45 protein-coding genes and 19 tRNA genes (2 of these 64 cut by a window edge) are annotated in these 57,671 nt (G+C 46.3%); 42 read left to right on the top strand and 22 right to left on the bottom strand.

Features of this window, described 5'->3' with window-relative positions; genetic code table 11:
- A protein-coding gene (locus QT996_RS04960; RefSeq protein WP_333044945.1) for a hypothetical protein crosses the window boundary here: on the bottom strand, positions 1-2,429 show its 5' portion. 1,090 nt of this gene lie to the left of the window's left edge; 2,429 of the gene's 3,519 nt are visible here — the first part of the coding sequence; the start codon lies at positions 2,427-2,429; the stop codon falls past the left edge of the window.
- A gap of 633 nt (positions 2,430-3,062) precedes the next feature.
- Entirely contained in the window at positions 3,063-4,256 is a 1,194-nt protein-coding gene (locus QT996_RS04955) for a transposase (RefSeq protein WP_333044944.1), read from the bottom strand.
- Positions 4,257-4,392: 136 nt separating this feature from the next.
- On the opposite strand from QT996_RS04955, the gene QT996_RS04950 reads away from it, so the two are divergent.
- From QT996_RS04950 to QT996_RS04940, 3 genes are all read left to right on the top strand, one after another.
- Positions 4,393-4,635: a hypothetical protein gene (locus tag QT996_RS04950; RefSeq protein WP_333044941.1), complete on the top strand. Its 243-nt coding sequence runs from the start codon at positions 4,393-4,395 to the stop codon at positions 4,633-4,635.
- 420 nt (positions 4,636-5,055) lie between these two features.
- Positions 5,056-8,181, top strand: a complete 3,126-nt coding sequence (ppc, locus tag QT996_RS04945; RefSeq protein ID WP_333044940.1) for a phosphoenolpyruvate carboxylase — start codon at positions 5,056-5,058, stop codon at positions 8,179-8,181.
- Positions 8,182-8,319: 138 nt separating this feature from the next.
- Positions 8,320-9,456 carry a phosphodiester glycosidase family protein gene (locus tag QT996_RS04940; protein ID WP_333044939.1) on the top strand — a complete coding sequence of 379 codons (1,137 nt, stop codon included), beginning with the start codon at positions 8,320-8,322 and terminating at the stop codon, positions 9,454-9,456.
- Between the two features lie 145 nt (positions 9,457-9,601).
- On the opposite strand, the gene QT996_RS04935 is transcribed toward QT996_RS04940, so the two are convergent.
- Positions 9,602-10,159 carry an HPP family protein gene (locus QT996_RS04935; protein WP_445243874.1) on the bottom strand — a complete coding sequence of 186 codons (558 nt, stop codon included), beginning with the start codon at positions 10,157-10,159 and terminating at the stop codon, positions 9,602-9,604.
- A 322-nt stretch (positions 10,160-10,481) separates the two neighbouring features.
- On the opposite strand from QT996_RS04935, the gene QT996_RS04930 reads away from it, so the two are divergent.
- Complete coding sequence (locus tag QT996_RS04930; protein WP_333044936.1) at positions 10,482-10,643, top strand: hypothetical protein; 162 nt, start codon at positions 10,482-10,484, stop codon at positions 10,641-10,643.
- Here the strand turns inward: QT996_RS04930 and QT996_RS04925 are convergent.
- The 3 genes from QT996_RS04925 to QT996_RS04915 all read right to left on the bottom strand — a co-directional run bounded on the left by QT996_RS04925 (position 10,615) and on the right by QT996_RS04915 (position 13,106).
- A complete protein-coding gene (locus QT996_RS04925) occupies positions 10,615-11,181 on the bottom strand; it encodes a diheme cytochrome C (protein WP_333044934.1) in 567 nt (188 codons plus the stop codon). The two genes, QT996_RS04930 and QT996_RS04925, sit on opposite strands and share 29 nt — an antisense overlap.
- A 20-nt stretch (positions 11,182-11,201) precedes the next feature.
- Positions 11,202-12,110, bottom strand: a complete 909-nt coding sequence (locus tag QT996_RS04920; protein WP_333044932.1) for an MBL fold metallo-hydrolase — start codon at positions 12,108-12,110, stop codon at positions 11,202-11,204.
- Positions 12,111-12,593: 483 nt separating this feature from the next.
- The gene (locus tag QT996_RS04915) at positions 12,594-13,106 is read right to left on the bottom strand and encodes an inorganic diphosphatase (protein ID WP_006634582.1); all 513 of its coding nucleotides are present in this window, start codon (positions 13,104-13,106) and stop codon (positions 12,594-12,596) included.
- Positions 13,107-13,137: 31 nt separating this feature from the next.
- On the opposite strand from QT996_RS04915, the gene QT996_RS04910 reads away from it, so the two are divergent.
- Positions 13,138-13,281, top strand: a complete 144-nt coding sequence (locus QT996_RS04910) for a hypothetical protein (protein ID WP_333044931.1) — start codon at positions 13,138-13,140, stop codon at positions 13,279-13,281.
- 75 nt (positions 13,282-13,356) lie between these two features.
- Here the strand turns inward: QT996_RS04910 and QT996_RS04905 are convergent, their stop codons facing one another.
- From QT996_RS04905 to ruvB, 7 genes are all read right to left on the bottom strand, one after another.
- Positions 13,357-14,724, bottom strand: coding sequence for a serine/threonine-protein kinase (locus tag QT996_RS04905; protein WP_333044930.1), 1,368 nt, complete (start codon positions 14,722-14,724; stop codon positions 13,357-13,359).
- Between the two features lie 20 nt (positions 14,725-14,744).
- On the bottom strand, positions 14,745-16,088 hold the full coding sequence (locus QT996_RS04900) for a serine/threonine-protein kinase (protein WP_333044928.1): 1,344 nt from the start codon (positions 16,086-16,088) through the stop codon (positions 14,745-14,747).
- A 158-nt stretch (positions 16,089-16,246) separates the two neighbouring features.
- Positions 16,247-16,795: an inorganic pyrophosphatase gene (locus QT996_RS04895; RefSeq protein WP_333044927.1), complete on the bottom strand. Its 549-nt coding sequence runs from the start codon at positions 16,793-16,795 to the stop codon at positions 16,247-16,249.
- Between the two features lie 453 nt (positions 16,796-17,248).
- On the bottom strand, positions 17,249-20,431 hold the full coding sequence (locus tag QT996_RS04890; protein ID WP_333044926.1) for a GAF domain-containing protein: 3,183 nt from the start codon (positions 20,429-20,431) through the stop codon (positions 17,249-17,251).
- A 600-nt stretch (positions 20,432-21,031) separates the two neighbouring features.
- Positions 21,032-22,786 carry a DNA repair protein RecN gene (gene recN / locus QT996_RS04885; protein ID WP_333044925.1) on the bottom strand — a complete coding sequence of 585 codons (1,755 nt, stop codon included), beginning with the start codon at positions 22,784-22,786 and terminating at the stop codon, positions 21,032-21,034.
- Between the two features lie 101 nt (positions 22,787-22,887).
- Positions 22,888-23,451 (bottom strand): Uma2 family endonuclease, encoded by a 564-nt coding sequence (locus QT996_RS04880; protein ID WP_333044924.1) that lies wholly within the window; start codon positions 23,449-23,451, stop codon positions 22,888-22,890.
- A 12-nt stretch (positions 23,452-23,463) separates the two neighbouring features.
- Positions 23,464-24,552, bottom strand: a complete 1,089-nt coding sequence (gene ruvB, locus QT996_RS04875; protein ID WP_333044923.1) for a Holliday junction branch migration DNA helicase RuvB — start codon at positions 24,550-24,552, stop codon at positions 23,464-23,466.
- A 71-nt stretch (positions 24,553-24,623) separates the two neighbouring features.
- On the opposite strand from ruvB, the gene QT996_RS04870 reads away from it, so the two are divergent.
- The 9 genes from QT996_RS04870 to QT996_RS04830 all read left to right on the top strand — a co-directional run bounded on the left by QT996_RS04870 (position 24,624) and on the right by QT996_RS04830 (position 38,746).
- The gene (locus QT996_RS04870) at positions 24,624-25,163 is read left to right on the top strand and encodes a hypothetical protein (RefSeq protein WP_333044922.1); all 540 of its coding nucleotides are present in this window, start codon (positions 24,624-24,626) and stop codon (positions 25,161-25,163) included.
- Positions 25,164-25,344: 181 nt separating this feature from the next.
- The gene (locus QT996_RS04865) at positions 25,345-26,199 is read left to right on the top strand and encodes an ABC transporter permease (RefSeq protein WP_333044920.1); all 855 of its coding nucleotides are present in this window, start codon (positions 25,345-25,347) and stop codon (positions 26,197-26,199) included.
- 179 nt (positions 26,200-26,378) lie between these two features.
- A complete protein-coding gene (locus QT996_RS04860) occupies positions 26,379-27,791 on the top strand; it encodes an ABC transporter ATP-binding protein (protein WP_333044918.1) in 1,413 nt (470 codons plus the stop codon).
- 15 nt (positions 27,792-27,806) lie between these two features.
- Positions 27,807-29,306 carry a methyltransferase gene (locus tag QT996_RS04855; protein ID WP_333044916.1) on the top strand — a complete coding sequence of 500 codons (1,500 nt, stop codon included), beginning with the start codon at positions 27,807-27,809 and terminating at the stop codon, positions 29,304-29,306.
- 48 nt (positions 29,307-29,354) lie between these two features.
- Positions 29,355-34,706, top strand: coding sequence for a glycosyltransferase (locus QT996_RS04850; RefSeq protein WP_333044914.1), 5,352 nt, complete (start codon positions 29,355-29,357; stop codon positions 34,704-34,706).
- Positions 34,663-35,676, top strand: a complete 1,014-nt coding sequence (locus tag QT996_RS04845) for a class I SAM-dependent methyltransferase (RefSeq protein WP_333044913.1) — start codon at positions 34,663-34,665, stop codon at positions 35,674-35,676. The genes QT996_RS04850 and QT996_RS04845 overlap by 44 nt, the downstream gene beginning before the upstream one ends.
- Positions 35,667-36,383, top strand: a complete 717-nt coding sequence (locus QT996_RS04840; protein WP_333044912.1) for a class I SAM-dependent methyltransferase — start codon at positions 35,667-35,669, stop codon at positions 36,381-36,383. The genes QT996_RS04845 and QT996_RS04840 overlap by 10 nt, the downstream gene beginning before the upstream one ends.
- Positions 36,384-36,464: 81 nt before the next feature.
- Positions 36,465-37,745, top strand: a complete 1,281-nt coding sequence (locus tag QT996_RS04835; protein ID WP_333044909.1) for a glycosyltransferase family 4 protein — start codon at positions 36,465-36,467, stop codon at positions 37,743-37,745.
- A gap of 365 nt (positions 37,746-38,110) precedes the next feature.
- Complete coding sequence (locus QT996_RS04830; protein ID WP_333044908.1) at positions 38,111-38,746, top strand: DUF1802 family protein; 636 nt, start codon at positions 38,111-38,113, stop codon at positions 38,744-38,746.
- Here the strand turns inward: QT996_RS04830 and QT996_RS04825 are convergent.
- From QT996_RS04825 to QT996_RS04810, 4 genes are all read right to left on the bottom strand, one after another.
- A complete protein-coding gene (locus QT996_RS04825; RefSeq protein WP_333044906.1) occupies positions 38,733-39,383 on the bottom strand; it encodes an ABC transporter permease in 651 nt (216 codons plus the stop codon). The genes QT996_RS04830 and QT996_RS04825 overlap by 14 nt on opposite strands.
- 33 nt (positions 39,384-39,416) lie before the next feature.
- The gene (locus QT996_RS04820) at positions 39,417-39,878 is read right to left on the bottom strand and encodes a DUF29 domain-containing protein (RefSeq protein WP_333044904.1); all 462 of its coding nucleotides are present in this window, start codon (positions 39,876-39,878) and stop codon (positions 39,417-39,419) included.
- 52 nt (positions 39,879-39,930) lie between these two features.
- On the bottom strand, positions 39,931-40,686 hold the full coding sequence (locus QT996_RS04815; protein ID WP_333044903.1) for an ATP-binding cassette domain-containing protein: 756 nt from the start codon (positions 40,684-40,686) through the stop codon (positions 39,931-39,933).
- Positions 40,687-40,753: 67 nt separating this feature from the next.
- Positions 40,754-41,311, bottom strand: a complete 558-nt coding sequence (locus QT996_RS04810) for an NUDIX hydrolase (protein WP_333044901.1) — start codon at positions 41,309-41,311, stop codon at positions 40,754-40,756.
- A gap of 252 nt (positions 41,312-41,563) precedes the next feature.
- Between QT996_RS04810 and QT996_RS04805 the strand changes: the two genes are divergently transcribed.
- Entirely contained in the window at positions 41,564-41,836 is a 273-nt protein-coding gene (locus QT996_RS04805; protein ID WP_333044900.1) for a hypothetical protein, read from the top strand.
- Between the two features lie 441 nt (positions 41,837-42,277).
- Here the strand turns inward: QT996_RS04805 and QT996_RS04800 are convergent, their stop codons facing one another.
- Entirely contained in the window at positions 42,278-42,709 is a 432-nt protein-coding gene (locus QT996_RS04800; RefSeq protein WP_333044899.1) for a hypothetical protein, read from the bottom strand.
- Positions 42,710-42,949: 240 nt separating this feature from the next.
- Here QT996_RS04800 and QT996_RS04795 point away from each other — a divergent pair, with 240 nt between their 5' ends.
- The 6 genes from QT996_RS04795 to QT996_RS04770 all read left to right on the top strand — a co-directional run bounded on the left by QT996_RS04795 (position 42,950) and on the right by QT996_RS04770 (position 46,985).
- The gene (locus QT996_RS04795) at positions 42,950-43,150 is read left to right on the top strand and encodes a hypothetical protein (RefSeq protein ID WP_333044897.1); all 201 of its coding nucleotides are present in this window, start codon (positions 42,950-42,952) and stop codon (positions 43,148-43,150) included.
- A gap of 68 nt (positions 43,151-43,218) precedes the next feature.
- Positions 43,219-44,130 carry a GTPase Era gene (era, locus tag QT996_RS04790; protein ID WP_333044970.1) on the top strand — a complete coding sequence of 304 codons (912 nt, stop codon included), beginning with the start codon at positions 43,219-43,221 and terminating at the stop codon, positions 44,128-44,130.
- A gap of 143 nt (positions 44,131-44,273) precedes the next feature.
- Positions 44,274-44,504 carry a DUF433 domain-containing protein gene (locus QT996_RS04785; protein ID WP_333044896.1) on the top strand — a complete coding sequence of 77 codons (231 nt, stop codon included), beginning with the start codon at positions 44,274-44,276 and terminating at the stop codon, positions 44,502-44,504.
- Positions 44,501-44,833 carry a DUF5615 family PIN-like protein gene (locus QT996_RS04780; protein WP_333044894.1) on the top strand — a complete coding sequence of 111 codons (333 nt, stop codon included), beginning with the start codon at positions 44,501-44,503 and terminating at the stop codon, positions 44,831-44,833. Before QT996_RS04785 ends, QT996_RS04780 begins: the two co-directional genes overlap by 4 nt.
- Before the next feature lie 234 nt (positions 44,834-45,067).
- Positions 45,068-46,093 (top strand): serine protease, encoded by a 1,026-nt coding sequence (locus QT996_RS04775; protein ID WP_333044893.1) that lies wholly within the window; start codon positions 45,068-45,070, stop codon positions 46,091-46,093.
- Between the two features lie 352 nt (positions 46,094-46,445).
- Positions 46,446-46,985 carry a hypothetical protein gene (locus QT996_RS04770; protein ID WP_333044892.1) on the top strand — a complete coding sequence of 180 codons (540 nt, stop codon included), beginning with the start codon at positions 46,446-46,448 and terminating at the stop codon, positions 46,983-46,985.
- A gap of 104 nt (positions 46,986-47,089) precedes the next feature.
- Here the strand turns inward: QT996_RS04770 and QT996_RS04765 are convergent, their stop codons facing one another.
- The 3 genes from QT996_RS04765 to petM form a co-directional block, all read right to left on the bottom strand.
- A complete protein-coding gene (locus tag QT996_RS04765; protein ID WP_333044890.1) occupies positions 47,090-48,007 on the bottom strand; it encodes an NAD(+) kinase in 918 nt (305 codons plus the stop codon).
- Position 48,008: 1 nt separating this feature from the next.
- Complete coding sequence (locus QT996_RS04760) at positions 48,009-48,986, bottom strand: NmrA family NAD(P)-binding protein (protein ID WP_333044889.1); 978 nt, start codon at positions 48,984-48,986, stop codon at positions 48,009-48,011.
- A gap of 197 nt (positions 48,987-49,183) precedes the next feature.
- Entirely contained in the window at positions 49,184-49,288 is a 105-nt protein-coding gene (gene petM / locus QT996_RS04755; RefSeq protein WP_172189541.1) for a cytochrome b6-f complex subunit PetM, read from the bottom strand.
- A gap of 70 nt (positions 49,289-49,358) precedes the next feature.
- Here petM and pdxA point away from each other — a divergent pair, with 70 nt between their 5' ends.
- The gene (pdxA, locus tag QT996_RS04750) at positions 49,359-50,456 is read left to right on the top strand and encodes a 4-hydroxythreonine-4-phosphate dehydrogenase PdxA (protein WP_333044887.1); all 1,098 of its coding nucleotides are present in this window, start codon (positions 49,359-49,361) and stop codon (positions 50,454-50,456) included.
- A 120-nt stretch (positions 50,457-50,576) separates the two neighbouring features.
- On the top strand, positions 50,577-54,188 hold the full coding sequence (locus QT996_RS04745) for an OmpA family protein (protein ID WP_333044885.1): 3,612 nt from the start codon (positions 50,577-50,579) through the stop codon (positions 54,186-54,188).
- A 197-nt stretch (positions 54,189-54,385) separates the two neighbouring features.
- Here QT996_RS04745 and QT996_RS04740 read toward each other — a convergent pair whose 3' ends face one another.
- Positions 54,386-55,210, bottom strand: a complete 825-nt coding sequence (locus QT996_RS04740; RefSeq protein ID WP_333044883.1) for a biotin--[acetyl-CoA-carboxylase] ligase — start codon at positions 55,208-55,210, stop codon at positions 54,386-54,388.
- Between the two features lie 495 nt (positions 55,211-55,705).
- Between QT996_RS04740 and QT996_RS04735 the strand changes: the two genes are divergently transcribed.
- The 19 genes from QT996_RS04735 to QT996_RS04645 all read left to right on the top strand — a co-directional run.
- Positions 55,706-55,779 (top strand) — tRNA-Asp (locus QT996_RS04735).
- Between the two features lie 4 nt (positions 55,780-55,783).
- Positions 55,784-55,858 (top strand) — tRNA-Glu (locus QT996_RS04730).
- A tRNA-Cys gene (locus QT996_RS04725) sits at positions 55,859-55,932 on the top strand.
- Positions 55,933-56,034: 102 nt separating this feature from the next.
- Positions 56,035-56,108: transfer RNA gene (locus QT996_RS04720), tRNA-OTHER, on the top strand.
- A 3-nt stretch (positions 56,109-56,111) separates the two neighbouring features.
- A tRNA-Trp gene (locus QT996_RS04715) sits at positions 56,112-56,186 on the top strand.
- Between the two features lie 6 nt (positions 56,187-56,192).
- A tRNA-Glu gene (locus tag QT996_RS04710) sits at positions 56,193-56,269 on the top strand.
- 4 nt (positions 56,270-56,273) lie between these two features.
- A tRNA-Tyr gene (locus QT996_RS04705) sits at positions 56,274-56,355 on the top strand.
- Between the two features lie 34 nt (positions 56,356-56,389).
- Positions 56,390-56,464 (top strand) — tRNA-Arg (locus tag QT996_RS04700).
- Between the two features lie 4 nt (positions 56,465-56,468).
- Positions 56,469-56,555, top strand: a tRNA-Ser gene (locus QT996_RS04695).
- Between the two features lie 4 nt (positions 56,556-56,559).
- Positions 56,560-56,632 (top strand) — tRNA-Phe (locus tag QT996_RS04690).
- Positions 56,633-56,638: 6 nt separating this feature from the next.
- Positions 56,639-56,713 (top strand) — tRNA-Asn (locus QT996_RS04685).
- Between the two features lie 10 nt (positions 56,714-56,723).
- Positions 56,724-56,802: transfer RNA gene (locus QT996_RS04680), tRNA-Gln, on the top strand.
- Between the two features lie 5 nt (positions 56,803-56,807).
- Positions 56,808-56,881, top strand: a tRNA-Gln gene (locus tag QT996_RS04675).
- A 29-nt stretch (positions 56,882-56,910) separates the two neighbouring features.
- Positions 56,911-56,987, top strand: a tRNA-Leu gene (locus QT996_RS04670).
- Between the two features lie 23 nt (positions 56,988-57,010).
- A tRNA-Leu gene (locus tag QT996_RS04665) sits at positions 57,011-57,091 on the top strand.
- A gap of 4 nt (positions 57,092-57,095) precedes the next feature.
- Positions 57,096-57,168 (top strand) — tRNA-Pro (locus QT996_RS04660).
- Positions 57,169-57,292: 124 nt separating this feature from the next.
- Positions 57,293-57,366 (top strand) — tRNA-Leu (locus QT996_RS04655).
- A 173-nt stretch (positions 57,367-57,539) separates the two neighbouring features.
- A tRNA-Thr gene (locus QT996_RS04650) sits at positions 57,540-57,616 on the top strand.
- 5 nt (positions 57,617-57,621) lie between these two features.
- Positions 57,622-57,671: transfer RNA gene (locus QT996_RS04645), tRNA-Gly, on the top strand; it runs 21 nt beyond the window's last position.

Here is a 57,671-nt window from a genome sequence, read left to right as displayed (position 1 = left end):
CTCCTCAAAGTTGGGAACACCGCAGGAGCCGAAACATCAGCTACAGGAACGCTAGTATTTCCCGGTTTCGTAAACCCAGAGCCATTAAAAGCCTCTTCCCGGTTGGCTGCCGGCGAAGGCTGCAACGGAGTTTGAGGCAAATTCACCTCATCAGCAGGGGGAACGGGGTTAGGGGTTTCCTTCGGAAGTCGGGCTGTAACGTCGTCCACAGCCTTGGGGGATGAATTTTGACAATTTGGGCCGCTGCAAACTTCAGAAGCGCTAGGAGCTTGACTGACCGTCGCAGATTGCAGAAATAGACCGAGGAGCCAATCGGCATTGAAAGTCAGCAGACAGCCGGCGATCGCCCAAATCAAAGCGATTCCCGCCGCGCGATCGGCTCTCACGCCCCCCGGCGCAGCAGCATTCGTTGACAAAGCATCGTTGGGAACAAACAAACCCGAAGCGACAAGCGGTTGCACCGCAGCTTGAACTAACTGCTCGCCCAGATTGTATCCGGGGAGTCTGATTTTGAAGCGGGGCCGCCAGGAGTTGGGCATGGGAGCATCGAACACCAAATTGTCGCCCAAACCCGAAAAACTCCCATCCTCCGCCGGCGCAAACTCCGGCACCGGTTCCTTTTCCAACACAGCTACTTGGGAGGGTGCCGGTGCGGGTGCCGTCGCTGATTCCTCGCCAACGGCCGTTCTGAGGTCGATTGCGTAGCGCCACAGGGGCAGTTTCTGACCGGCGCGGCGCCCGTAGACTCGCACCCCTGCGACTCCCGGAATTTGTAAGTGTCGCAAAAATTTCGCCACCGGCGGCCCTACCTTCGACTGAGAAGGGCAAGTCAGAGATTCTGTCATGACGTGCAGCACGTCGGCTTTTTGCAGCACGACAGCCCGCATCCCTCCTGTTTCCAGCTTGCGTCTGAGATTGGGGTTGAGCAACCTGTTCAATAAAAAAGTCAGAGCCAATTGGTCGCCCTCAGCCGCCAGCGTTCGGGCGCTCGCAGCCAAGTCGGGATGGTGGGCAGCAGGCAAGTCCACCCAGTCTATCCACACGGGGGACTCCGGCGCGGCCTGAGAGTCCTTGGCTGGTTCTACGCCGTAGATAGTAGCTGCGCGGATGCCTTGGGGCGCAAAGGAGGCTAACAAAGGGGCGATCGCGTCGGTGGTTTGGTGCTTGTCGGGGTATTCTTGCCGTTTAGGCTTTTGTCCTTTTTTGGCACTTTTGCTGCAAAACAGGTGGAGGGTTGCTTCTTTGAGGGTAGCCCGCACTTCGACTCTCGATGCCGCCAAGTGTTGGTTTAGCAGTTTGGCGATCGACTGTACGTCTCCCCACCTGGCCCATTCCTTGAGAATTTTGTCCGGCGAAGTCAAATCCACCCGCAGCACCCAGTCCGGCTTCGCTTCGCCGCTGACTTGGCTGCCGATCACGGCTTCCCGGAAATCCTGTAGTTGCAGTTTCCGCAGCCTGCCGGCGATGGGTTCTGCCAGCAATGAGGGGTCGGGGCTGTAAGCTGACTCGCATAGCACCAGCAGTCGCCGTTCTTTGGGCTTGATATTTTCCGACCCGTTCAGCGGCAGGGTTTCTCCGTTGCTTTTGAGTTCTTTTTCGCGAATGCTTACTTTCACCGAAACTCCCATCGGCCCGAGGATTTCGCTCAGATAGCTGGCGATCGCATCTGGATAGCCCCGGCGCGCCAAAGTTTCCGGCGAAATCGTCAATGTTCCATCGCGATCGCCCTCGCCTGAGTCAGCTTCGGGGGATTGAATCAAAGCTACCGCGCCACGGTTCGCTTTCTGCTGCGGGGGAACGGCCGAAGCGAAAGCTTCCCGCGTCGCAGCAGCCGAAGTGTCGATCGTCACGGGGGAAGTTTCAAAAACTTCTGGGTATTGAATCCGGGAGGCGATGGGCAGACTTTCGGCGTCAAAATCCAGTTCTTCCCGTACTTGCGGCGGGTGGGCGGCTGTTTCTATCGGTTTTGGTGTCTGTTTGAGTTTCTGGTTGTCATTCTTAAATTTGCCGAAAAATCCGCCTCTTTTAGGGCTTGCTGGCGGTTCGTCGAGGGAACTCGCTGGCGGCGGCACTTCGGCAACTTTTGCTTCCGGTTGCTGTGGCTGTTGCTGTCGCTTGGGACTGCTGCAATCGAGCCGGACTGTCCAGTCATTTTGTCGGGAACCGATTTTGCGGCCGCACAGAAACAACTGGTAAATTTTAGGTCGATCGGGCAGCAGTCGCGTTAAATCAGTGTGTTCGAGGGCGTTGGTAAATCTCGCCGTCACCAATTCTTGAGACGGACACTGCGCTGCTTCGCACAAAATGTGCAGGTGATTTCCCCGCAAACGCGCTTGTACTTGAACTTCGGGAAGCCCTAAAGCTTCCCCGGCCCACTGCGACGCGCTCGATCGATTGTCTGCCAATATGCTCCCGTTCGCATTCAACATGAAACTCTAAATTTTGCCAAAGCTGGTTTTGTTTTCTAGAAATAGCACAGTTACAGATTTTACAGACAATTATTTGATTTGCCGAGCCTAACCCTTTTGTCTGGTTTAAGCCATGCTGGACTTAGTGTCTTGCCTTGTATCCCCTCGACTTCGAGCCGTTGGGGAATATTTTTTTGATAATACCTCGACATTTTGGCACAGATAGGTCCAAATTAAGCCAAGCAACAAGTTATTCGTCATTAGTCATATCGTTTCCGTTTGCATCTGAATAATAATTAGACCTCTCTCATAATTCTTGTGGAACAGGCATCATGCCTGTTCAAGACTGGCTTTTCTGGAAATGTCTATTATTTTCCGACTGTAGCGCTGTGCTTTCGTCATGCTCCGCGGAGAGAGGCGCACGATAGCATTCGGGGAGTATCCCGATTTTATACAAAGCGTTTTTTCCGAGTGCGAGCTTAAGATCTCGCGAGAATATATTTATAGACTTGGCTACGCGGGGACGATCGCTTGCAGGATATCAGTCGGATGTCACTGGATTTGATATCAAAAGTCATCAGTCAGAAAGCAGCGGTCAAGATGATTATTTGCCTTTTGACACTCGGGGCGCGTGAACGCGCGAGGATTCTTGGTTCAGTCAGTCGATTTGCTCGTTGATGTCACCACCAATGAGTAGAGATCGTTCTGTCCCCAAGCGTTAATTTCGGTGTGCCCCACCGTATTTAAAGTGATTGCTGCCAACCTCAAACCTTTCGCCAAAATATTGCGAGCGGCATTGTGATCACGATCTAATACCGCGCCACAACTACAAATATGGGTTCGAGTTGACAACGTTTTTTTAACAGTATTGCCACAGGCTGAGCAATCTTGAGAAGTATACTGAGGAGCGACAGCAATCACTGTTTTACCGTACACTTTTCCCAAGTATTGCAGCCATTGAGCAAACTGATACCACGCTGCATCGCTAATTGATTTGGCCAGCTTGTGGTTCTTAACCATATTCCTCACCTGAAGGTCTTCATAGGCCAAAAAATCGCTAGATTTTACCGCGCACAATGCCGTCTTAATGGCGAAGTCTTTGCGCTGCCTGCTGACCTTCAGATGCTTTCTTCCTAACTTGTTTATCGCTTTTTTACGATTACTAGAACCTTTCTTCTTTCGAGAAACTCGTTTCTGCAATCTCTTCAAAGCTTTTTCGCTTTTGCGAAGAGAGCGAGGGTTGGGGACTGTCTCACCGCTACTATCGGTATAGAAATGATTCAACCCCACATCTATCCCAATAGCTTTACCCGTGGGAATAGATTCCTCTATCCGCTCAACGTTGATACATAGCTGAGCGTAGTAGCCGTCGGCACGCCGAATGACCCTAACTCGTTTAATCTCGTTAGGTGAATAGAAATGCAAGTCTCGACTACCGATTAATTTGAAAGTTCCAGCAGCAAAACCGTCCGTAAATGTTATACCTCTTTTATTGGTAGAAAGCTTCCAGCCTGATGTCTTATACTCTACGGAACGAGTATGTTTTTTGAACTGCGGGTATCCTTTTTTCCCTGGCTTCTTAGCTTGGCAATTAACGAAAAAACGTTGGATAGCAAAAATGGCACGTTCAGCAGAAGCTTGACGTGCCATCGAGTTAAGCTTGCCTGCCCATTCAAACTCTTTTGCCATGAGGGCGCATTGTTTGTAGAGGTCAACTAGCTTAACTCCTTGATTGTCGATCCAGTATCTGAGAGCTTTGTTTCTGACAAATTGAGCTGTGCGGATCATTTCGTCGATGACCCGGTATTGCTGCGCTTTGCCTTTTAACTTAAACTCTAATGCAATCATGCAATTATCGTATCACATTTATAGAGCATTGTGCCTATAAAAAAAATATTTGAAAATTCTTTACGCTTTAGAAATTAAAGCCTTCCTAGAAGGACGGGCCTTTTACCAGAATTTTTGGTAAACTGAGGATTAGGGATTGACACAGGAGGAATTTATGCCGTCGGAAAACCAAGACTTGCTCAAAACTCAAACATCTAACAGTCCAAAGTTGCCAGTTCCCTCAGACATTTTATTGAGCTTGGTCGCCTTACCCATGCTGGGCGGGTTGGTGGTGGCTAAAGCTGCTGCTGAGTTTGTTGGGTCGATCGGCGTTGAAAGCGAAGAAGTCTTTCGGGGTTCGCGCCTCCCCGTTCTCAACTTTCCTCAATCACAGGATTAGAAAGCCCAAGGAAGGATGCTGCAGCTAGAAGTTTAATTTTTTGACCCCGCCTAAAAACGGATACCAGCCGCCGACTCCTGTCGTGGAGAGATAAAAATTTTCTACCCTAGTTCAACTTCCCAGATTCATCTTTGGAGTAAATCTAAAATTGTTCGACTGAGCGCGACTCAACTGAGCGCTCGCCGAACGTCTCAGGCTGATCCTCTAAAATCTAAAATCCCAAGTCAACTGATATGAAAGCTTGACAATCCGTACAATCCGTGCTTCAGCAATTAATCTTTCCTTATACTTTGTACATAAGTGCCTTCTACTTTCTACGTTGCAATAAGTTGTCTCAAATTTGACTGCAAACAAAAGTGTTTTAGGCGAAACTAAACCATACAATTTTCTTGACACCCGCAGCTATTGAGGAACAGCCCGATGAGTTCAGTCCTCCAGTCTTCAGAACAGGCTATTGATACAACATCTATTTCCCATTCTCCCGCTTACTCAAAATCAGACCTGTTTCTGCGAAATCGCCTCAAAGTTGTAGAGGACTTGTGGGAATCGGTGCTGCGACAGGAGTGCGGGCAGGAATTGGTGGATTTGCTCCAACAAATGCGATCGGTCAATTCCGCCGAGGGACAGGCCACTCACTTTCGCGAGTCGAATGTCGTACAGCTAATCGAAAAGCTCGACCTTAACGCCGCCATCCGCGCCGCTCGGGCTTTTGCGCTGTATTTTCAGTTGATAAACATTGTCGAACAGCACTACGAACAGCGAGACCAACAGCTAGCTTACGCTAGCAGCAACGATGCTGGTGGGCGGATGTTTTCTAAGCTACCAGGACAAGCAACGGATGCCCCCGATCGCCCGCGGCACAGGGAAGGCCCCGGCCCCGTCCAAACGGTTCTGAGCAATGCAGACAGCAGCGAGACGATCGCCCGAGATGCCGGCACTTTTCACCAACTGTTTCCGATGCTGCTGCGCTTGAACGTGCCCAGCCAGCAAATCCAGCGGTTGATCGATCAGTTAGATATCCGCTTGGTATTCACCGCTCACCCGACAGAAATTGTCCGCCACACGATCCGCACCAAGCAGCGGCGAATGGCGAAGATTCTCCAACAGCTAGACCAAGTTGACGAGAAATTTCAGGCCCTGGGGGCAGACTCTCAAAGCCCCTACCCGGTGTCTTGCTGGGAAGCTGCGGCCCTGCAAGAGCAACTGATGGAAGAAATTCGCCTCTGGTGGCGCACGGACGAACTGCACCAATTCAAGCCGACTGTGCTTGACGAGGTGGAATACACTCTCCACTACTTCGATGAAGTGCTGTTTGATGCGATTCCCGAACTCTACCACCGCTTAAAGCAAGCGCTCCACGCTTCTTATCCTTATCTGAAACCGCCGAGTTACAATTTTTGCAAGTTCGGTTCTTGGGTGGGATCGGACAGGGACGGCAACCCTTCTGTGACTCCGAAAGTTACTTGGCAAACAGCTTGTTATCAGCGCCATTTGGTGCTGTGTAAGTACATCAACGCCGTGAAACGCCTCAATGAACTGTTGAGTTTGTCGCTGCACTGGAGCGACGTGCTGCCGGAATTGCTCGAATCTCTCGATCGCGACAGATCGGAATTTCCCGAGGTTTACGAGCAGTGGGCGATCCGCTACCGCCAAGAACCTTATCGGTTGAAGCTGGCCTACGTGCTGCAGCGGCTGGAAAATACGCGCGATCGTAATTGGCGACTCTACAAAGGAGACGAGTTGCAGCGGGAACGCGAAGCTTTGTCGGAAAATCCCGGAATGACCGGCCTTTATCGATCGGGCGCTGAGTTTTTGACCGAGCTGCAGCTCATCGAGCACAATTTAGTGGAAACAGGTTTGAGCTGTCGGGACTTGGAAAATCTGCTCTGCCAAGTAGAAATTTACGGATTTAATTTGGCTTACCTAGATATCCGCCAAGAGTCAACAGTACACTCCGACGCTTTGAGCGAAATTGCTGAATACTTGCAAATTTTGCCCAAGCCTTACAATCAAATGTCGGAATGCGATCGAACTATTTGGCTCGCAACGGAACTGCAAACTCGCCGCCCTTTAATTCCAGCAGAATTGCCCTTTTCTCCCAAAACTTGCGAGACGATCAATACCTTCCGGATATTGCGGCAAATGCAGCAGGAGTTTGGCCCGGAAATTTGCGAAACTTACGTCATCAGCATGAGCCACGATGTCAGCGATTTACTGGCAGTTTTGCTGTTAGCCAAAGAAGCAGGACTTTACGATCCGGCGACAGGAATTAGCAGCATTCAAGTAGTTCCCCTGTTTGAAACGGTGGAAGATTTGAAAAAAGCGCCGGAAGTTATGCAGCAAATATTTGATTTGCCACTTTATCGAGCTTTGCTAGCAGGAGGATACGCGCAGGAAATAGCGGAAAAAAGCGAAGAAAATATCCAATGTCCCCTCGAAACTCTCAAATTGCAAGAGGTGATGCTGGGCTATTCGGACAGCAATAAAGATTCGGGTTTCCTCAGCAGCAATTGGGAAATCCACAAAGCTCAAAAGGCTTTGCAAATGGTTGCCGAAAATTACAATGTAGAGTTGCGGATTTTTCACGGCCGAGGCGGTTCTGTAGGGCGCGGCGGCGGGCCTGCTTACAAGGCAATTTTGGCTCAGCCTGGTAAGAGTATTAGCGGGCGAATTAAGATTACTGAACAAGGCGAGGTTTTGGCTTCTAAATATTCTTTGCCGGAGTTGGCGCTTTACAATTTGGAAACGGTGGCGGCGGCGGTAATTCAAGCTAGTTTGCTGCACACTGGTTTTGATGGCATCGACCCTTGGAATGAGATTATGGAGGAGTTGTCGGTGAGATCGCGATCGCACTACCGCCATTTAATCTACGAACAGCCGGATTTAGTTGATTTCTTCCACCAAGTTACCCCGATTCAAGAAATCAGCCAGTTGCAGATTAGTTCTCGCCCGGCCCGGCGCGGTGGCAAAAAAGACATCAGCGGTTTGCGAGCAATTCCGTGGGTGTTTAGCTGGACTCAAAGCCGCTTTTTGCTGCCTTCTTGGTACGGTGTCGGCACAGCTTTGCAAGAGTTTTTGCTGGAGGAACCGGAAGAACATTTGAAACTTTTGCAGTATTTCTACTTAAAATGGCCGTTTTTTAGAATGGTAATTTCTAAGGTGGAAATGACCTTATCTAAGGTGGATTTGCAGATTGCAGAACACTATGTGCGGGAGTTAGCTTTGCCGGCTGACAAGGAGCGTTTTCAAACTCTATTCGAGCAAATTGCTGCGGAATTTCACTTGATTCGGGATTTGGTTTTAACTATTACCGGACACCAGCGTTTGTTGGACGGAGATCCATCGCTGCAGCGTTCGGTGCAGTTGCGAAATGCGACGATTGTGCCTTTGGGTTTGTTGCAGGTTTCGTTGCTGAAACGTTTGCGGCAGCACGGTAGTGGCGGGGTTCCGGGGGTGATTCACTCGCGTTACAGCAAGGGTGAATTGTTGCGGGGAGCTCTGCTGACGATTAATGGAATTGCTGCAGGGATGCGGAATACCGGCTAGGGAAATAGTTTTGAGTTTTGAATTAGTGGTGAGGTGCGCGCTTACGCACCTTGCTACTGGTAGTTTCAGAATTCGCGCGATCGCCCCTTGTAGTCACAGCCATAGGAAACTGTTCGCTATCCTAGCTGAGATTTTTTTATGTCTAAACGCAAACAGTCTGAAGGTTGTCGCCCGATGCTGCGGCGCACTTTTTTATTTTTAACGGGCATAGCTTTGGCGCGGGTTGCGGCTGACTATTTTGCGATCGCCCAAAACCGAGATAGTTTCTTGACTCTCGCGGGTCAAGTGTGGCAAAAGTCACTAGCTTTTTTATCAAGTATACAATCAAATCAAACTCCTCAACCTCTCCCTAACAATCCGATTGTAAAATCGGGAAAAAACAATCAACCTCTGCCGAGTAATCCTATTGTAAAATCGCCGGAAAATTCTCCTGCTGTGCAGCCGTCTCAACCTCAAATTATCAAACGTTCTGCTAAGCAAGCAAAACCTGTACAAGTCAGCAGCCAAAATGTAGCTGGCGCAAGTTTTTATCTAACAACTATTGACCTCGCAGACCCAGAAATTTATATCACAATTGGGTTAGCTAATAATGCAGATTTTGCAAATACTTCTAAAGTCACGCGGGGTGATGAACCTTTTGAAAATATGGTGGCGCGTTACCGGGCTGCTGTTGTTGCTAACGGAACTTTTTTTGGTAAAGATGAGCAGAAATCTGTGCTGGGAAATATGGTGGCGGCGGGTAAGTTTCTGAAATACAGCCGATGGGAAAATTACGGCACGACGTTGGGGATTAAAGCGGGAAATCAATTGGAAATGGTGACGGCTAGAATCGAAGGTAAGCCGGATTGGAGCCAACATTGGTTTTCTCTGACTTGCGGGCCGAGATTGGTTAAAGGGGGGAAAGTTTGGCTGTCTCCTTTATCGGAAGGTTTTAAAGATTCTCATGTTTTGGGCGTGGGTTCAAGAACGGCGATCGGCTTTCCGGCTTCCAGAGATAAGTTATTTTTGGTGACTTTTCTTGACAGTTTGTCTTTGGAAGCAGAGGCTAAAGTTATGCAGGCGATCGGCTGTTTTGAAGCGATGAATTTGGACGGGGGCGCTTCGGTGGGTTTGGCTCATCAAGGGCAGATTTTATTGCCGCCGGGACGGAATTTGACGAATGTCCTGGTGGTTTACGATCGCGAATATCCAGCGCCGACTCAGTTAAAGCAGTCCTGGGAACGCTTTCAAAAGGGATCTCGACCTTCCCCCGATCCGTCCGTTTTTTTTGATTGATCTAGCAGAAGGAAGTTCGGTTTTCGTTGCACGCGATCGGGATGTAACGGATGGAAGAAAGAACGAAGAAGGAAGAAGGAATCGAGGGAGCATCCAGATTTTGGGTAGTGCTCCCAAGGGAAGGATGAGAGAATTAGAGACAATGCTATAACCAGTGGTTGGGATAGGTCCTTTCTGCCGCTAAATTATTAAAGATGACGGCGCACAAGACCAAGATTATTGATCCCTCAAAAGCAGGTGTTAGCAAAAATTTCCAGTCTGGTTGGGTCATCATGACCACTAAGGCAACTGCTCCCGAAGGGGGATGTAGAGTTCTGGTAATCTGCATAATTCCGATCGCACTAGAAACAGCCATTCCCATCGCCCAGGGAGAAGAACCGACAAAATGCAGAATCATTAAACTGGTGAGAGCAGCTAAGAAATTGCCCCCAATGACATTCCGGGGTTGAGCCAAAGGGCTGTCAGGGACACCAAAGATCAGAACGCTTGTAGCACCAAACGGAGCCATGAGTAAAGGAGAATTAGTTTTTACAGCAAGATAGGACGTTGCAGTAATTGCCAAAAAACTGCCAATCCAACTCCAAAAAATATGCCGAGGATGAGGTCGGTCTATTGGGCAGGTCAATGGACACGATCCCCATCTCCCAAAGGTTTTAAACCAATAACTTTCCCATTTCAGTCGAATTTTTTTACTGTCAATCATAAATCAGGTTACTTGATAACCAGGCTTCTTAAATTGTCGGAACTAGCCTTCGCTAAAGTTAAGATATCATAACATTTGGTCAAAAAGTAGTTAAAGGCACAGATTTTTTACTTCTATGCCGCTCAAGCTGCAGCTAACCACTCGGTTGGAACTCATATCTTGCACCATTCTCAAGAACAGGCTTTCCGGCCTGTTCCACAAAGAGTAGATTTTCTTCTTGTGGAAAGGGCCGCAGAGCCCGTTCATAAAAGGCTTATTGACAATGGTGCAACATCTCAGTTGGAACGGACTAGCGAGTTTGGTCGGTTATTTGTAAGGTGCGATGCCCAGTAAGCATGAATTGAAAGAGCGCACCCACACTTTGGATAAGTCTCTAGTTCAGAATGCGATCGCCGTTTTCTGGTTAGTGCGATCGAGACGATCGCACTCGGATATAATTACGAACTTAATCTTCGTTACGGAGAGTTTTCCCACTCGGCGGTAAGCTTGCGGAAATTGTATTTAGATGCACCGGGGTGACAAGTAACGCAACTGCTGATATTTGCGGGTTGTGGCAGTTTGACTTTGGGGTGCAGAGCTTTGAAATAGCGAGAACTGGCGACTCGGTAGGCGAGTTCTTCGTCTTTGGCTTGGGGACGAGAAAAAGTTTGCAGGTAGTTCCACACTAGCAGACGAGGCGGGTCTACTAGCAGTTTGATGGTTTGTCCGTAATGTTGGGGATCTTGCAGCAATCTGCGCCAAGTTTCTGTAGGTAATACTTGTGGCGGTAAACCGATGTGACAGGTGGCGCAGTTTTCTAGGTACAGTTGCTGTCCCAGTTGGTAGCCTTGGGGGATGCGATCGACAGTTCCAGTATCCTCGATCGAAGACACCTGAGCCAGTCGCGCCGGAGTGCGAGAGTAGGCAGTCTGAGCTGCAACCCATCCGCCTCCGGTACAGCAGACAATTATCAACACCAGCAAAGTTGAGTAAAGCCCCCGCAAGCCTACTCTGCGACGTTTGCGGGGTTTTTCCTGTTTCATAATTCTGAATTTATTTTTGGTTAAATCACTGGTATGCTCATGCCTTCGCGGGCTAAGCAGCTATTGGCGAAAACTGCCTGCACCTCTGCTTCGGTACGATCGAGAAAATTGTCGTCATGGCCTGGATCGTGGTGAAACATCACGATTTTTTTGACTCCAGCAGCTTTCGCTACTTCTACTCCTGCTTGCCAAGTCGAGTGTCCCCAGCCGACTTTCGGGGTTTTGAAGTTGTAATACTCTTCGTTGGTGTAGTTGGCGTCGTAAATCAGCACGTCGGCGTTGCGGGCTAGGTGTACCACATTGTCGTCTAGGCGATCGGGAAAATGTTCTGTATCGGTACAGTAGACGGCTGTATGTCCTTCCCAGGTGACTCGATATCCGATCGCGGTGTTGGGATGGTTTAGCAGTGCCGTTTCTATTTTCACATCGTCGAGTTCGAGAATATCCCCAGGCGTCAAATCATTGAATTTGAGGTCTGACTGCATTACCTGGATGGGGACGGGAAAATTGGGGTGCAGCATTTGGTCGGCAAGACGGTGTTTGATGGTAGTGCCGTTGGGGGCGATCGCACCGTAAATGTGAAAGCAGTTCCCCGGGATAAAGGCGGGAGTAAAAAACGGAAACCCTTGAATGTGATCCCAGTGAGTATGACTAAAAAACATATGGGCTTCCACCGGCATTTGCCGCAGCAGGTTGAGGCCCAGAACTCGCAGGCCCGTACCACCGTCAAAAATCAGGCGTTTTTTGCCCAAGCGCATTTCTACACAGGAGGTGTTCCCTCCGTAGCGCAGTGTTTTGGTGCCGGGGGTGGCGATGCTGCCCCGCACACCCCAAAACTGAACGACAAACTCGGTCAAAGGACTATTTTCCATAGTGGCTTTGTGATCGGAAGGCTGTGGATTGGGTAGAGAGGGTGCGGAATCTGGCATTTTTTTAGTTTTGGCGGCAGGAACTTGGGAGTTGAAATCTTAGTTTTTACTTTTTAGTTTTTAGTTTTTAGCAATCTGTACTATAATTAAGCGCTTTATCGGGAAACCTTACGGGTTGGTGTAGCAGATGTCACGCTTGAGAGATTATTTTTTGCATGATGCGGGCTGCCCGGCGTGTTCTGTGTTCTGAGATTAAGATAGCGCCGATATATCTAAGTGTTAGGGTAAAATTTCCTCAAACGTAGAACGCATTCCCCAAGGGTATAATTTGCGCTTAATCTTACTCTAGGAGTAGTATTTTTTTCAAGATTGGGGCCGGGGCAGGGTTTTGAGGAATGCCGTTCCGGTGACTCGGCATTGACGACTGATTTGACCTTCTAGCTACCCGTTCCTCGACTGCATCCCTAGACCTGGAGCGATCGCCTTAAGTTCGGCCCCCTGAGTTTTTAGTCGGGTTGCAGTCGAGGAGTGCGAGCTAGGGGCTTATTTGCGATCGGCTGCGATGCACTTTTCCACTAAGGGCATGACTTGATCGACATCTTGCCAACCCAGAATTTCCGTGACTTTTTTCTCCAAATTTTTGTAGGTTCTAAAAAATTCGGCTATTTCGTCCAAGCGGTGGGGGGCTACGTCTTTGAGGGACTTATAGTGAGCGTAGCGCGGGTCTTTGTCGGGAACGCACAAAAGTTTTTCGTCCCTGTCTCCTCCATCGATCATTTCTAGCATTCCGATCGGACGGGCTGCGATTATGCACCCTGGAAATGTGGGCTCATCCATCATTACCATGCCGTCGAGGGGGTCGCCATCATCGGCTAAGGTATTGGGTATGAAGCCGTAGTCGCACGGATATTGGACTGAGGAAGAAAGCACCCGATCGAGAGCAAAGGCTTGCAAGTCTTTATCAAATTCGTACTTGTTTTTGCTACCGGCGGTAATTTCGATGAGGACGTTGAGCAGTCCTGGTTTCGGCTGTGCCGGAATTAGCGATAAGTCCACAACAATATCTCCAAGTTAACAGATGATTGGGATGAGTGCTACTTGCCAAATCCCTTTGATAGCATTTTACGGGCGATCGGGCTCGATGCTCCATGAGATTGACCGAAAGCGGACGAGTGCGATCGGGGTTACACAATTTGAGGATGAGGCGTGTGGGGTGTCCCACCTGCTGTGAAAATACACCGGAGGGGCGGGACGTATCCCACAGCTTGAGAGGGTAATGCTTTGTTTTGGCGATAGAGAGATATTTTCACATCGATATATTCTTTTTACCGTCTGTCAAAGTTCTTTGAATTTTCAATCCCAACCACTGGCTTAGTTCTGTCGCTAACCACTCGATTTCTGATTCACTTAGCCCCTGCTTCACTCCTAGTCGATATTTTTGGTTGCCGATTTGAATAATCATGTGAGAAACTTTGTATCCAATTTGTTCAATTTCCAACTGGCAAATGTCCTGTCTGCGGGCTGGCTTGGAATGATTCCATCTCAACCCCAGCAGATGGCTGCTATAGGAGATTTGCTGGCGCTCGATTACCAGATGCAATTCTCGAAATAGTGCAAATATCGACATTACTCCAGCCGCTACTAATAAACTTCCTGATATCATCCTCAAAACAAATGGATTTATCGGACTTTGGTAATAATTAGTCCACAATGCGATACTCGCAGCAACCGCACCCGAAAGTATGGAAACCCAATTAAAAGCGAATCCATGCGGCGGAATTACAATCTCTATCAACTCCGAATTTTTTGTTAATTTAATATCGCTGCCTCGCGGCTGCACGGGCATAATCCTTTTGGATATCTCGCGGGGATTTGCGAGGGAGTTCGATGCTTCTCCAGCCGAAGATAACCGTTTTTCCAAACTCGGTTCTGTCATCCACTCCAGCCAATCAATTAAATTAGGATTTAGTTGCGTTACCCGATCGGCAAATAAAATTTTTAAATCCTGCTGCGACAGTTCTGTGGGATGCAAACCCGTTACCAAATAAATTAAAGTTGCGCCTAAACCGTAGAGATCCGAAGCCGGAACGGATCGCCCGCCAAATTGTTCCGGCGCCATATATCCGTAAGTTCCCACTACTGTAATCGTGCCGCCAAATTTTGCAGCTTGGTTCTGCACCGAACCGAAATCAACTAAATAAACTTGTCCGACAGTGTGACCGGATCTGTTGTGCAGTAAAATATTGCTGGGTTTAATATCGCGGTGGATGACAGGGGGATTGCGCTCGTGCAAATAAATCAAAATTTCTAACAGCGATTTAGCTAATTCTTTTACCTCGCTTTCGCTAAAATTACGGCCAGAGCGCAAATGCTCTTCTAAAGTTTTTCCCCCTACATAAGTCTGTACCAAGGCAAATCCTTTACTGTCTGGTTCGTCAATTTCCAGGTAATCGAGGTAGCGGGGAATTGCTGGGTGAGAAAGCGTTTTTAAAGTTTCCGCTTCCCGTTCAAATAGCTTGATGTCTTGCCATTCAAAATCGCTGCCGAGGAATAGCTGTTTGATGACAACTAATTCTAGAGTTTCCAAATCGCGAGCTAGCAGTGTTTGGCGGCCAGTTTTTTTTCCCAGTGACCGCTGCATTTCGTAGCGTTCTGCTAATATTTTGCCAGTCATGTTTTTTCCCTTAATTTAAATTAAAGTCCACTTTCTTTTTGATACCACCGGGCAAAAGACTTGCTACCTATCCCCATTGATAGCCCTGCAATGAGCGATGGTGCCACAACTACAAAAATATAATCAGTCAATGAGGGTACATAACTAAACGTATCGTCCCCAGTGCCAAAAAAAAGAGACTCCAAATCGAGCGTCTTCATAAAGAGAATGCTTGTAAAAGTACAGATGGCCATACCTATCGCAGTTAAAACTTGTCGGTGAAGTTGGGGATTAGTTAGGGGAAAAAACCACACGATCGTCACAAGTGAGATGATAATGCCGTTCTCCAAACCCAGCAGCGCGCCGAGAAAAAGGCCGAGGATTCCTCCCGCAATTGTTCCCAGAATCGGGAACATAAGGGTAGCGTAAAATGCTGCACAAATTCCTACAGCTATAGTTCCTGCCGCAGTGCTAAGCCCGATCGCATTGTTGAACAAGCTAGAGGTATTCACGGTTTTTCCCTGTCTCAATGGCAGGGAATATTTATTGATTTGCTGCGGTTTTTCTAGAACTTCTTTTGCGATCTGGACTGAGGCGGGACGGCGTTCTAAACTGGGATGTGTCATCCACTTCAGCCAGTTGGTAAAAGCGGGACTCAGTTGGCTGAATTGCTCGAATTCAATCTGCAAATCTTGTTGCGGTAAATCGGCTGGGTGCTGCTTGGTAATTAAGGCGATTAATGTTGCTCCCAAGCCGTACAAGTCGGAAGCGGGAACCGCCCTCCCGCCAAATTGTTCGGGCGGCATATAGCCATAAGTTCCGACAACGGTGACTGTTTTTCCTTGTTGCGTTGCTAGGGTTTGAACTGCACCGAAATCGACTAGGTAGACTTCGCCGACGCTGTTGCCCGATCGATTCTTGAGTAAGATATTGCTCGGTTTAATGTCGCGGTGAATCACCGGGGGCTGTCGCTGGTGCAGGTAGGCGAGGATGTCTAATAATGCTGTGGCTAATTGTTTGACTTCGCTTTCGCTGAAGGTGCGGCCGTCTGACAGATATTCTTGTAGGGATTTGGCTTCGATGTAAGTCTGAACTAGGGCGAATCCTTTGCGGTTGGGGGTGTCGATTTCCAAGGAGTCGAGATATCGGGGAATTGCGGGATGGGATAGGGATTTTAAGGTTTCGACTTCTCGCTCGAACAGTTTTAAGTCTTCCCAGTTAAAGTCGCTGCTGAATGAGAGTAGTTTGACTACTACTTGCTGTTGGGTTTTTAAGTCGCGGGCGAGTAAAGTTTGCCGTCCTGCTTGCTTGCCGAGCCGCCGATCGCACTGATAGCGATCGGCTAATATTTCTCCTGACAAATCGCCGATGTTTTGTCCGCTCATGTTCTCCTGCCCTAGAACCGATTAAACCTAGTGTAGTTGACAAAATTGCAATAATCGGAAATGTTCGGGCTACAGCAAAAAAATTTCTGTCACAGAGCAACCGCCTTTAAGAGCTAGCGATCGCGCACCCTCAAGACGCGCCTGAGTTAAGCTGGAATTTAATTTGGGATTTGCTTGTAAATTGACTGCACTACGTCGAGCAGGCTCAAGACTTGCTGCCATTCGGGGGCATCGGGGTTGTAGCTTTTGGCGCGCTGAGTTTTCAAACTGTGGTGCAAGAGGGAAAGCAGCGCGTCTGGAGACTGTAAGGAATTGTCATCTTCATCTGCTGGGGTTTGGGCTGCATTTTCTTCGATATCTTCTTTAATTTTTTGTGCTCGATCTGCCAGGGCTAAAGATCTGCCTGCAAGGTTTTCGGGCATTTTGGGCTGTTCGGACAAAGACGCGCTGGTTAGTTCTACCAATAGTTGGCAGACTCGATCGACCCATTCGTGATCGTTTACTGAAAAGGAACCAGATTTGAACACTTGCCCATCAGGTCTTTGCTGAATGCTTTGTACCTTCTGGATCAGAGGGATAGCCTTAACAGTGATGTTTTCCGGGATTCTGGGGATATCTGACAGGGAGCTCCGAGCAATCTCCAGCAATAGTTGGTAAACCTGATCTACCCACTCAACATCTCCCGATTGCGAATTCCAATTATTCATAACTGACGCTAGTGGTTTTCTATATCTAAGACTAGAACATTGACTATTTGCGAAGGAAGCTCTTTTTAGGAGCCGCTAACGCTATTAAGACTTACGCGGGCGGGGTGAGAAACCCGGTTTTTGAGCGGATGTTTCGTCGCCTTTCTCCAAGATTTTTCTCAGAAACCGGGTAACGCTGCCGCCCGTCCTAACTATTTTTAAGCGCTTCAAATAATAGAAGTGCTAAGTTTGTTGCGGTAGGTAGTGCGAACGAAACACGTAGGGCGAAACCCCGGCATCTCGCTTGCAAATTCAAATCCGGTTATATAACCATAATACCTGTTGGAGCTTATTTACAATTATCTCAATAGGATATTAAGGTTAATTGGTGGTGGGATGGGAGGCGCACCCCCGATCGCGATCGCCCCCACCCGGAACCCTGGCGCCACCGCGAGGATTTGCTGTGGGCTACTGCTATTTTTCTGTGAGATTCCACACACCATCCCAGTTGAGTACGTCTGAAAAACTATGCTGAAATAACATACAGCGATCGACGTGCAATTTAGCTGCCTTGTTTTTCGGGTCAACTTTCAGAACGACCTCAAATTCGCCTGCAGCGTCTTTAAAGGCTTGCTTGGCTTTTGGTTCTAAAGCTTTCTTAAACTCGCTCAGCAGTTTTTTCACCCGATCGAGTCCCAGGTTTTCAAATTCCTCATCTAACATTTCTGCAACTGTCTCGCAGGCCCGACTTTTAATTTTCGCCTGCAATAGCTGCCTGATCTCTGCAGGTTTCAGCCGCTTGATTTGAGGATTTGATGGTTCTAAGATGTCTGATTCCACCAGCTTTTTGACATCGCCTTCTTGCAAGTATTTAATATCGTCTGCTGATAGAGGCTTGATTTTTGCTTGCAGCAGCATTTTGGCTTCGTCTTCCGAGAGGTTTTTGATGCCTTCCAATTTCAGCAGTTGGATTTCTGTCTGCAACAGTACGATGAGTTTGTCTGCTTCGGATATGTTTTTCGGGTCGTACTCTGACAGCTTTTTCAGTTGATATAACAGGTTCTTGAGTTCGTGTTCCAACTGTTGCTCTAGAGTGTAGGACAGTTTCTTAATCTCTGCCTCCGGCATTTCGGCGACATCCTTTAAGATATTTTTCACCTCACTTTCTGAGAGTCTTTGGGTGACTGGAGCTTTGTAATGTTCGCGCCCCTTGGTGTAATGTTCTATAATTTGTTGCTGTGTTTCGGTTAGTGACTTGCCCACTGGCGAGTATCCCTCGCGGATGCCGACGAGTTCGTAAACGATGACGGGTTCGCTTTTGCCTTTGACGGTAATAAAGTCGAGTTCTCGCACGTAGAGCCGATCGGCATAATCTCGGTAAGTATTGTCGCTGATGATTAAGTCGGTGCCGTACTGCTTGCTAGCGCCTTCTAAGCGAGAGGCGAGGTTTACGCCGTCTCCGATCGAAGTCAATTCCATGCGTTTGCTACTACCGATATTGCCGCTGACAACTTCATCGGAATGGACGCCCATACCGATGCCGATCGGCAGTTCGCCATTTGCCATGCGATCTTGATTGAACTCAGCCAGTTTTTCCCGCATTTTCACTGCGGTTTGCATCGCGCACCAAGCATGATCTTCTAGCGGCGCTGGAGAGCCAAAAACTGCCATCAGAGCGTCGCCGATGTATTTGTCGAGAGTGCCTCCGTACTCGAATACGACATCAACCATCACTTCAAAATATTTATTGAGCATCACTACCACTTCTTCGGCTTGCAATTTTTCCGTAAGTGTGGTATAGCTGCGAATGTCTGAGAACAGCACCGAAACATTTTTGCGCTTACCGCCCAATCCAGTATCCCCTGAAGCTAACAAAGCTTCGGCTACTTCTGGGGTCATGTAACGGTACATCAAGTTTTTGACTTGCTTAGCGCTGCTAATATCTTCCATGACAACTAATGCGCCGTTGACCTTGCTGGGGTCGGTAGCGTCGGTCATTGAATTAATCGAGAGATTGATACTCTGCGATTTTGCTTCACAGGACAGCAAAACTTGATCCGGGTAATACTGCTGGCGGTCCTTATCGTCTTCTGGAGACAAAGACGCATCAAACCATTTGGCAAAATCGCCTTTTTCTAACTTAATTAACTCGCGCAAAGATTGACCTTCGGCTAATTCGGCATCGCTGACACCCAGTAATTTTTTGGCACTGGGATTGGTCGCTACTATATTGCCTTTTTTATCTGTAGAAATCACGCCGTTAGTCAGGGCGTGCAGCATATCTTTTTGTCTTTGTTCTTGCTGTTTGACTTCGGCAAACAGTTTGGCGTTTTGTAGGGCGACTCCTGCTTGGATATTAAACGCCTCCATAAATTGTAGGTCGTTGCGATTGAAACTGGCTTTCCACTGTTCGGGGGCGTGCGGCCAATCTTCGGGGTTATAGGGAGGGTATTCTCCTTGTTTTTTTTTGTTGACTAATTGAGTAACTCCGATCAATTTGTGGTCTGCATTAAAAACTGGCATACAGAGCATACTGCAAGTACGGTAGTCAGTTTGTTGATCGGTTTTTTTGGAAGTTTCTGCGCGGGGGTCATTGTATACGTCAAAGGGAATCAACAGGGGTTCGCCGGATTCGGCGACGATGCCTGCAAAACCGGCTGTTCTGGGTATGCGAAGTTCTTTCACGCTGTCCGCCGTCGGGATTTTCGTCCAGAGTTCGTCTTTATCTTCATCGATCAGCCACAGGGTGCTGCGATCGGCATTCATCAGTTCTTTTGCCTGATCCATCACCCTTTTTAGAGTATCTTCTAAGTCTAAACTGCTCTGAGAAAGAGCGTTGACGGCATTCATCAGCGCCGTGGCCGCCCGTTGTCTTTGAGTTGCTGCGTAGAAAGATTTGGAAGATTCTAGAATTAGGCGAATCGAGGGAGCAAATTCTTTAAAAACTTGTTCGTCTTCTTGAGTAAACCCTGCCTTGTCAATCTGTTCCTCTAAAATACCGTAATGTTCGTGGTTGGGCTTGAGTTTATTAATCAGTTGAACGACTGCTACTAACTCTCCTGTTTCTTCGTTGATCAGGGGCATCGCAAGCATTGTATAAGTGCGATATCCTGTTTCTTTGTCAGTTTTTTTGGCGTTAGTCGATCGGGGGTCGTTATAAAAATCATAAGGAATGTTCACCACTTTTTTTTCCGTGGCTACTTCTCCGGCAATGCCCACATGGGCGGGAAATCGGAGCTCTAGGTTTTTGCCATTTTCATCTTTAGCAACGATCGCCCAGAGTTCATTTTTCTCGTCGTCTAATAAAAATATCGTGCTGCGAGCAGCATTCAGCAATTCCCCTGTTTTGAGGGTAATCGACTGCAACATCTCGTTGAGGATGGCATCAAATCCCTCGCTCTCCAGGATATTGTCGAGCATTCCCAGGGTTTGATTGACAACCTTAAGTTTGTCTTCTACTTCCTTAACTACTACTGTAAAACTTTGCTTATTTAGAAGGTCGAGAATGCCGGAGAGGTTTCCTTGGCGCGGGATAATTGCACCGCTCCTAATTTCCGGGGGAGAATAATTTTCCTGATGATGATTTTGACCGCCGACAACAGCGACATCAATCACGTTGTCCAGAGAAGAGTAATTGGTGGAAGATGCAGATTTCATAGACCTTTACAGAAGCTTAAGTGTAAGGGTTAGTCTCTAAGCGAAGAGAGCGGGGAAGTTGATTAGTGAGTCACCTGTCGCACAAGACTCAAGTATGTGTGAAAGTATTTCCCAGTTTACAGAACTCCGGCCACCAGGCAAGGGAAATTCAGTGGGCCTTGCTGCTGAACGGAGGGTGGGAGAGTAACGAGGCGGTGGGAGTGCTGCAATCTTTTTAGAGAGCGCAAATCTTGTTTAAATGGTTTATTAACTGATTTTGACATTGTGCGTGCCTGGTTTAAGTAGGTTCGGCAGGTTTAAGAGCCGATCGCCCGCAGGAACATGAATGCGTACTGGCGGGAGGACTGCTGAAAGAGGGGTGGCCTTGTGGGACTAGCCGCAATTGTGACACTACCAGTTGCTAGTGATGTGTGCCCTTCTCTACACAATTGTGGTTTTTAACTAGAATTTCTCTCTATTTTGCTGCTCTTTGCTTTCATCCCACTAAATTCACGGGGTTTTCAGCTTTTTTTTGTAAAATTTGCGGTTGATATTTTTAGTGTAACCTCCGACTCTGAAAAAACTCCGCCTTTTGGCCCCCCGATCGCCTTGAGGGTCTCGTCAGGGTTTTGCCGACTGAGTTTGGCGCAATCCGGCGGCTTCGACAAGCAGGGATTCGGCGAAGGCGATGGCTTCTGTTGCTGAGCGGCCGCTGGCGAGTTGGGCCAGTTCTTCGCGCCGCTGCTCACTGTTGAGGGCGGCAACTCTGACTACTGTACGTTCTATTGGTTCGGAGTGGGCTGCGGGTTCGCCGATACTTGGTTCTGCTTCGATCGTCTGTTTGTTGACGCGAAAATGAAAATCAGCCATCGCGGCGATCAGCGGCTGGTGGGTGACGCAGAGAACTTGGTGTTTGTCTGAGAGTTGGTAGAGTTTTTTGGCGATCGCCCCAGCGACTCTCCCGGAGACTCCGGCATCGATTTCGTCAAAAATCAGCGTACCAGCACTTTCTATTTGGGAAAAGCAGGCTTTGATGGCGAGTAGAAAGCGGCTCATTTCTCCCCCGGAGGCGATCGCGCCCAGAGGTTGCAAAGGTTCGCCCGGATTCGGGCTGAAACAAAAGGCGATTTGGTCGGCACCGCTAGCGGTTGGGGTACAAGGCGAAATCTCGACTTGAAATTGCACTTTTTCCATTGCTAATGGTTTAAGTTCTCCTACGAGGTGCGTTTCTAGTTTGAGGGCGGTTTCGCGTCGCAGGGTGGTGAGGTGGCTACAAGCATCTTTTAATTGCTCTAAAGCAGTCTGATATGCGAGTTCTAAGGCTTCCATTGACTCGCCTCCTTCTAAAAGTTCATTTAGTTCGTTTTGAATGCTTTGGTAGTAGGCGATCGCTTCTTTGAGCGGCCCGTATTTGCGACAAATTTGTTTGAGTTCGCGAATCCGATCTTCTACTTCTTCGAGTCTTTCGGGATCTGCTTCTAATTGTTCGCCGTAGCTGCTAATTTGCCGGCTGGCTTCTGTGGCTTGAGCTAAAGCATCGCTGACCATTTCGAGGATTGGTTGCAACTGCACATCGTAAACCGCCATGTCGCTTAAAATTACTTCGGCTTTGCTCAACAAGTCGGCGGCTGATGCGCTGTCGCCCTCGTTTTGGTATAGGGCTTGGTGGACTTGGTAACTCTGCTGCTGCAATTCGACGACGTGGCCTAGCCGGATTGATTCGTGTTCTAGCTGTTCGAGTTCGTCGGCGTCTTCGATATGGGCTTCGCCGAGTTCTCGGACTTGGTATTCTAACAAATCAAGTCTTTGCAGTCGCTGCTGTTCCGACTGACGCCTGCGTTTGAGGGCTGTTTTGGCGTTGTTGGCTCCCAGCCAAGCGGAGGCGATGATCGATCGCGCTTCAGTAAGCTTTTTGCCGCCGTATAAATCGAGCCATTCTCGCTGGAGGGTTTCTTGTCCGAGGTGGACGGTTTGGCCTTGGGCGGTAATTTCGACAAGCCGATCGCGCAGTTGATCCATTAATTGGCGGTTGACGAGAATTCCGTTCAAGCGCGATCTGGTGCGTAGAGCACCGCTTGATGCGTTAATTTCCCGGCTGCAAACGGCTAAATTTCCGTCTATGGGTTCGATTTCTTGCTCGCCCAGCCACAAAGCTGCGGCTTTGTCCAATTCAAAGGTAGCTTCCAATATTGCCCGCGCTGCTCCGGTGCGAATCGATCGGCGATCGACTTTCCCGCCCAAAACTGCATCGATCGCATCTAGGATAATCGATTTACCAGCGCCTGTTTCCCCTGTAAATACGTTCAAACTCGGGCCAAATTCTATATCCAGGCAGTCAATTAAGGCAAAGTTTTCTATTCTCAGGGATATTAACATGGGGAATTGGGAATTGTAATTAGTAATTGTAATTAGTAATTAGTAATTAGTAATTGGGAATTGGTAACAACTGTCAACTGTCAACTGTCAACTGACTTCGGCTATAGTTTCAACCACCCAAACAAATCTCCTACCGTCAGCCGCAATTCTGCTGCCCAATCTGGAACTGGCAACACTTCTTCGGGTTTTGCTAAAAGTTCCGGTTGCTTTCCAGGGGGATAAATTAAGATCGAGCGCACCATCGGATCGATCAGCCAACCCATTTGAGTGCCGTTTTTCAGACAGTGTAAAATATTCCCAGTTACTTTAGTTTGACTCTGCCCTGGAGACAGAATTTCAATTGTCCAATCTGGGTAAGTTTCAAATACATTAGCAACATCCCCATTTTCATCAACTGGTATTCTTTCCCAAGTAAATACTGTGACATCTGGCACGATTGACCTGCCGTCCAAATTACACCGCAATTCAGGAAAAGCTAAGGCAATTTTATGAATCTTAACCGCGACATTGATGGCTGGGACTAATTCACCTTGAATTCGGCTATGTTTTCCTTGTGGCATAGGTTTTTGGATTATTTGACCGTTGATATATTCGCTAGCTGGTTCGGTTTCTGGCAGTTTTAGAAACTCGGACAAAGTTAGTGTTTTTGTTTGTATTTGTACCATTTTTTACTCCTTTTATTCCATAAAACCCAAATGTTTTCTAGCAGCAAGAGTTACCATTCTGCCCCGACTTGTCCGCTGCAAAAATCCGATTTGCATTAAGTACGGTTCGTATACATCCTCAATGGTTTGAGTATCTTCTCCTGTCGAAGCTGCGAGGGTTTCTAATCCGACTGGACCGCCGTTAAAGTTTTCAATCATTGCTGTCAAAATCCGTCGATCTGTCCAATCTAAACCCAGCGGATCGACGTTGAATAATTCCAGGGCTAGTGAGGCCACTTCGGCATCAATTGGCTTTAAGTTTTTGACTTCGCTGTAGTCTCTAACTCGGCGCAGCAAGCGGTTAGCGATGCGGGGGGTTCCGCGCGCTCGGCGGGCAATTTCTATGGCTCCTTCTGGGGTGATTTGAGTGTCAAGAACCTGGGCGGTTCTTTGGACAATTAGACTAAGTTCGTCTATTTCGTAGTATCGCAATCTTTGGATCAAGCCGAAGCGATCGCGCAACGGAGATGTCAGCGACCCGACTTTTGTGGTTGCTCCTACTAACGTAAAGGGTTTGAGGGGAATGCTGCGAATTTTGGCGCTTTTGCCTTGACCGATCGTAATATCTAACCGACAGTCTTCCATCGCCGGATAGAGGATTTCTTCTGTAACTTTAGATAAGCGGTGAATTTCGTCGATAAACAGCACGTCGCCTGCTTTGAGGTTGATCAGCAATCCGACAATATCTCGCGGTTTTTCTAAAGCTGGGGCGGTGGTGATTTTGCATTCAACTTCCATTTCTGCTGCTAGAATTAGCGACATTGTGGTTTTTCCCAACCCTGGAGGCCCGTAGAGTAACAGGTGATCCATAGGTTCGCCGCGAGATTTTGCTGCTGCAATTGCGATCGCCAAAACTTCTCTCAAGTCTTTTTGCCCGATGTATTCAGCTAAGCGCTGGGGGCGGATTTTGTCGTCTTGTTTGCTGTTGATTTCGTCGGGTAGTTCTTGCGATTCTAGCAAAGATTCCGCCTGGGGTTTGGCCACTTTTTTGCGCCGGGCTGGGGCTATGTCTTCGGGTAGATTTGGGTCGGGGGGCTGTTGTTTGGAGGAGATAATAGCCATATTTATTTGCGATCGCGCAGCGGGAATTGTTTACAATTGTTAGCAGAATCTTTAAAATTATTGAGCTCGTTATGAGTATTCCATCTTCTTTATTAGCATCGGAAAGCATAACTTTTGAGGGGGCGATCGAGCTGACTCAATCTTTACTGTCGTTCATTGAGGCCGATCGACTTTTACAAGCCGACATCCAGCAAGCTGTTACATCTCTGGTGAAAACACAAAATGGTGCTAGGGGGTTTTTTGTCACCTATCTAACGGACGATCGACAGGAGGCAGATCACCCGTCACCCGGATTAGTCGAGGCGCTGCGATCGGCTCCTGAGATCGTAGCAGAACTGCTGGTGAAAAATTTGGCGATGTCGGCGGCAATGGTTGTACATCATTCGCGCCAGCAAAAGGAGGAAATGGCGGCCGATTCTGCTAGAGTGCAGGAGCGATCGCGCAATTTAATTCAAATGCTGCAAATGCCAGCCTGTCAAACTAGAGCGTCGCAAATGCTAGAAAGTTTGCAGAGTGCCAACGGCGAGTATGAAAAATTTTTCCAGCGGTGGGGGTACGACGACGAGCAAAAACTAGCGATCGGTTCGGCAGTTCGATCGGCGATCGGCTAAAATAACCTCCGAAGGAAGAGGAAAGAAGAAAGAAAGAAGCAGCCGAAGCTAGGGTGGCAGATCCTTGATCAAAGCGGCGGGGCTGTGGAATAATTGCGGTTTAACAAAAGCTGCACAATTGTAGCTTGAGTTGATTTAGGTGTGAAGGTAGTGAACGAGGGCGAAAAAATTGCTGAGAACGGTGAAAGGAGTTGCCCAAAAGGCCCGAAGGCTGGGCGGCAGGCGGCCGGCAAGTACACGCGAACGGCGGTGGGCGAAGCTGAATCTGCTGGCAACATTGGTGCGCCGGGACTTGGAAGCTCAATACAAAGGCTCGATTCTGGGCAATTTGTGGCCACTGCTGAATCAGCTATCGCAATTGGTGATTTACACATACGTATTTTCGATCGTCCTCAAGGTAAAGCTCAGCCTTACAGGCTTCCCAGAAAACAGCGACATTACATTTGGAGTCTGGTTGTTTGCAGGTTTGCTGCCTTGGACTGCCTTCACCAGCGGTTTGATCAAGTCGGCAGTATCCGTGGTGGGGCAGCCGAATTTAGTGAAAAAAGTGGTATTTCCTCTCGGTTTGCTGCCCCTAGTGCCGATTTTTACAGCTTTTCTTGAAAGTTCTCTGGGTTTAGCAGCTTTGATTGTGATAGTAGCCGTGTCGTCGCAAAAGCTCAACGCTACTTTATGGTTGCTGCCGTTGGTGTGGGTGCCTCAGTTGCTGATAACTGCTGGTTTGGGATATTTGACAGCCGGCTTGACTGTATTTTTGCGAGACATTCCTCAGACATTAGGTGTTATTCTAAATTTTTGGTTTTATTTGACGCCGATCGTCTACCCAGCATCAGTAATCCCCCAAGAGTGGCGAGTGTGGATATTTTGGCTGAATCCAATGGCGGCCATCTCGGAGGTTTATCGAGATCTCATACTGCTTGGAGAAGTTAAGCATTGGGGGGAATGGGGTGTCGCCACGGTAATTTCTGCTGCTATATTTTGTGGAGGTTTGGCGGTTTACCGGCGTTTGCGTCCCGCTTTTGCTGACGTGCTGTAAATTTGTTTGAGATCTACAGTCAATCTAAAATCTAAAATCCATGGTGCTGTAAATTTGTTTGAGATCTACAGTCAATCTAAAATCTAAAATCTAAAATCGACTGTGCTGTAAATATGTTTTAGATTTCAAGTCAATCTAAAATCTAAAATCTAAAATCTAAAATCGATTGACTGCCGCCCATGACAGAAAATGTAATTTCACTCAAAAATGTTTCCAAATGCTTTAAGCGGTACGATCGTCCAGGAGACCGCTTAAAGGAAATTATTTACCCCGGGAAAAAACTTGCTGACGAATTTTGGGCCCTACACGACATCAATCTGGAAATTCCTCAAGGACAAACTCTGGGAATCGTCGGTCGCAACGGTTCGGGAAAAAGCACCCTCCTGCAAATAATTGTAGGGACGCTGACTCCTACCGCAGGAAGCGTGGATGTTAAAGGGCGAGTCTCCGCTTTGTTGGAACTCGGAAGCGGGTTTAACCCGGAATTTACCGGGCGTCAAAATGTGTTTTTTAACGCTCAGTTACTGGGATTCAATCAAAAAGAAACTGCAGAAAAATTTGACGATATAGCTGCTTTTGCTGATATTGGCGATTTCATCGAACAGCCAGTCAAGACTTATTCTAGCGGTATGTTTGTCAGGCTAGCTTTTGCTGTTGCAACTAGCGTCGAGCCAGATATTTTGGTGGTTGACGAGGCGCTTTCGGTGGGCGACGAAGCTTTTCAGCGCAAGTGTTTTGCCCGCTTGCAAAGCATTCAGGAAGGTGGCGGAACGATTTTATTTGTTTCTCACGCTGCTACTTCTGTGGTGCAACTTTGTACCTCGGCGATTTTAATGGATAGCGGTGAATTGCTGCTCGCTCACACGCCGAAGGTGGTAATTTCTAAGTATCAAAAGCTGATTTATGCCGATCCGGATCAGGTTCTGGGGTTGAAGTCAGATATTCGAGCTCTGAACCAACTGACAAAACAGGAAAGTCAAGACCACCTTCAGGAGGCTAATTTAGAAAGCACAAAGAGGGAAGTTAAACCAGAGCAACATCTCTCTAAACCCAAGGAATATTATGATGAATTTTACGATCCGGGGATGATACCGTCAAATACGGTAAGGTATCCGTCTCGCGGAGCGGAAATTATCAACCCCCACATCGAGACGCTGAAGGGAAATGTGGTAAATCACTTGATCGGCCGTCAAGATTATATTTATACTTACTCTGTCACTTTCTCCCGGTCAACTTCCAAAGTTAGGTTTGGAATGTTGATTAAAACAATTAGCGGTTTTGAGTTGGCGGGTGCTTCTTTGAAGGCTTCTACTCAGTCAGTTAGGTATGTGGAAGCGGGAACGACAATTGTAGTTAAGTTTAATTTTAAATGCTTGCTGAATCCCGGGGTTTATTTCTTGAATGCTGGCGTTGTGGGAACGGTAGATGGAGATTTAACTTATCTGGATCGCTGTGTTGATGTGGCGATGTTTAGAGTTCAGTCTTGTACTGAGTCCTGCGGTAACGGCATCGTTGACTTGCTGATAGAACCGTGTTTAACTGTTGTTAATGCTGATTCTCTAGTGAAAGAGCAGTCAACAGAGGTTATCTAAAATTCTGTAAAAACAATGAGCGATATCAATTTAGATTTAGTCGAAAATCCCGTAATCAAAGCATTTATTCAAGATCAAACTAAGTTTCCCGAAAATTTTAAACTGAATATCTGCGAAGACGATGAAATGTATTTGTTCAGCTTGAACAACGTCAAAGACGATCGCGATCGGGCTTTGGTGCGCTATTATTCGATCGGGCGTCGCATCTTGGATACGGTTAAACAAGTTGTGGAATGGCATTTTGGCAGTTTTGAAAATGTACCTTCTTTTCTAGATTTTGCCTGCGGTTACGGTCGATTTACCAGGTTTTTGATTCAGGAAATACCGCCGGAACGAATTTGGGTTTCTGATATTTATGCTAACGCGGTTAAGTTTCAAACTGAATACTTGGGCGTCAATGGTATTGTCTCAACTGGAAAACCAGAAAATTATTTAATTGACCGCAAGTTTGACTGCATTCTGGCTAATTCTTTTTTCAGCCATATGCCGGAAAGAACTTTTACAAGTTGGTTGCAAAATTTGTACGATTTGTTGACTCCTAGCGGCATTTTGATGTTCAGTGTTCACGATGAGTGTTTGCGCCTAGCCAATATAGAAATGCCGGCTAATGGTATTTTGTTTAGTCCTCAAAGCGAAAGCCAGTCTTTAGATAAGGAGGAATACGGCACAACTTATGTAACTGAAAAGTTTGTGAGAGAATGTGTCGCGCGAGTTAGCGGAGGCAAAGCTTTTGTTCATCGCATCAAAAAAGGCATCTGCCGATTTCAGGATTTGTATGTTGTCACAAATGAGCTAGTTAGAGATTTTTCGGAGTTAAAATTCAATCATCACCCGGAAGGATATATTGATGTTGCTGCTTTTACGAATAAGGAGAATTTGTATCTGGAAGGATGGGTGGCTGATGTGAATTTCGACGGTCGAGTTGAGGAGCTGCAAGTGCTGGTAAATGGGGAGGTGGTACAGAGGTGCGAGCCTTTTTACGATCGCCCGGATGTGGCTGGATATTTTGAAACTGATGGGGCTTTGCAGTCGGGGTGGAGCTGTTATTTACCCAAAAACACCGTGGCGCTGGAGGATGTGTTAATAGTCAAAGCAATCAATAACTATGGTTGGGAATGGATTCTGGAAACTTGCACGGTTAAATCGCTGGTTAACCAAAGGCAATCGCAGTCTTTGTTGGGGTCTACTCAGACAAAACTCAAATTACTCGAAACTCAGTTAGCTTCGGCTAAGATAGAATGGGAGCAAAGCCAAAGTAAGTTAATGATTACTCAAACTGATTTGCAAGAAGCTCAAACTAAATTAGTTTTAGCTCAAACGCAATTGGAGCAAACTCAAAATCAGTTAGTATCTGTGCAAATGCAGTTAGAGAAAACTGAAAATCAACTAATTAATGTCAAGCAAGAACTAGAGCAAGCGAAGTGTCGGGTTTTGGCAATGGAAAGCAGCAAGTTCTGGAAGATCAGAAGCGCATGGTTTGAAGTCAGGCGATCCTTGGGCTTAGTGGGAGACTAGCAATAGCGAGTAATTTTGGTGTGGGAATTAGGGCAAGGGAGAGAAATTGTGAGTACAAATGACAGCAAACCATCGGTTTTTATTGTTACCGGAATGCACCGTTCCGGTACGTCTTTAACAGCTTCTTTGTTTCAGAAAGCCGGGGTTGATATTGGCAAAAAGTTAGTGGGGCCGGCCGACGGAAATGTGAAAGGTCATTTCGAGAATGTTGATTTTGTGGAGTTTCACAAAAGTGTTTTGCGATCGCACGGTATTGATGAACTCGGATGTACCTTTGAAAAAACGATTCCGGTAGCAGCGGAATACGTGGAAATCGCCAAACGGGCGATCGAGCAAAATCAACAAACTCACAAACATTGGGGTTGGAAAGACCCCCGAACAGCCCTTTTTTGGGATTTTTGGCTGACTTTGCTCCCCGAAGCTAATTTTATCTGTGTTTATCGATCGCCCTGGGAAGTAGTCGATTCCCTTTACCGCCGGGGAACCGATGTCAGCTTGCTGCAAAATCCCGAAATGGCAGTAAAAATGTGGATTCACTACAATCAAAAAGTTTTAGAACTTTACGAACGTTTCCCCCATCGCTGTCTCCTAGCCAATGTTTACCCCATCGGCAACACTCCTGAACTTTTCCTCGATCGAGTTAACGAAAAATTTAATGTTAACTTAGGTGCTATACCGGGCGACAATTTTGAAGAATCTTTATTAGTCAACGATATTGTCAAAAGTCACAGACCGAGTTTAATAGAAAAATATTTTCCCGAAGCATTAGAACTATATGAACTTTTGGAAACCCAAGCTGGAAATCTGAGTAGCGAGTCGAAAGGTGCGATCGCTCAAGTTATTCATTTCCCAGCATCTCCAGTCTGGCCATTTGAAGATTGGCTAAAAATCCGCTTGCTGGAAAAACAGCAAAAAACTAGCTCTTCCGAACTCAAACAGTGGCAAGAACAATTCCACCAGGCCCAGGCGAAAGTTTTGGGATTAGAGACAGAATTAGGAGCAACTCAAGTACAGCTTGCCGGCCAAGAATCAAATTTTCAAGAAGCTTTAGCAAAACTCCTCGGATTAGAAACAGAATTAGGACAAACTCAGGTACAGCTTGCGGGCAAAGAATCGCAATTTCAAGAAGCTTTAACAAAAATATTAAAATTAGAAGCAGAGTTAGGGCAAACTCAGGTACAGCTTGCCGGCCAAGAATCAAATTTTCAAGAAGCTTTAGCGAAACTCCTCGGATTAGAAACAGAATTAGGACAAACTCAGGTACAGCTTGCCGGCACAGAATCGCAATTTCAAACAGCTTTAGCGAAAGTATTAGAATTAGAAGCAGAATTAGGGCAAACTCAGGTACAATTTGAAGAGACTGAATTTATATTGCAGCAAAAGTTAGCTGAGTTAATTCAGCTAGAAACAGCACAAAGTCAAAATCAGGAAAGATTAAAGGATACTCAGGAAAAATTAGAACACTCCCGCCAGGAAAATGAAAAGTTTCGGGCAGAACTTGCTATAATCAAGTCTTCAATAGGGTGGCAAGTGAGAGAAAAGTTGTGGGAAGTTCAGCGCCAAATCCGCGACTTGTTCCCTAAATTTATTTTTTCGTTAGATCAACCCACTACTTGGCAAGTTTGTGATTCCAACCTGCTAATTGTGGGCTGGGTTTTTAACCAAAAAAGAGAGACTACAGCAGTCCGCGTCAGAATTAAAGACCAGAGTTTCGTAGGCGTTTACGGCATAGAGAGAAGTGATATAGCGCTAGCACACTCTAATATTCCCGCTGCGAAGAAATCAGGTTTTACAATTCAATTGGAAGCGCCTGCCGGACGGCACGAAGTGCTACTGGAAGCGCAAGACGATCGAGGTAAATGGCATCTTTTGGCAGCTTATCCGTTGCTAGTTTCAACGATTCAAGCATCTTTAGATGTACCGGTGGTGTGGGAACAGCGTCAGGGTCAAATTTTGTTTGCAGGTTGGTGCTGCCACCACGATCGCAAAATTGCTAAATTAAGCTTGTTGTGCGGCGATACTTCTGTAGAATGCGCCTACGGTTTGCGGCGAAAAGATGTCGGCGAAGTGTTTCCCGACTGGGTTAACAGTTCGGAAAGCGGTTTTGAGGCCCTTGTCGATTTGCCTCCGGGCGAATGGCACGTTTCTCTGCAAGCTGAGTTAGAAACCGGGGAAATTTTGTCTTTTCAAGCGCCGAAGAAATTGACTGTGCGGCGCTACAATATCTGGCAGCGAAGTACAGATAAATTTGAGGAGTTATCAAGGTTTACAGCCGCAATTCAGCAGCGGGCGAGGGAAAGAAAACAGCGTCTGGGCAGGATTGTGCCGATGCCTTGGGAAATTGTGAAAGTGCTCCGCCAGTTGGGGAAGATTTACCGTCAGCAAAAACAGTTTACTGCGCCGGGAGATTTGCTACCGCCGGCGGGTTTTGTGGTGCCTCAACCCATTGATAGATATGACGCATGGCTGGAGGTGAATCAGTGGAACGATCGCGCGCGCGATTACTTGATTTCTCGGTTAAAATCCTGCCGGGAACCCCTGCCAAAAATTTCGGTAGTAATGCCAGTTTACAACCCGCAGATAGATTTTTTAGAAAGTGCGATCGACAGCGTAATCAATCAAGTTTATCCAAACTGGGAACTCTGCATTGCCGATGATTGCAGCACCGAACTTACTGTTGCTGAAAATTTGAAAAGCTGGGTTCAAAAGGACGATCGTATCCGCATCACATTTCGTACAGAAAACGGCAACATCAGCGCAGCAACCAACAGTGCCGCCGCCCTCGCAACAGGCGACATCATCCTGTTTTTAGACAACGACGACGAACTAACTCCCGACGCATTAGGCGAAGTCGCCCTATATTTTGCAGCGCATCCAGCCACCGATTTTCTCTACTCAGACGACGACAAAATCGACACCCAAGGTCGCCGATTCGCCCCGCAATTCAAACCGGAATGGTCGCCGGAACTGCTGCTTTCCTATATGTATCTCGGTCATTTGTGCGCCGTGAGAAAACATATTTTTGAACAAATAGGCGGTTTGCGGCTAGGTTTTGAAGGCTCGCAAGATTACGATTTTGCCTTGAGAGCCACCGAAATTTCTCGCCATGTCGCGCACTTGCCCTTAGTGCTGTATCACTGGCGAACCGCACCCGGTTCTACAGCCATATCTGGGGCCGCGAAACCCGCCAGTTTTGCCGCAGGTCAAAAAGCCATTCAAGACGCACTAAACCGCCGCCAAATTAACGGTAATGTCGCTCAGCACGCATGGGCGATTAAAGAAAATTTGGGCATATTTGCCCAGGATTTCCCGGATAACGGCCCATCAGTAACAGTGATTATTCCTACTAAAAATCAGCTCAAATTGCTGAAAGCCTGTCTGGATTCTCTAGAAACTACAACCTATAAAAATTATCAAGTGGCAGTCATCGACAACGAAAGCGACGAGCCGAACACTCTGGAATATTTCAAGGAATTAAGTTGCCAAGTTTTGCGGATAAAAAATCCTGGTGGCAAGTTTAGTTTTGCAGCAATTAACAACCGCGCTGCCGAACAAGTAGATAGCGAATATGTGTTGTTTTTGAACAACGATACTGAAGTAATTAACCCGCGCTGGCTGAGTCAAATGGTGGGATACGCTCAAATCCCAGGCGTGGGTGCAGTCGGCGCGAGGCTGTTATATCCCGACGGCAGAATTCAGCACGCGGGCGTAATTCACGGGCTGCATCACGGCTTGGCTGGTCACGCTTTTAAGCTGATGAACAGCGAAAATCGAGGCTATCTTTCTCAAGCGATGGTAACGCGAAATTACTCTGCGGTAACAGCCGCTTGCACTATTACTCCGCGTCAATTGTTTTTAGAATTGGGCGGTTTTGATGAGGAGAATTTTGCTGTTGCTTACAATGATGCCGATTACGGATACCGGCTGTTAGAACGGGGTTATCGGTGCGTATACTGTCCCGATGCGGAGTTGTTGCACAAAGAGGGAACTTCTAGGGGTTTTACCGACAATCCTCAAGAAGTGGCGACTTTTAGGCGCAAGTATGGGGGAAAAAATGACAGTTTTTACAGTCCTCACTTGTCTTTAGAAGATGAGTATTTTCATATTCAACCCCGACGGGTTTTTATGAAAGAAGAAGGAAGTTCGGCAACGGATTGTGTAACGGATGTAACGGATGCAGGGGAGAGGGAAGAACTAAAATTTGGTAATTTTGGTTCTTTGATATCAGTAAATAATTTTGTAAATTTTATCAAAGTTTTGATGTGCAGCAATTCGCTGGATTTCACCGGTGCGCCGCTGCATCAGTACGAAATTGCGGTGAAATTGGCGGCTGAAGGCGTGATTAAGCCGATCGTACTTTGCACAACAGAGGGGCCTCTGCGTCAAGCTTACGAACAGCAGGGAATTGAAGTAATTGTGCGCGACAATCCTCTCGAACACATCTACCAGCGCGATGCTTATGATGAAGCCATCCGCAGTTTTAGCAAAGAAATTGAAAGTTTAAAAATAGATGCAATTTATGCCAATACTTTAGAAAACTTTTTTGTAGTTGATGCGGCGCGCCAAATCGGAATTCCTGTGGTGTGGAACGTGCACGAAAGCGAACCTTGGCAAACTTATTTTAACAGGTTTGGTTCTGAGATTGCGGCGAGAGCTTTAGAGTGTTTTCGCTTTCCTTACAAGGTAATTTTTGTGGCGGATGCAACGCGGGACAGGTATTTGCCTCTCAACAGCCACCACAATTTTACAGTGATTCACAACGGCTTAGATTTGAGCAAACTGGAAAATTCGGAGAATTCTGAATTGGCTAGAAAAAGTTTAGGTGTTGCAGCGGAAGATGTAGTGATTTTGCTGCTGGGAACGGTATGCGAACGCAAAGGACAGCAAGATTTAGTTAAGGCACTTTCACTTTTACCTGACAAATGGCACAATAAAATTAGGTGTTTTATTGTGGGCGATCGCCCAAGTATTTACAGCAATAAATTAGCTGATATGGTGGGTGAATTGCCGGAAGAGTTGCGGGAAAGGGTGACAGTAGTCCCGGAAACTGGGGAGACGGGAAAATATTACAAAGCGGCTGATATTTTTGTTTGCACTTCTCGCGTCGAAAGTTTTCCGAGAGTGATTTTGGAGGCTATGGCCTGCGATTTGCCAATTATTACAACGCCTGTTTTTGGAATTAGAGAACAAGTGAGACCCGGAATTAATGGTTTGTTTTATACGCCAGATCGCCAGGAGGAATTAGCAGCATCATTGAATACTTTATTGGAGGATAAATCTTTGCGTCGGCGATTAGCAGAAAATGCTAAATATGTGTTAGAGTCGTTGAATACTTTTGCAGAAATGACAGAAGCTTATGGTCAAATTTTTAGAGAAGCTTATTTCACTCCTAAAAACTAATCGTTCAAAATTCAATGGTAAGAAAGTATGGCGTCAAATTTCGAGCATCAGGCAAGAGAACACCTCCAATGAATTAACAGCTAAATTTTACTGGGAGACTAACCCAACAGCCGCTATTGGGAAGCAGGGTTACTGGTTGTCTAATCCGATTATTGAAAAAGCTATAAACCATCGGCTGTCAGGTGGCAAGACTGAGGGTTACTGGCTAACCTGGTTAATCAATAATTTTTTCAAAAAACGACGGTTTGATAACCTTTTGTCTATTGGTTGTGGTGTGGGAAATCACGAAATTTTGATGGCTAAATTAGGATTTGTCAATCAAATTGATGCCTTTGACTTTTCCGAAAAATCTTTAGAAATTGCTAGAAAAGATGCCGCCGCAGCAGGAGTAGATGTTAACTTTTATCAAGATAATTTTAATTCATTTAGTATTGATGATAGTAAAAAATACGATATAGTTTTTTGCTCAGGTTCGCTGCATCACGTCAGAGAACTAGAACGATGTTTATCAATTGTTCGGAAATGTTTAAAACCAGACGGATATTTTATTGTCAATGAATACATAGGAGATTGCTACAATATATATAATCAAGCTCAAGTGGATTTGATTAATCGCATTTACCAATGTTTTCACTACACGCTAAGGTCGGGAACAACTGAAAAATTTTCGAGTCCAAGTATTGAGAAAGTATTGGCGAGAGACCCTTCAGAAGCAGTCCGGTCAAAGCTGATACTTCCGTTTTTAGAATTCTACTTTGATGTGGAAGTCTTGAATCCAGCCGGTGGAGGGTTGCTTCACGAACTTTACCCTTTCTTAGCTCACGATCAACTTTCCGACGGAGAACCCAAGAGTGAAACAATAATAAAATTATTGCTTGAGATTGAAACAATCTTAATGGAGCAGCCGGGAGGACTATCAAGTGACTTTTGTTTGTGTATTCTGAGACCTAAAAAAAAACAATGGAAATAATACCGCCTAAAATAGACTACGAAGGGGCTTGGGACAGCTACGCCCAAGAATGGAAAGATAATAATCCTGAACTCGCTTATTTGGGCGACGAATGGATAGGTAAAGCTGCCGGTGCCGCCAACTCCTTAGCCGAATACGAAGCCCTGATAGAACAGCAATTTATTGCACCCTACATCAAAAAAGAACATACGGTTTTAGAAATTGGTATCGGCGGCGGAAAAACAGGTTCCCTGTTGCTGAAATATTGCGATCGACTAATTTGTGCCGACATTTCCAGTCAAATGCTGCAAGCCGCCCGATCGCGCTTGGGAGACGATCGCGTTTCTTACCTCAAACTCGACGGTTTAACATTAGACAGCATCGCCCCAGGTTCAGCCGATGTCTGCTTTTGTTACGATACAATGGTACACGTAGAGCCGGTAGATATATTCAACTACCTGACTCGAATTCCCAAACTGCTGCGGGGCGATAGAATTTGCGTCTTTCACCACACCAATATTTTCAGCGAATTAGGGTGGCAAAAATTTGCCGACGAGTGGGACAAAAACTTGTTCGGGCACAGAGACGGCACAGCATTTTCAGTGATGACTGATACAATTATGGAAAAATTTCTCCATCATTTAAACTATGAAATCATCCTGAAAAATACATCTTCAGTACCGCGAGATTGTGTCTGGATCTGCAAAGCACCAACACCCAATGAATAAAACTAAAGCTTTTTAGCAGAATCAAAATATTTTATTTCAACAGACAACAGTCAACAGACAACAGTCAACAGACAACTGACAATGAAAGCATTATTTCTCCATCCCAACTTCCCCGCCCAATACCGCCACATTATCACGGCTTTAGGCGCAGATCCCAAAAATCAAATTGTTTTCGGCACTAAAAACGAGCGCCCAGAGTGGAACATTCCCGGCGTTCGCAAAGCAGCATTTACACCCAGCCGCGAACCCCACGCGCAGACTCACCAATACGTCCGCCCTTTAGAAAGTGCCGTCATCTACGGACAAGCCGTATTTAGAATGGCAGAACAACTCAAAGCAGACGGTTTTGTACCCGATATTATCTGCGGACATTCCGGTTGGGGGCCTACCTTATTTGTCAAAGAAGCTTTTCCAAATACGCCGCTTTTGTGTTATTTCGAGTGGTTTTATCATGCTATTGGTTCAGACGCAGATTTCGACCCAGCGGAACCTTTAACAGTTGACGATATGGCCAGAATTAGAATCAAAAATGCGCCGATTCTGATCGATTTATACTCTTGTGATTGGGGTTTATCACCCACTTATTGGCAGCGATCGCAATTTCCGCCCGAATTACAACAAAAATTATCCACACTCCACGACGGCGTAGATACCGATTACTTCAAACCAGACCCCGGTGCTAAACTGGTTTTGCCTAACTTAGACTTGTCTGGCGTTGATGAAATTGTCACCTACGTATCGCGGGGAATGGAACCTTACCGGGGTTTTCCCGAATTCATTGAGTCGATCGCCTATGTACAAGAACGCCGCCCCAACTGTCACGTCGTAATCGTTGGTTCCGAAAGAGTTTGTTATGGGCGTTCTTTACCCAACGGCGAGTCTTACAAAGACTATATGCTCAAAAAAGTACCCCTAGATTTGTCGCGAGTTCACTTTGTCGGGCCCCTACCTTACGGACTGTATTTAAAAGTAATTCAAGCATCCGACGTACACGTTTATTTGACCAGACCTTTTGTGCTATCTTGGTCCATGATTGAATCTCTATCAACCGGATGTTTAGTAATCGGTTCCGACACAGGGCCAGTCAGAGAAGTTATCCGCGACGGAGAAAACGGTTTGCTAGTCGATTACTTCTCACCGAAACAAGTAGCCGATCGCATTGATGAAGTTTTAGACCATCCTACCCGCATGGCAGAAATTCGCGTCAAAGCCCGTCAAACAGCCCTAGAACGCTACAGTTTAGCTAAAATGCTGCCACAACATTTACAACTGATCGAGCAAGTAGCCAATCGTTCCATGCCGCCTACAGTTGGTATGGAACCAGAACGGGAATTAGCAGCATCTTTTGCCGTGAGAATTTAGCAATAAAGTTAGTCAGGACTACGCGCTGCATAATAGCGGGATGATTTTGATTTTTTTGTGGGATGGGCGTCCCGCCCGTCCGGCTTATTTTCCGGCGTTGCATAATGGAAGGCAGTCCGTTAATCCCTTCTAGGCTAGTCGCAAACTAGCTTCGAGAGCAATAATTTAGGCGTTGCATAATAGCGGGATGATTTTGATTTTTTTTGTGGGATGGGCGTCCCGCCCGTCCGGCTTATTTTCCGGCGTTGCATAATGGAAGGCAGTCCGTTAATCCCTTCTAGGCTAGTCGCAAACTAGAAAAAATGGCTGTACTTGCTTGAAAGTACCGAGTTTTGTTATTTTTGTTAAAACTTAACTAAATTCCTATGAAATCAACTACTAGGGCGCTGAAAGAATGGAATGTAGCAGTTAATGCTTTAGAACAAGGTCAAACGATTGTGCTGTTGCGGAAGGGGGGAATTCGCGAGCAAGCAGGACAGTTTAATGTCACGGACAAACAGGTTTTGCTGTATCCAACTTTTGAACACCAACAGCCGGGTTTATTAAAGCCGGAGTTTGCACATCAAGTCAAGACTGTCGAATCTGGTTGGCATCCAGAAGTTATTAGAATTGGCAGTTGGGCGGAGATTACTGATGTTTTTTTGGTAGCTTGGGAACCGGCCATTACTGCGCTATTTCCTTACCATATTTGGAATGAAACTTTTGTCAGCGATCGCCTGAAATGGAAACAAGCTCAGCCAATTTATATTTTATTGCTGCGGGGTTATCGCCTTGCAGAAATCCGCGAAATTCTCTACCTTCCTGAATACGGCGGTTGCCGTTCTTGGATCGATTTGACCCAGGCTATTTCCCTGGAGGGAAGCCAAGCTGTTTTGAGCGATCGAGAGTACATTGAACGCTCCTATGAAATCCGCAATCTGATAGCAAATCCTGCGAAGGCTTCTGGTTCGCAGACAGTGACAACGCTGACGGAAGGCAGCCAGGATTTTACTTCTCATTAAGAGTTTTTAATGTACTTTTCGAGAGGCGCGCTTCTACCAAACCCAGCCCAAAATCCGCAGCTAAAGCCATCAAAGCTGCCGGAATTGCCCCAGCTAAAAGTAACTGATTGTTGACGGTAGCAACGCCCCGAAAAATAAACACCCCCAAGCCGCCGGCACCAATTGCAGCGGCGATTGTAGCGAGTCCGATCGCAATTACTGCCGCCACTCGCACCCCCGCCAGAATCACGCCCAGTGCCAGGGGAATTTCCACTTGCCATAACAGTTGCATATCAGTCATTCCCATGCCTCTTCCGGCTTCTGTAATCGCTGGATCGACGCCGACAATACCAGTATAAGTATTGCGGATAATTGGCAGTAAAGAATACAGAGTGAGGGCGATAATTGCCGTGCGATCGCCTATTCCACCCAATACTGGCACCGGGATTAGCAAGCCAAACAAAGCTAAACTGGGAATTGTTTGCATAATATTAGCAAATCCCAAAATTGGCTTTTTCAATTTTGGTTTTCTCGTGGCTAAAATTCCCAGGGGCATCCCCACACTAATAGCGATAAAAATTGCAACAGTTACTAAATATAAGTGTTCGGTCGCGCGCTGAATTATCTCAGCGCCATAGCGGTTGATAAAAATTATCATCGGGTAATTGGTTATTCGTGATTGCTGTCAATCTTATAAATCATTTTCCATTTCAGCACTTGGTTCACCAGGATAGAAGCGAGAGTCCAGAATTTCCTCTAAGCTGTAAAGGCAATTTTGAGGAAATGTCTTGAGAGGTAAATCGGTTTCTCCTACTGCCAAATCTCTACCGTTTTGATAAGCTTCTTGGAAAGCTTCTTGCAAGTAAGGTTTCAGACTTGGGTTATCTTGTATCAGTCTCTGAGTGTCCCGCCGCTGCACTCGAATTGTAGACAACCAGCTACGACTCCGCTGTTGGGGCTGATATTGCCACTTCAGCAAATGTCCCAGCAAAATGCTCAAACGATTTCTAAGTTCTTGACGCTCCTGTTTGCCCAAAGATTCAATCTCCTCAATTAAATTTGGCAAGTCAAGTTGACTCCACTGACACTTGCGAAGTAACTTGGCTTGTTCTTGCGTCCAAGCATAGAAGTCTGTCTCGTAAAGACTGTGCATCGTTTGATTATCCGCTTAGTTACTAAAACTATATTATCAAATTTTTGCTAAATCATTCAAATTTAGCTACTTGCAAACATTCAAGAAATGCCCCAGCTTCTGGATGCTGGGATTTGAGAAAATCATCGGGCGAGCCCAATTCAACCAATCGTCCATCTTGCATCAAACCAATTCTAGAAGCTAACAAAAAAGCTTCTTGAATGCCGTGAGTCACAAAAATCACAGTTTTGCCGAGTTGCTGCTGCAATTGACCGAATTCCCGCTGCAATTCCAGACGAGTAATCGGGTCTAAAGCACCAAACGGTTCGTCCATTAACAATATGGGAGGGTCAGCCGCCAGTGCTCTTGCGACGCCTACCCGCTGCCGCTGTCCGCCGGATAACTGATGGGGATAGCGTTTGGCGAAGTGCTGGGGGTCGAGGTTGACTAATTCTAACAGTTGCCGGACGCGAGATTGAATACGATCGCCCTCCCAACCTTCCAATTTCGGGACTAAACCGACGTTTTGCTCGACGGTAAAATGGGGAAACAAACCGATTTCTTGAATCACATAGCCAATTTTTCGGCGTAGTTGAATTGGGTTCCACTGAGTTGTCAGTTTTCCCATGACAAGAACTTCGCCGCTGCTTGGCGTTAGTAAATTGTTAATTAATTTCATGGTAGTAGTTTTGCCACTACCGCTGCGTCCCAGCAATACTAAAACTTCTCCTGGCAGCACTTTGAAATTGAGTTTGTCTACTAAATGCCTGCGGTTGAGGCGATATGTAACATCGAGGCATTCGACAGCCACTTCATTATTGAGAGGCATGATTAGTTTTGGTGATTTTGGTTTTCAGCAACTTAAAATTGGCGACCCTCGTAAAACAATTCCTAATCTAAAATCTCAAATCGACTTGATTTTGCCATTCTAGCAGTAATGCTCGACATTGGAGGCAAGTTAATTTTTTGAGCAAGTCGCTAATTCCGTCTGCGGTGACAGGATATTCAGCACCGATCAGTTCGGGGTTTACTGTTGCTGTAGGGTGCAACTCTGCAACAAAACCGTAGAGTTTTTGATTGGAGAATGAGCTGTTTATTGCCCAGCCAATGGTGTTGATCGGTTCGAGGCGGGCGATCGCGCTTTCTGTCACGCCTAGTTCTTTTTTGAGTATAACTGGGACTTCCGTTGCTGGCGTAGCTTCGGCTTCTACGCGACCGCCAGGAAAATCGAGGGTTGCTTCTGCTACGCCGGGGCGATACATCGGTGGGGGAAACAGAAATTTGCCAGATTGAATTGTCAAGATTACAACTGAATTTGCTCTTTCTACTCGCCAATATTCTACTATTTGCCCTTCGGTTGTTTCGAGATGTTCGGCGATTAATTTTACCCAATGAGAGTTGATTTCTAAAAAGCCATCTAGAGTTTTCCACGGGGATTTTGTAGTTTGGTTCATGTCGGAATTTTTGAAATAAATCAGATGTTGTTTGCTATGGTAGGCGAGCGTTGCCGAGCTGAACAATAGCCGATCGACCTTTTCAGCTTTGAGCGAGTGTTTTCCTCTCGATTGTAAATTTTTGCTACAACCTTACACATTCGCATAGATAATTCGGTAACATAGACTACATAATCAAAGTTTATCTGCGCCTTGGCTCTGGGTTGTTTCAACCGCGCCCTGGTGCAGACTCTTAGCTAGACAGGAGTAGTTATGCAACTGCAAACAGATATTCGTACTTGGCAATCCCCATCAGCACCCGGAAGCTTCGCCGGTGTCCGCGACTGGGAAAAATTTGGCTGCGCCGTACCTGCACCAAAATTGGCTCCTTCTATGTGGGTTAAATTGTTCAATCCGCCAACAGCATTCAGTTTTGACGAAGCGTGGCTGTTGTGTGAATGTTCGGAAGAACAGTGGCTAGCTTGGATTCCTGATTATGGCGAAATTTTACTGAGTACACATGAATTTTGCGCTACTAAACCGTGAATTACGCAGACAAACTTTCATAAACCAGGTGTTAAAATCTATATCCCTCCCGTTCCCCGGGATTTTTTGGAAAAAAGCTGGTTTTTGCGTAATTATGTCGTTTGCAGTGAGGAATGCAAGTCCTTAAACTTTGATAAGGACTTGCATTCCTCACTACAAACATCTTATATGATGTCGTTTCAGCCGATATCATATAAGTCCTAATAGATATTAATTGACATTTGGTCAACAAAAAGAGCAATAGGTTTTCTATTGCTCTTTTTGTTCAAAAACACTCTCTAGTTTTTATCTTTAAGATAGCGGAAGTTATATCAACTGGCCTCGATTGACCCCAATATCGCTGCGGTGACGGGTTTACTGTATCGATGCTTGCATGGGAGATATTGGTGAACCCGCCCTTACAGCAATTACGGTCAATTTAGCCCCTGTGATATTGCTGGCTTATTTGCAAACTGCACGGTTATTTGCGTTTCTGACAATCGTGCCTACTCTACCATTAATCTGAATCGGGTTCTTAGTGCTGGCTCGAATCAAGAGTGGTTGTTTCGCCAGACATTCTCTGATTGATGCTGCCCAGGCGGTGAGAGCTCCGGTGTATTCTGTACGACCCGCTGGGGCGCGAAACTGATCGGTAATTAGGAAATCCGAGGTGATGCTAGTGTCAGTAGCAACATTGGTAATAATTGGAAAGTCAAAAGCTTTGGGCAAGGTTCTGTCCTGGATTTTACCCGGTAGCAACTGGTAGTTCTTCGATCCACCCTTGTAGTCAATACCTGCTTGAGGGCTTGTGGGAGGGCTTGTTTGAGCCAAGGCGGAAACAGGCAAGCTTGTGACCAAAACGGTGCAGCAACTCCAAAATAATTTCGATTTCATCTGATTCATCTCCTCAACTTTATGACGATTAGCACTAATTTAGGTAGGTTCTAAAAACAGTAGCTTTTATGAAAAAAGCGCCTCATGACATTGAGCTTTTGAGTTTGAGTTTAACCTACCTAATTTATTACCAAACATTCTCAAAAATGTTAAAACTGGTTTGCCTGACAAACTGTAGAAAAGTTTCAGTTGAGTTAGATATTTACACATCTGAAGTTGTTACAGCATTTAAGAGTCGGTTTGACCAGAATGATTCATTTTCGATCGATGTCACTGGAACTTTATCAAATTTTGTCTCAGATATCAAGTTTTGCCGATCGCCTGTCGCGTTTTAACACTGGTTTGCGGCTCGATCGAGGTTTGACTGTTGCGGGCTATACCAAAGCGAGAAAGATGCTACAGTGCATCGATGGGCGTTTGAGTATTTTCAGGCGACAATAGACAGAGAAGGGGCTTGAAAATAGGTGATTTTAGTGGAAGATAGTAAATTTATCGACGTATCGGACATTATGGGTGTTCCCGTGGCTCCGGCGGGTTACAAATCGGGCTTTGTGGGTATTGTCGGACGCCCGAATGTCGGAAAATCAACGCTGATGAATCAGTTGGTGGGGCAGAAAATTGCGATTACTTCGCCGGTGTCTCAGACGACACGTAACAGGCTGCGGGGCATCCTAACGACACCGGAAGCACAAATTATTTTTGTAGATACTCCCGGAATTCACAAGCCGCACCACCAATTGGGCAAGGTTTTGGTGCAGAATGCCCGCACCGCAATTAAGTCGGTGGATGTGGTGCTGTTTGTGGTGGATGGTTCGGTGGAATCGGGAGGGGGCGATCGATATATTGTCGAAATTCTCAGCAATTGCAAAGTTCCGGTGATTTTGGGGATGAATAAGTTGGACGAACAACCGGAGGATTCCGTGTTGATCGATCGAACTTACGAGCAAATTGTCAATCCTGAGTGGCCTGTAGTGAAATTTTCCGCTCTCACGGGCGAGGGTGTCGAGCCGCTGCAACAATTGTTAATCGAACATTTGGAGGTTGGGCCTTATTATTATCCGCCCGATTTGGTGACTGACCAGCCGGAACGCTTTATTATGGGCGAATTGATTCGGGAACAGATTTTGCTGCTGACGCGGGAAGAAGTGCCGCATTCGGTAGCAATCGCGATCGACATAGTTCAAGAAGAAGCAAAAATTACTCGCATTCTGGCGACAATTCACGTCGAACGAGATTCCCAAAAAGGCATTTTAATCGGTAAAAGCGGCAGTATGCTCAAGTCGATCGGCAGTGCGGCCCGGGAACAGATTCAAAAGTTAATTGAAGGCAAAGTGTATTTGGAGTTATTTGTCAAAGTGCAGCCGAAATGGCGGCAGTCTCGCACTCGTTTGGCGGAATTGGGCTATCGGGTAGAAGAATAAAACTTTATCTGTTGGCAGTTTCCCTCTCTTAATCCTGATGTGCTCAGAAGCAGATTAAAAACAAGATTGACAATCTGGCCATATCCGCAGCCCTAGGCTAAGATTTTGCAAAGGTCGAGAACACAAGGACGATAATTCCAACTATGAACTACCGAAACCACATCACGATCGAAGCAAATAAACGCGGTGGTAAGCCTTGTGTACGCGGCTTGCGAATTACGGTTTATGAAGTGCTTGAGTACCTGGCTTCCGAGATGACCGAAGCAGAAATTCTCGACGATTTTCCCGATTTGACGCGAGAAGATTTAAAAGCCTGCATTGCTTATGCTGCTGACCGCGAGCGTCGGTTTATGACCGCTCCATTATCGGCATGAAATTACTTTTTGATGAAAATTTGTCGCCCAAGTTGCCGAATCGTTTGAGCGATATTTTCCCAAATTCGCTTCACGTTCGAGATGTGGGCATGAAAGCAACGATCGACCCAATAGTTTGGGATTATGCAAAAGACAATAATTTGATGATTGTCTCGAAAGACGCGGATATGCACGACCTGAGCTTAGTATTTGGGAACCCACCGAAAGTTATTTGGCTTTGCCTTGGAAACTGTTCGACCTTGCAAGTTGAAAATTTGCTACGTCGGGAGTTCAACGCGATCGAATTATTTTATGAAGACGAGAATTTATCGCTGCTTGCTTTATCATAATTGTACCGCAACTGCGATATAATTATAATTATAAGATTTATCGGCAGCACAGTAACCAATCTGCAAAAGCTCAAGGCTTCTGGTATGGGGTGCTTCGATAAATCTAGTCGTTGCAACTGACGCGAATTTAAGATTGTTAGCTTTGTTGAGAGGCGATCCTCTTCGAGGGTTTCGCTAACGCGCGCAGTTGAACTAAATCGTTGTGCAGCAATATACTTGGTAGTTCAGAATACTATGAAATGGCATTATCTAATTTCCGGTCAAGAAGAGTTAGTTGATAAAATTCTTGCTTTTTTTACCTCTAAATCAACAGATGCTGAGCTATTCAAAGATATTGTTACTAAATGCAAAAACAATCCACTTTCATCACCTGGTAATTCAAATCACGGAACCTCTCTTGCTCTGGGATATCTATCGCTGAATGATTTTATATTTTATGAGAGTAGTTTAGGAAATCAAAAAGGTATTCGCGTCTCAATAGTAGAAATTATTCTAAAACGACTGTGCCAGAAATTTATTGTGTTTGAGCAACAGTTGTTAGGCTTCGGATATAATATGCCTTATAGTCTCAATGAAGGAATTACACAATTTTTATGCTCAAGAGGTTTGCTCAAGAATGTAATCTTCGGTTTTAGTTATATAGTGCAAAACTATCAAAATTCTGTGTTTAAGATACTTGTTACAACGGATAGTGGTGATAGTAGCATGGGAACAGGATTTCTTTTTAATTATCAAACGTCTGAGGGTAAAAAATGGAGTCTTGTAATTACTAACGAGCATGTCGCTAAGTATCAGAATGGATTAGAAGTACATCACAAGGATGGTCAAATTGAAACACATAAAGTGATTATTCTTTCAAAGAAAAGTGATTTAGCAGTAATCGTACTAAATTCATTTGTGAATCTACCTTCATTTCATCTCTTCCCCGATCCTAAAATACTCGATGATATTATAACTGTTGGCTATCCCCCTGTTCCTACTGCTAACGATTGCTATCAACTTGTTCACAAAGGGGAAATTAATTGCTTTTTAACTAACTATTCGAATCACGACTACTTTCTATTTTCTGCAAGAACATCACCTGGTAATAGTGGTGGACCAGTTATTAATGACATGGGTATGGTTGTAGGAATTGTTACTGAACAACTATTTGAACTAGGCTCATTTGAGAAGAAAGGTCAACTGCCTTACTTTGCGGCTGTTCCTTCCACTAATATTTTGGAATTTTTGAATGAGCAAGTTGTCAGTAAGCTAAAATAACAGAAATCTGAGCTTTTATGAGCATTTTGGAGACATTTTTGCGGGAAAGGCAGGACCAAAACCGCAATGCACCGGAACTTTGAAGTTTCCTGGTAATAGCAAAAGATATCTAGGTCTGGTGATTGCGACCGTTATCTCGCAAACGCTGCCTGACTTTGGAGATGATTCGGAAGCTCGATCGAGAGCTTGACCTACAGAAAATTGGTAGAATAAACAGAGCTGTAAGGCAATGGCAGCCGGTTTGACTTGTACGAATGGGAAAGGTAATGGCTTTTTCTTGAATCGTGAAACATGGCGGGCATTTTAAGCCTGCATAATATTTGCCAAAACTATCAATTGGACATAATCGCCAATGAAGAAATTCCTGACTATCCTCGCCAGTACGATCGCGATCGCGACACCCACCCTATTCGTAGAACACAGTACCCTACTCGCCCAAGCCCAAACCCAAGAATCACAGCTCAAAACCTACGCGATCGGCAATCTGACCTTCAAAGCACCCCGAAATTGGCTCGAAAATCCAAGGGGCGCAAGTGCGAATAGCCTTGAATTACACAACAAAAACTTCCCCAACAGAGGCGGTGGATTTGCCCCCAAGGGTTTGATTCGCGTGGTTGCAACCATCAGTGAGGAAAACGTGGAAACCGCTACAAAACCGCCGAATTCCAGAAGAGCGATGCCTAAGACGACGATTAAGACCGAACATCTAACCATTAACGGCAGAAAAGCAGTGCGCTTGTATGAATACTATGACGAGGGGTTTCCCGCAGGCATTGTCACCTATGTTGCCACAGGGAAAAAAGAAACAATTATGCTACAGACCCTTTACTCCGACAGTGATACTGAAAAGCAAGTTCAGCAAATTCAAGATTCGGTTCGCATTACTGAATAGCAGTCAAGGACTTAAATTCGGCACGTTGAACAAGAAAGCTTTGTTCATCTGGTTGAGCCAACAATCCCCGTACCTTGATAGTCGGGGAGTGTCAACAACAACTATCAAGGCAACTCAACGGAACTCGGTTTAGCAATGTGAGGCAAGCCCCAGCCCAATTTTTCCCGCAAAATGTGGAAAAACTCAAAAGATTGCACCCGAATAAACCGGGCTTTGTACGAAGCCCGCTCGACTTGCACCCAATCCTCGGGCAGAACATAACATCCGCCGTTCCCGTCTACCACCATTACCAGGCGGTTCGGACTCGCGGGCAAAATCTTGACTGGCTCGGTGTTGGAAAACACCAAAGCCCGCGAAGCCATTGAATGGGGGCAAATAGGCAGCAACTGCAACACCGGCACTCCGGGAATGATGACAGGCCCACCGGCTGAAAGGGCGTAAGCTGTAGATCCTGTCGGAGTCGCGATGATGACTCCATCTGCGGCAATGTCAATAGAGGCGTGCTGACCGATCGCCACTTCAAAATGACACATACAAGTCAGCGGTTCCCGGTGCAGCACCATTTCATTGAGACAAAGGGCTTCCCAGAGGCAGTCGTTTTCTCGAAACAGCCGCACCGCCAGCATTGATCTTTCTTCTATTTCGTATTCTCCGGCGATTACCTTTTCCAAAGCTTGCGGCAGCAAGTTCAGGTAAGTTTCTGTTAAAAAGCCCATGTGACCGGTATTGACAGTCAGCAGCGGCACTCCAATCGGAGCGACTTGGCGAAATGCCGACAGCACCGTACCGTCGCCGCCCAAAACCACTGCAAACTCCATGTCGCTGTCAAAACCGGGGGGGACGAGTTGTTCGATCTGAGTGTGGCACAGGGGGCGATCGGGGCTAGAATAGCCCAAAATTCCTCCCGAACCAGAAACCGAGCAAACCTCCCAGCCGCGGGCAGTCAGCTTGTCTTCTAACTCTGCGGCGATGCGACAAGCCACAGGTTTAACGTCGTTGTATATAATCCCAGCTTTCGGCACTTTAAAATGTAAAGGGCATTTTTTGTTTACTCCGTTTTTTAGTCTTAAGCTGCTCGTACTCTATTTCCTTGAGCTTCTTCATAATCAGATTAAAGTATTCTTCGAGATAAGACTCCAAAGTAGTAGTTTCTTTAGGGTCGATGCCGAAGACACTGTAAACATCATCCATCGGAGCTTTCAAGGGTTTTCCGGCTGCCAAAACTTCTGAAAAAGCCAATCTGTCAGCTACGTTCCAACTCCACTGAAAGAACTTAGCAAATTGACGAGTAGCCTTCAACAAGACATCTGGGGTGCGCGTAATTTTGGCTTGCTTCCCTGACAGCCGTTCGCACAACCGCACGATTTCGTCAGCATCCCAAGCGCGATTTCCCACCACCGGAAAGCTTTTTTTCTCGGTTTCAGGAACCGAAAGGGCCCGGACGGCAAATTTAGCAACGTCCTGAGTGTTCATGTAGGCAAGGGCGGATGGCTTGTTGGGCAGCCAGACTGCCTGATTGTCCAAAATCGGCATTGCATACAGGCTCAGCAGTCCTTGCAAAAAGCCGCAAGGTCTCAAGATTGTGTAGTCTAGACCGGATTCTGCTAAGAACAATTCGGTACAGCGCTTGATTTCCAACAAGGGGACTTGGGGATATTTCTCAGCGTCGAGAAAGGAAAAGAATATGTAACGCTTGATGCCTGCTGCTGCTGCTGCTTGGATCAGCGATACTTTTCCGTCCCAGTCTACTCTTTTGATGCTGACAGAATCGGCTGCACTCGCTGTTGCTGCATCGATAATAGCAGTGACGCCTTCTAGGGCCGGAGGCAGACTGTCTGGCTGGCAAAGGTTCCCCGGTACGAGTTCAGCGCCCCATTCTTTCAAAAATGCAGCTTTTCTGTAACTTCTGACTAAACAGCGCACCTGGTAGCCCTCGTCTAGGGCGCGGCGGGCTATTTGGCGGCCGAGAGTGCCGGTGGCACCTAAAATCAATAAAGTCATCTAGGGATTAATTATGAATCTTAAACTTTCTATAAGATGGTATCAGGTTTTTGTTAAGTTTGTTATAAAAACTTAACAAAAACCTGAAATTTTCTCATTTTAGGCTTGAGATATTCGGCAGAATGCTGGCTTTCGGCAGAAAGTAGACTCTAGAAGACAGAAGGTAGAAGGCTTCTGAAGGATTGGTTGAAAAAAACTTATTCTTCGCCGCCTTGTAATTTGAGCAGGAGGAAGCCTCCACCTATACCCACGAAAATTAGGGAAAAGGACAAAAAGGCTGCATTGAAAATTTCAGGATTCATGGTTTTATATGTCTAATTGGGCGATCGCATTAAATAAAGATAATATAATTTGGGGCAAGCAGGTACATGAATGCTAAAATTTCAGTGCCGAAATTCCTGTATTTTGTTGGAGAAAACTGCCTTGAGTCTCGATCGGGAATCAAAACTAGCTGTAACTCTGGGAGATCCGGCGGGAATTGGGCCGGAAGTGATTCTCAAGGCATTGGCAGATCCCGCTGCTGCTTTGATGGTGACGGTTTTCGGATCTAAGAGAGTTTTGCAGCAAACTTACGATAAGTTGCGATCGAGCAATCCAGCAGCAGAAGCGGCAAATCCCCAAACATTAAACATTATTGATATCGAACCAGACAGCAAGTGGGGCGAAATAGTCCCCGGTGTCGGTAGTGCAGCTAGCGGGGCCGCTAGCTTTGCTTACATGGAAAGTGCGATCGCCCGTACCATCGCCGGCGAATTCTCCGCCATCGTGACAGGCCCAATTTCCAAAACTTGCTGGCAGGCGGCCGGTTACAATTATCCCGGACAAACAGAACTCCTCGCAGAAAGGGCAAAATCGCAGCGGTTCGGAATGCTGTTTGCCGCCACATCTCCCCACAGTGGCTGGACTCTGGTAACTTTACTCGCTACCACACATATTTCCCTCCGTCAAGTCCCCGATGCTTTGACTCCAGAATTACTGAGCGAAAAACTAGAATTGCTGGTAGAGTGTTTGCGGGAAGATTTTGGGCTGGAAAGACCGAAAATTGCGATTTCTGGCTTAAATCCTCACAGCGGCGAAAATGGCAAACTGGGAAATGAAGAGCAAGACTGGATGATACCTTGGTTGGAAACGCAGCGCGATCGCTTTCCTCAAGTGCAGTTAGACGGGCCAGTCCCCCCCGATACCTTGTGGGTAAAACCGGCTAAAGTTTGGTACGGTTTAGCCAAGGAAGCTCACGACGGTTACTTGGCAATGTACCACGACCAGGGGTTGATTCCAGTAAAATTGATGGCTTTCGATAAAGCAGTTAACACTACAATTGGCTTGCCTTTTGTCCGCACATCTCCGGATCACGGCACAGCTTTTGATATTGTAGGTCAAGGGATTGCAGATGCCTCCAGCATGAAGGCAGCATTGCAGTTGGCAGCCCAGTTGGCTAGTCGCAGAACAGCAGTTAAAATAGGGCGATAGCTTTAGTACGCCTGACGCTGGGAAAAATTGTGTCATTCCTATTGATTGTCGCTGGGGTGAGGCGGCAAGCAAGCGGGTAATTTCCTTCGGTCGATTAAAATCACGTTTGGGTAGGGCAGTATGGCAGCATCTAATGATAATTCAGGCAAAATACATCAGTCAGAAAAAGAGGTTTCTGATGCAAATTTGGGAAGTTCTAAAGCAGGAGAGCAACTTCAGGAATTGCTAACCATACTGACTGAATTCCAGTTATTAAAGAAGTCAAAAAAAGAACCCAGCGAGCTGAAGTTACCGCTTTCTGAAAAGTCTGTGCAGCGGTTGGAGGATGAGGAAAATCGGCGCAAACAATTGTCTTTTCGGATCGAATCACCGAGTATTATACCGGAAGTATTAACTAACGAGGAGGAGATCCCATCTCAAAGACGACAAAATAATAATGAGGAATCCGATGTATCTATAGCGGGGAAGGTAGCCCCAAAAAATCGGCTGTCGGAGGAAGAATTAGAACAAGCAGTAGAGGAGTTTAAGCGGTTGCAACAACTGCTGTTTGAAAGGGATTTACCGGAATTTTACAGTAATGTTTTGAGCGTGGAACAAAGGTTAGAAAATTTTGAGAATTTGATGAATGAACCCCAAGAGTTGATGACTTTACTGAGACCGTTAATTCCTGAGTTACTGAGAGATGAATTAGAGGGGTTGAAGTCTGAATTTAAAAAGGCGATAGAACTCGCTAGCAATGATAAAATGAATCGGCTCGAATTGCAGACAATATTAGCGGATTTGGAAAATCAAATTGCTAACTTCAACCAGCCGCAACTGCCGAATGCAGAACATTTAATGCAACGGTTGATGCCGGTAGTGGGCGAGTTGCTCAAGCGTAAGGTAGAGGAGTCTAAGTTAGAGGTAGCTTCGGCGATCGCACCGAAAGTCAATCAAGTAATTCACAATCAAAACGGACTGGAAGAACAAGTAGTAAAAATAGAAGATAAACTTGCGAATATTCAGCAGCGTTACCAGCAGCAACCGGAAGATTTAATCAAGCAGTTAGTTCCGGTAGTTAGCGATTTGCTGAACCGCAAAATTAGTGAATTAAAATTAGAGATTGTAGAAGCTGTCGCCCCCTCAGTACAGGTAAGAATAGCTTGGGTAGAAATAGAAGAAAAAGTATTGAGCATCGTCGAGCGACGACTGGCTACCCAACAGTCGCCAATTCAGAAGCCAGAAGAGATAATGGCGATGCTAATGCCCGCAATCACTGATTTGCTGAACCGGAAAATCGATGAATCAAAATTACAGGTAGCAGCGACGATCCAACCTTTGATAGAATCAGCAATTCTTCAAAGAGAAGTTCAAGGAAAATTGAGCGACGTAGAAAGTAGACTAAATAATCTTCAGCGACAGCAAAAATCTCAGCCTGAAGATATAATGGCAAGGTTAATGCCGTTAATGATTGAGTCGCTGAACCGGAAAATCGAGGAAACAAAGTTAGAGGTGAGAGAGACGATCGCGCCCGGTGTCAACACGGCTATTCAAAACAGCGGTATTGCAGCACAAATATTAAATAATGAAAGTAAAATTGTCGAAGTTCAGCAACAAGTTTTAGCCGAGATAGAAGGGTTAGTGGCAAGAATAATGCCAGTGATTGTAGAAATGCTGTCTCGAAACATCGGGGAAGCAAAGCTAGAGATAGAATCTGCGATCGCCCCCGCTGTCGATGCAATCATTCAGAATAAAAGGATTGAGGAAAGACTGGGGACTATCGAACAAAGGATTGTGGCGATTGAACACCGGATTTATGAATCGACAGACTTGTTTACCGATTTACTAAAACCTTTGATTGACGAGCTGATGGTTAGCCATCACGCCCAACTGGAAAAGTCTGTCATCGAATCTATTTTACCATTGTTAGATGAAGTTGTAAGTTATAATTACAGACTCAACGATAAAGTAGGGGAACTAGATCGCAAAATAACTGATGCTGAATGGGGAGGCGATCGGGAAGAATTAATCGCCCGAATTAAAATCATGTTTCCCGAAATGATGCTCCAAACAATTAATGAGTCTAGAACATCATTTGTCGAAACCATAGCTCCGATAATTGATGAAATAATTAATACGAAAAGCCGAGAAAATAGACAATCGATGGGAGTAGCCATATCGCCGGCTCTGACTGTGGGAATCAGCCACAGAATGAGTGAATCGCCCGATGAAATTGCAATGGCCCTCGCGCCGGAAATGGCCGCCGCTATCAAACAGCAAATTCATCTCAAGCGAGAAGCTATGTCGGATGCACTTTATCCGATCATCGGCAGCACGATTTTAAAATACATCGCCGAGATGATGCGGGAGATTAATGAAAAACTCGAAGCATCTTTAAGTCCCGAGAGAATTAGTCGCAAAATTAAAGCCAAATTACAGGGCATTTCTGAAGCAGAATTGCTGATGAAAGAAACCACACCACTGAGTGTTAAAGCTGTTTTTTTAATTCAAACACAATCGGGCTTAGTAATTTCAGCAGTGCAGAAGTCTGAACGCCAACAGCTAGAATCAGACATGGTAGCAGGGATGCTGACTGCTATTCGGGCTTTTGTCAACGATTGCATATCTCAGTCGGGAAATATTGCAGAAATTGATGCTATAGAATACGGCACATCGAAGATAGTATTGGAAGTAGCGGGTTCGTGTTATCTGGCAGTAGTTATACAAGGAGAAACCCGCCAGTGGTTTAAGTATAAAATGCGAGCGATATTCAACAATATTGTTCAAGAATACGGGGTTCAAATCCAGTCATTTAACGGCGATCCAGCCACTGTGCCGGCAGAAGTAAACTCGAACTTACAAAAATTAATCGATACAGAGGTAAAAGTTAAATCTCCTAAACTGCCAATTTTACCAATTATCGGTTTGGCAGCGTTAGGTTTAATTGGCGTACCTTGGGGAATTCATCAATACCGCAGCGGAGTTGAAGCGAGCTTAGAAGCAGATACGAATTTAGCATTACAATCTGCTCCAGAGTTATCGGTTTATCGTATCGCGGCAGATGTTAAAGATAAATTATTGGAGATTTCGGGACGAGTGCCGAATCAAAAGCTGCGCTCGAAAGCGGAAAAAATCGCTCAGCAAGCGGCTCCAAAATTAAGAATTGAAAATAAAATTATAGCCGTTGAAGTACCTCCCGATCCGGTTTTAGTAGAAGCCGATGTCAAGCGGACGGCAGCTCTTTTGAATAAAGTAGAAAGCATTGATATCTCAGCTCGCTATGCAGAGGGTAAAGTCGCCGTTGCAGGCAGCGTAAGCAAAGTGCCAGATGCTCAGAAAATAACTCAAGCTTTTGAGAAAATTCCGGGGGTGAAGTCTGTAACAAATACAGTGATAATAGGAACTCCACCGCCACCAAAGATAATAATGCCAGTTCGCGTGTATTTCGGTGCAGGTTCGGCAAGTTTGCAGGCGAAAGATGTAGCACAAAAGCTTAGAAAAGTCAAGGAATATATGGATAAAAACCGCACGAAGAATTTAAGGATAGTTGGCTACAGCGATTTTAAAAGCACTCCGGTAGAAAATCAAAACTTGGCACTGGAAAGGGCGACAAATGTGAAAGGTATTTTGGTTAGACAAGGGATAAATGGCAACAGAATACAAGTGGCTTCTACTAAGGGTCGTCCCGAAGGTGTGGAGGCAAATCAACCGCTGTGGCTGAGCAGATTGGTAGTATTTGAGGTGATAAATTAAAATTGGGAATTGGGAATTGGGCATCGGGCATCGGGCATCGGGCATTGTTAATTGGGAATTTTCCCTAATGACTATGACTAATGACTTCTTTCTCTTAATTTATAGTAACTGGCAAGAAGGTTAGGACATTTTTTATGGGTGAAAATATTGCTGTGACTCCATTTCCCTTCTTCCTTCTTCCTTCTTCCTTCTTCCTCTTAAATTAATCGAACTCGCCCGGAGGTAAAGGCTTGTATTCGATCGCCCGCCAAGCCTACTAACAAGCGGCCGCTTCCGTCAATGCCGGCGGCTTCTCCGCAGATGGTTTCCGACGCAAGTTTGATCGCCACCGGGCAGCCAATCAACGCATCGCGGCGGCGCAATTCCGGCAAAAGTAGCGCTAAACCGGACTTGGAGGCTGGCTTGTCTGTGGTAGAAAACATATCGGCTAGCTCGAGTAAATAGTGCCGCAGTCGATCGAGCAAACACAGTTCATCTGGTACTGTACTAGCAATAGAATGCAAGCTTACCGCATTGCCGAGATCCCTTTCATCCAACCCCGCAGCCGCGAAATCTACGCAGCGGTTGAGTCCAATTCCCACAACGGCGCGAGTTTTGCCCAAAGCATTGCCGGAAGTAGCTTCGCAGAGAATTCCCGCTAATTTGTGGCGATCGATCCAGACATCGTTTGGCCATTTCAGGCGCAGCATATCGCGACAGTCGGGAACCAAATCTTCGATCGCGTAAATCACCGCTAAACCCGCTGCTAAACTGAGCCCCGGCAACAGATTGGGGTTGAGGTTGTCGAGTACAAAACTGGCTGTCAAGACACCGGTTGGGGCGTGCCAGGTGCGCCCGTGTTGGCCGCGCCCGCTGGTTTGTCGCTTGGTAAATACTGCATCTCCGTGGTGGAGTTGGGCCGCGCGGGCGATCGCCCAACTGTTGGTACTCGGACAGGTATCCAACGAGTGTAGCCAGTGAGGGAGGTTTGGGCGATCGGGTTCCGTGGATGCGGGCACGGGAGTTAAGGGCAATTCAGACAAGATTTGATTTGTAGTATTTGATATCTAAAAGCTGATTATCGCATTTTCCAGAAGTGCCACCTCGCGCGACGGCGAGAATTCAGAGAAATTGGAGTGTAGTACAGTTTCAGCATCAGATTAACCTTGCGCCATACCACCTATTTAGCAGAATAATCCTTGATATATAAAGGTTCAAGGGAACGCCGAGGGTTGATGCGAGCGATCGACACCCCTTTAAAAAACCCAATTTAAAAAAAAGTTGTATTACCCCCTTGACATCCTTGTATTATGCAGCGTAGTATAAATGTATTGCGAAGGTGAAAGAGCTTCAAAGCCTTAGCCCACCAGCAATATGAACCTTGACAACTGAATAGGAAGTTAATCATGTCACATAATTGTGGACATGGGCGGTGTAGACTCCGGCAACAATAGCCCGATCGGGTTGTAGTACGCGGAATCAACCGCCACCCCGTCCCAACTTGAGTAATTCAAGGACAGAATATTGTTCATTATCGCGGGGGTATAGCTCAACCGGTCAGAGCAGTCGCCTGTCGAGCGAAAGGTTGCGAGTTCAAGTCTCGTTACTCCCGTCAAAGTCCCGTAGGCAAAAGTCAAGCCGTCTCCCCCTCAAGGAGAAGATTGCGAGTGCAAACCTCGTCGGGACTCCCAGGTTAGGTGGCCGAGTGGTTGAAGGCGCCGGTCTGCAAAACCGAATTGCGCGGGTTCAAATCCCGCCCTAACCTCTGTTCCCAATCAGAAATTAAAAATTAGAAATTAAAAGATTAAACTAACAGTCTTTTAATTAATTTTTTTAACTGTGAAAAGGAACGAAGCGAAAGTGACATTGCAGCGTAGCTTAATGGTAAAGCGCCAAGTTCTACCTTGGTCAATGCAGGTTCAAATCCCGCCGCTGCGACCACAAGCAGGGATGGTGTAACTGGCAACACTCTGGTCTCCAAAACCAGCATTCTGAGTTCAAATCTCAGTTCCTGTGCCAATTTATAGTGCTGTAGGCAAATGGTTTAAGCCGCTTGGTTTTCACCCAAGTGATTGCGGGTTCAACTCCCGTCAGCACTTCCAAACTGGGTCGGCCCTCCTATTGGCGTGGGTAGCTGTCTGTAAAACAGTAGCTTAAAGCGTTGCTGGTTCAATTCCAGCCCGACCCATTTGTAACTGCATTTAATATGCAGTTGCAATCTTGAGAACGTGGTGTAACTGGATAACATTTCAGTCTACGAAACTGAAGATTTGGGGGTTCAAATCCCTCCGTTCTCGCTGTGGAGAGGTGGCCGAGTGGCTTAAGGCGCTTTCCTGCTAAGAAAGAGCGGTTTAACAGCCGTCGAGGGTTCAAATCCCTCCTTCTCCGTTTTCCCCCGATAGCTCAGTTGGTAGAGCGCTTGTCTGAAGAGCAAGAGGTCGTCAGTTCGATACTGACTTGGGGGATTGCGTTGCCTTATAGCTCAATGGTAGAGCAAGCGGTTGTTAACCGTTAGGTTGTAGGTTCGAGTCCTACTGGGGCAGCCATTTTTTAAATTGCCGGGTAGACAAATTGGTAAAGTCGCCTATCTCTGAAATAGGAGTTTCTGTAGGTTCAAAGCCTACCCCGGCACCCAATTATTGGGAAGTCGCCTAATCGGTATGGCACCGCTCTTTGAAAGCGGCAAAATGCAGGTTCGAGCCCTGCCTTCCCAGTTCTGCTATTACCAAAGCAGATCAATTACGCTCCTGTAGCCCAATTGGCAGAGGCCGCAATTTCAAAAATTGTGTTGTGTGAGTTCAAATCTCACCAGGAGTACCAAATTTTGAACTAAGTTTCTACTTGCTCCTGTGGCGGAATTGGCAGACGCGGCAGACTTAAAATCTGTTTTATTTTGAGTGTGAGTTCGAGTCTCACTAGGAGCATGAACGGGATGTAATTCAGCGGCCAGAAGCCATGTTTTGGGAGCATGGAGTCGTTGGTTCAAATCCAACCATCCCGACTTTACCCCTGTGATGTAATTGGAAAACATCACTCGCTCAGAACGAGTGTTTTTTGCAGGTTCGAGGCCTGTCAGGGGTATGAGGTTTTATTCAATCTCAAATCTCAAATCTCAAATCCGTTTTGCCCCTGTAGCCCAATCGGTAGAGGCGCTAGATTTAGGATCTAGTTAGTGCTGGTTCGATGCCAGTCAGGGGTATTTGGTGACATCGCGGGTGAAGTAGCCTGGGTAGGCTTGGAGGTCTCATAAGCCTCTTAATAGCAGGTTCAACTCCTGCCCCCGCCACCAAAAATGCAGGTGTGATGTAATTGGCAAGATGAGGCTTTTGTAAAGCTTTCTTGCCAGTGCAAATCTCGCCATCTGCTTGGCGCGCTGGTGTAGCTCAATTAGGCAGAGCAACTGATTGGTAATCAGTCGGTTGTAGGTTCAATTCCTATCACCAGCCCCACAATTGCGGATATGGTGTAACGGTAGCATTCGAGTCTTCCAAACTCTAGGCACGA

Source organism: Microcoleus sp. S13C4, from assembly GCF_036700865.1.
GTDB lineage: Bacteria > Cyanobacteriota > Cyanobacteriia > Cyanobacteriales > Microcoleaceae > Microcoleus.
Note: the sequence above shows the minus strand (reverse complement) of the source record. Positions and strands in the feature narration are given on the sequence as shown.

Excerpts from the sequence above, each read along its gene's own strand:
- QT996_RS04955 (WP_333044944.1), bottom strand. The coding sequence starts at position 4,256 with ATGATTGCATTAGAGTTTAAGTTAAAAGGCAAAGCGCAGCAATACCGG.
- ppc (WP_333044940.1), top strand. The coding sequence starts at position 5,056 with ATGAGTTCAGTCCTCCAGTCTTCAGAACAGGCTATTGATACAACATCT.
- QT996_RS04940 (WP_333044939.1), top strand. The coding sequence starts at position 8,320 with ATGTCTAAACGCAAACAGTCTGAAGGTTGTCGCCCGATGCTGCGGCGC.
- QT996_RS04935 (WP_445243874.1), bottom strand. The coding sequence starts at position 10,159 with ATGATTGACAGTAAAAAAATTCGACTGAAATGGGAAAGTTATTGGTTT.
- QT996_RS04930 (WP_333044936.1), top strand. The coding sequence starts at position 10,482 with ATGCCCAGTAAGCATGAATTGAAAGAGCGCACCCACACTTTGGATAAG.
- QT996_RS04925 (WP_333044934.1), bottom strand. The coding sequence starts at position 11,181 with ATGAAACAGGAAAAACCCCGCAAACGTCGCAGAGTAGGCTTGCGGGGG.
- QT996_RS04920 (WP_333044932.1), bottom strand. The coding sequence starts at position 12,110 with ATGCCAGATTCCGCACCCTCTCTACCCAATCCACAGCCTTCCGATCAC.
- QT996_RS04910 (WP_333044931.1), top strand. The coding sequence starts at position 13,138 with ATGAGTGCTACTTGCCAAATCCCTTTGATAGCATTTTACGGGCGATCG.
- QT996_RS04905 (WP_333044930.1), bottom strand. The coding sequence starts at position 14,724 with ATGACTGGCAAAATATTAGCAGAACGCTACGAAATGCAGCGGTCACTG.
- QT996_RS04900 (WP_333044928.1), bottom strand. The coding sequence starts at position 16,088 with ATGAGCGGACAAAACATCGGCGATTTGTCAGGAGAAATATTAGCCGAT.
- QT996_RS04895 (WP_333044927.1), bottom strand. The coding sequence starts at position 16,795 with ATGAATAATTGGAATTCGCAATCGGGAGATGTTGAGTGGGTAGATCAG.
- QT996_RS04890 (WP_333044926.1), bottom strand. The coding sequence starts at position 20,431 with ATGAAATCTGCATCTTCCACCAATTACTCTTCTCTGGACAACGTGATT.
- recN (WP_333044925.1), bottom strand. The coding sequence starts at position 22,786 with ATGTTAATATCCCTGAGAATAGAAAACTTTGCCTTAATTGACTGCCTG.
- QT996_RS04880 (WP_333044924.1), bottom strand. The coding sequence starts at position 23,451 with ATGGTACAAATACAAACAAAAACACTAACTTTGTCCGAGTTTCTAAAA.
- ruvB (WP_333044923.1), bottom strand. The coding sequence starts at position 24,552 with ATGGCTATTATCTCCTCCAAACAACAGCCCCCCGACCCAAATCTACCC.
- QT996_RS04870 (WP_333044922.1), top strand. The coding sequence starts at position 24,624 with ATGAGTATTCCATCTTCTTTATTAGCATCGGAAAGCATAACTTTTGAG.
- QT996_RS04860 (WP_333044918.1), top strand. The coding sequence starts at position 26,379 with ATGACAGAAAATGTAATTTCACTCAAAAATGTTTCCAAATGCTTTAAG.
- QT996_RS04855 (WP_333044916.1), top strand. The coding sequence starts at position 27,807 with ATGAGCGATATCAATTTAGATTTAGTCGAAAATCCCGTAATCAAAGCA.
- QT996_RS04845 (WP_333044913.1), top strand. The coding sequence starts at position 34,663 with ATGGTCAAATTTTTAGAGAAGCTTATTTCACTCCTAAAAACTAATCGT.
- QT996_RS04840 (WP_333044912.1), top strand. The coding sequence starts at position 35,667 with ATGGAAATAATACCGCCTAAAATAGACTACGAAGGGGCTTGGGACAGC.
- QT996_RS04835 (WP_333044909.1), top strand. The coding sequence starts at position 36,465 with ATGAAAGCATTATTTCTCCATCCCAACTTCCCCGCCCAATACCGCCAC.
- QT996_RS04830 (WP_333044908.1), top strand. The coding sequence starts at position 38,111 with ATGAAATCAACTACTAGGGCGCTGAAAGAATGGAATGTAGCAGTTAAT.
- QT996_RS04825 (WP_333044906.1), bottom strand. The coding sequence starts at position 39,383 with ATGATAATTTTTATCAACCGCTATGGCGCTGAGATAATTCAGCGCGCG.
- QT996_RS04820 (WP_333044904.1), bottom strand. The coding sequence starts at position 39,878 with ATGCACAGTCTTTACGAGACAGACTTCTATGCTTGGACGCAAGAACAA.
- QT996_RS04815 (WP_333044903.1), bottom strand. The coding sequence starts at position 40,686 with ATGCCTCTCAATAATGAAGTGGCTGTCGAATGCCTCGATGTTACATAT.
- QT996_RS04810 (WP_333044901.1), bottom strand. The coding sequence starts at position 41,311 with ATGAACCAAACTACAAAATCCCCGTGGAAAACTCTAGATGGCTTTTTA.
- QT996_RS04805 (WP_333044900.1), top strand. The coding sequence starts at position 41,564 with ATGCAACTGCAAACAGATATTCGTACTTGGCAATCCCCATCAGCACCC.
- QT996_RS04800 (WP_333044899.1), bottom strand. The coding sequence starts at position 42,709 with ATGAAATCGAAATTATTTTGGAGTTGCTGCACCGTTTTGGTCACAAGC.
- era (WP_333044970.1), top strand. The coding sequence starts at position 43,219 with ATGGGTGTTCCCGTGGCTCCGGCGGGTTACAAATCGGGCTTTGTGGGT.
- QT996_RS04785 (WP_333044896.1), top strand. The coding sequence starts at position 44,274 with ATGAACTACCGAAACCACATCACGATCGAAGCAAATAAACGCGGTGGT.
- QT996_RS04780 (WP_333044894.1), top strand. The coding sequence starts at position 44,501 with ATGAAATTACTTTTTGATGAAAATTTGTCGCCCAAGTTGCCGAATCGT.
- QT996_RS04775 (WP_333044893.1), top strand. The coding sequence starts at position 45,068 with ATGAAATGGCATTATCTAATTTCCGGTCAAGAAGAGTTAGTTGATAAA.
- QT996_RS04770 (WP_333044892.1), top strand. The coding sequence starts at position 46,446 with ATGAAGAAATTCCTGACTATCCTCGCCAGTACGATCGCGATCGCGACA.
- QT996_RS04760 (WP_333044889.1), bottom strand. The coding sequence starts at position 48,986 with ATGACTTTATTGATTTTAGGTGCCACCGGCACTCTCGGCCGCCAAATA.
- petM (WP_172189541.1), bottom strand. The coding sequence starts at position 49,288 with ATGAATCCTGAAATTTTCAATGCAGCCTTTTTGTCCTTTTCCCTAATT.
- pdxA (WP_333044887.1), top strand. The coding sequence starts at position 49,359 with ATGCTAAAATTTCAGTGCCGAAATTCCTGTATTTTGTTGGAGAAAACT.
- QT996_RS04745 (WP_333044885.1), top strand. The coding sequence starts at position 50,577 with ATGGCAGCATCTAATGATAATTCAGGCAAAATACATCAGTCAGAAAAA.